The sequence below is a fragment of the Rhodococcus sp. C3V genome (assembly GCF_029269915.1).
Lineage (GTDB): Bacteria > Actinomycetota > Actinomycetes > Mycobacteriales > Mycobacteriaceae > Rhodococcus_F > Rhodococcus_F qingshengii.
Genome location: NZ_JARJBE010000008.1, coordinates 57,672 through 113,210, shown reverse-complemented (window position 1 = coordinate 113,210; position 55,539 = coordinate 57,672). Strand labels below are relative to the sequence as shown.

Genomic DNA, 55,539 nt, shown 5'->3' with positions numbered 1-55,539 from the left:
TTGTCGTTGCCGATGTCCTGCAGGTAGCGGGCGACGGCGTCGAGCCTGACCTGCTTGGCGACGTCGATGTCGCCGGTGCGGACCGGGCGGGACTTGACGAAGATCGGTCCTCGGTCCGGCTGTTGCGCGAGCGTGAGATCTGGGTTCACGTGAGATTCCTGTTCGCTGGAGTGAGCCGATTCTGTCAGGCTTTTCAGCGAGTGGCGATTATCTGCTTTCCGCAGCCGGAGCCGTCGACCATTCGTGCCACGGCGACGGCGGTGTCGGCAAGGGGATGAACGGAGTCGATCACCGGGGTGATGTCACCTGCGTCGATGATCTGCGTCAGGACCTCCAGATCGTCGGCGTTCTCCGAAGCGATGAAGGTGCCCATTTTCTGAGATATGAACGGAGACAAGCACTGTGCGCGTATTTGGCGATCGGTTCCGCCGAGCCACCGTCCGCCGTTCTCGCCGCCGACGATCACCAGCGTTCCGGTGCGTGTGAGCGCCCGTCGAAGATCTCGCAGTCGGCGGTTGCCGCCGGTGTCGATGATGACGTCGTACCGATGCGATCCGTCGGTGGCGTCGTCGACGCGGTAGTCGAGAACCTCGTCGGCACCGATGGAGCGGACGGTATCGGTTTTCGAGGTGCTGCACACGCCGGTGACGTGAGCGCCCATGGCTTTTGCCACCTGCACCGCGTAGATCCCGACGCCACCGGATGCGCCGAGTACGAGGACGGATTGGCCCGCCTGCACGCGGCCGTGGTCGCGCACGGCTTGCAACGCTGTGAGGGCGGAGACCGGCACCGCTGCTGCTTGTGCGAACGACAACCGGGCAGGTTTTGCGGCAATCTTCGTCTCGAGTGCGCGTGCGTACTCCGCGAACGAACCGACCGCGATCCCGTATACCTCCTGGCCGACTGCCACGCGGGTCACCGAACTGCCGACGGCCTCGACTCGGCCGGATACGTCCAGTCCGCGTACCCGGTTCCTAGGTCTGCGCAGCCCGAAACCCGCGAGGCGCAACGGATATGGCAGTCCGGCCATGAGATGCCATGCCCCGCGGTCGACGGACGCGGCCTCGACGCGTATCAGCACTTCGTTGTCGGCGACAGTGGGGCGCGGAATGTGGTCGACGTAGAGAACGTCGGCCTCGCCGTAGCGATCCTGTACGACGGCGGTCATCAGTTCCTTCGGCATGCGAGTCTCCGTTCGTCGAATACTTACAGCGTAAGTATTGCACTTACGGTGTAAGTTCTGTCAACGTGGAGAAGCGCGCAAGATTGACCCGAGACGACGTCGTACACGCTGCTGTCGCGCTTGCCGATTCCGTCGGAATCGATTCGATGACCATGCGGAAGCTGGGCACCGAACTGGGCGTCGAAGCGATGTCTCTGTACAACCATGTTTCGGACAAAGGGGATCTGCTCGACGGAATGGTCGATGCGGTCTTCGCGGAGATCGATCTGCCGACGCCGGGACGCCCGTGGCGCACGGAACTTCACGTGCGAGCGGTATCGACAAGGGAAGTGTTGGGGAGGCACCCGTGGGCAACTCCGTTGATGGAGTCCCGAACGACGCCTGGTCCCGCGACCCTGCGCCACCACGATGCCGTCATCGGAACGCTACGCGCCGCCGACTTTCCCGTCGCCCTTGCTGCGCATGCCTTTTCGATCATGGATGCGTACATCTACGGCTTCGTGCTGCAAGAAGTGAGCTTGCCGTTCGAAACAGCGCAGGAAACGACGGAACTGGCGAAGGCGATCATGGGCTCGTTCGAGAGCGGTCAGTATCCGCACCTGGCCGAGTTCACCACCAAGCACGTCCTTGCTCCGGGATACAGCTACGCCGCCGAATTCGCTTTCGGTCTCGATCTGATTCTCGACGGACTCGAACGTCTGCACATCGGGAGCGAACGATGATCTGACGTGAGTACCGGGTTAAAGTCGAGAAAACCGGGTTACCGGTCCAGACTTCAGATGTCCCGAAGAGGAGCTTTCTGTGCGCGCCATGGTGGTTACGGAACTGTCCGGTCCCGAAGGAATTGTCGCGCAGGAGGTTCCCGAGCCCGCAGCCGAAGGTCTTGTTCTCATCGATGTGAAGGCAAGTGGCGTCTGCTTTCCGGACCTGCTCATCACCTACGGCAAGTATCAGATCCGCCCGGAACCGCCGTTCATTCCCGGCGCGGAGATCTCGGGCGTCGTGGTCTCCGCGCCGGAAGGGTCGGGTTTCGCTCCGGGCGATCGTGTTCTCGCGGCCGCGTATCTGGGTGGGTATGCAGAGCGGATTGCCGTCAACCCGGCGCAGGTACTCCGAATTCCGGACGGACTCGCCTTCGACGAGGCGGCCTCGCTGATCATCAACTATCAGACGATGGAGTTCGCGCTCGCTCGTCGCGCGAAGATCGTCGCGGGGGAGACAGTCGTCGTGCTGGGCGCTGCAGGCGGAGTCGGAACGGCAACCATCCAGCTGGCCAAGGCGCACGGTGCCCGGGTGATCGCCGTGGTACGACGCGAGGGCGTCGATGACTTCTTGCGTGAGCTCGGTGCCGACGAGGTGGTCGCGCTGGCTCCGGGATGGGGAGAGCGGATTCGGGAACTGACCGACGGCGTCGGCGCTCAGATCGTGGTGGATCCGGTGGGCGGCGATGCGTTCGACGACGCGGTCCGGGTTCTGGCACCCGAAGGACGACTCGTGGTGATCGGATTCGCCGGCGGCGGTATTCCCGAGGTAAAGGTGAACCGGGTGCTGTTTCGCAATATCAGCATTGTCGGCGCGGCATGGGGTGAGTTCACGCGTACCAATCCCGAGGCGGTAGCCGAGGTACACGCATCGCTGGTAGAGCACGTCCGAAACGGCTTGCGTCCGCTGGTCAAGGCACGGTATCCGCTTGCCGACGCAGCAGTTGCCCTGGCTGATCTCGAAAGCGGCAAAGTTCTCGGAAAGGCCATCTTGCTGCAGGAATGATTCTTTGCAACGTGATGGTGGTCACCAAATAATAAGTTGCAACATGTTTTCATTTGGGCAATAGTTGCAACCGCACTACCATTTGCCAGGTGATCGCTTCCGATTCTGATGACCTGTATGGAGCACTCGACGAGTTGTTCACTCGCCTGATGAGCGCCGGTGATTCGGAGTCGATCGATGCGTTGATCGAACTGGATCTCTCGTTCTCTCAGGTGCGTGTGCTGTTCGTACTTGCACAACGTGATGCGGCGATCCCGATCAACGAGGTTGCCGACGAGCTTCGGCTCTCGGTGGCAGCTACGGGGCGGAACATCGATCAGCTCGTGAACATGGGTCTGGTCGATCGCCGTGAAGACGAGCGGGACCGACGCGTCAAGCGGGTTTCCTTGTCGGAGGCCGGTCGTAAGGTGACGACCAACCACATCGAGTGCAAGCGCGGCCAGCTTCGCGAATTCGCGTCGCGTGTTCCTGAGCCAGAGCGGATTCGTTTGTTCGAGGCTCTCAAGCCCATTCTCGCGGGTGACTATCTGCGAGCACTTAACCAGGAGACTTCGCGATGACATCGCCGAACGCGCCGGCACCGGCGTCCGACAAACTTGACGGGGCGGTCCTCAAGATCGCTTCCGTGGTGGTGCTCGGCGCCATCATGTCGATTCTCGACGTAACCGTGGTGAGCGTCGCGCTCACCACCTTTGCCGAGGACTTCGAAACTTCGTACGCCACCGTCGCGTGGACGATGACGGCCTACACCCTCGCTTTGGCGACGGTCATTCCGGTTACCGGTTGGGCTGCCGACCGTTTCGGCACCAAGCGCCTCTACATGACGGCCCTGGTGCTGTTCGTGCTCGGTTCGGTCGCCTGTGCGATGGCGTGGGACATCACCTCGCTCATCGGCTTCCGTGTGCTCCAGGGCCTCGGCGGCGGCATGTTGATGCCGCTCGGTATGACGATCATGACCCGGGCCGCCGGTCCGGACCGCGTCGGTCGCGTCATGGCAGTTCTCGGTATCCCGATGCTGCTCGGCCCCATCGGTGGCCCGATCCTCGGTGGTTGGCTGATCGAGGCCGCGAGCTGGCACTGGATCTTCCTGATCAACCTGCCGATCGGCATCATCGCGTTGGCAGCGGCATTCATCATTCTGCCGTCCGACAAGGCGAAGCCTTCGGAGTCCTTCGACTTCCTCGGCATGATCCTGCTGTCACCCGGCCTCGCGCTGTTCTTGTTCGGTGTGTCGTCCATCCCTGAGGTGGGAACGGTTGCGTCGGCTCGGGTTCTGGTGTCGGCCGGTATCGGTCTGGCGCTGATCATCGCCTTCGTGTTCCACGCGCTCAACAAGGATCACCCGCTGATCGACCTGCACCTGTTCAAGAACCGTCAGTTGACCACCGCCGTCATCACGACGTCGCTGTTCATCGTCGCGTTCATGGGCGCCGGGTTGCTGTTCCCGAGCTACTTCATCCAGGTCGGCGGTCACACCACGCTCGCTGCCGGATTGTTGATGGCTCCGCAGGGTCTCGGCGCTATGGTCACCATGCCCATCGCTGGTCGACTGGTCGACAAGATCGGCCCGGGCAAGATCGTCCTGACCGGTTTGCCGTTGATTCTGATCGGCTTGGGTGTGTTCACACAGGTTGCCTCGGATTCCCCGACGTGGCTGCTGATGGGTGCCTTGTTCGTCATGGGCCTCGGTATGGGTTGCACCATGATGCCGCTGATGACCGCAGCTATCGTGACGCTCTCCAACGAGCAGATTGCTCGCGGCTCCACCCTGATGAACATCGTTCAGCAGACCGCAGGTTCGATCGGTACCGCCGTGATGTCGGTGGTCTTGACCAACCAGCTTCTCGATCGTGGCCTCGACACGACGATGGTCGGTGCGGCCTCGCACATTCCGACCGAACCGGGAAGTCCGCAGGAGTCTGCTGCGAATTCGATTCTCAGTGCGGCGTCGGATGCCTTCGGTAACACCTTCCTCGTTGCCACTGTGCTGATCGTCCTGACCCTCATCCCGGCGTTCTTCCTGCCGCGGAGCAAGACCACCAGGCCGGTGGCCGAGGGCGAGACGGCAACGCCGATCGTTATGCACTGACCGCTTTTCGGTAGATCGTTCGTCCAGGTGAGGGCGGCACACATCTTGTGTGCCGCCCTCACCTTTTTGCCGTGGAATACAGCTGGATGGTTGAATGTTTGATCAGTTACATGCAAACGCATGGATCTAGTTCGCGGAGGAGCAACCATGCAGTTCGGAATCTTCACGGTCGGTGACGTCACCACTGATCCCACGACGGGGGCGACCCCGACAGAGCACGAGCGCATCAAGGCCATGACGACCATCGCCAAGCACGCCGAGGAAGTCGGTCTCGACGTCTTCGCGACCGGCGAGCATCACAACAAGCCGTTCGTGCCGTCATCTCCGACCACGATGCTCGGATACATCGCGGCCCAGACCGAGAAGATCACGCTCTCCACGTCCACGACGCTGATCACCACCAACGACCCGGTGAAGATCGCCGAGGATTACGCGATGCTCCAGCACCTCGCCGAGGGGCGCGTCGATCTGATGATGGGTCGCGGAAACACCGCGCCTGTGTACCCGTGGTTCGGCAAGGACATTCGCGCCGGTATCCCGTTGGCGCTCGAGAACTATCAACTTCTTCGCCGGCTCTGGGACGAGGAGGTCGTGAACTGGCAAGGGGAGTACCGCACACCGCTGCAGGGATTCACGTCCACACCGCGCCCGCTGGACGGCGTCGCGCCGTTCGTGTGGCACGGCTCGATCCGCAGCCCCGAGATCGCGGAGATCGCGGCGTATCACGGCGACGGATTCTTCGCGAACAACATCTTCTGGCCGAAAGAGCACTACATCGAGCTGATCAATCTTTACCGCCGGCGTTACGAGCATTACGGCCACGGGTCCGCGGATCAGGCGATCGTCGGTCTCGGTGGTCAGGTCTTCATGCGCAAGAACAGTCAGGACGCGGTCAAGGAATTCCGTCCGTATTTCGACAATGCTCCGGTGTACGGCCACGGGCCCTCACTCGAAGAGTTCACCGAGCAGACGCCGCTGACCGTCGGTTCCCCTGAACAGGTCATCGAGAAGACGTTGGCGTTTGCCGATTTCTTCGGTGACTACCAGCGCCAGCTGTTCCTGATGGATCACGCCGGACTGCCGCTGAAGACGGTGCTCGAGCAGCTCGATCTGCTCGGTGAGGAAGTTGTTCCGGTTCTGCGCCGTGAGTTCGCGGCCAGGCGGCCAGCACATGTGCCGGACAACCCGCCCACTCACGCGTCGATGAAGGCGGCTCGTGAGGCAAGCAGTGTCACTGCCTGACGAGCAACCGCCTGAGGTTCCGGTCAGCACCACCGAACTCGCCACCGACGCCTGGGAAGCCTTGTTTCGCGCCCAGGTGTCGGTGATGCGGCGGCTCTCTGCCGATGACGTCTGGGATCAGGTGTCGATGCGCGAGTACGACGTGCTGTTCACGCTGAGTCTTGCGCCGAGTAGTTCCCTTCGCCTGCATGACCTGAATCGGGAGATATTGCTGAGCCAGCCTTCGCTCAGTCGCCTGGTGGAACGGTTGGAGGGCGAAGGTCTGGTAACGAGAAGTGTTGATCCACAGGATCGCCGCGGGACGATCGTGCAACTCACCGAAACGGGTGCAGCGCTGCAGAAATCAGTGGGTCGCCGTCATGCCGCGAGCATCCGCCGCCACGTCGGACCGGCCCTGGACGCGGATGAACTTCGACTGTTGGCCGAATTGTGCACGCGTCTGCGTCTCGCGCAGTCATGACTGGAGGCAGGATGGACGATATGAGCAACCTCGAAGCGCAGCCCGTCGAGCAGGAATGCGAAGGCCATCCGGCGGAGAGCGAGATTCAGATCCTCACCCCGCGCGACGTACCGCTCGGTGGCCCGCGGGCCATGCGAGTGCGACGCACCCTCCCGCAACGCGAGCGTTCGCTGATCGGGGGATGGTGTTTTGCAGATCATTACGGTCCGGATGACGTCGGCTCAGGACGGGGCATGCATGTGCCGCCGCATCCGCATACCGGTTTGCAGACGGTGAGTTGGCTGTTCACCGGAGAGATCGAGCACCGTGACAGCATCGGTTCCCATGCGATGGTGCGGCCGGGTGAACTGAATCTGATGACGGCCGGGAGTGGGATCGCGCACTCCGAGGTGTCGACGCCGAATACGAAGGTTCTGCACGGGATGCAGTTGTGGGTGGCCCTGCCGGATGCGGCGCGCGATACCGCACCCGCGTTCGTTCACTATCGACCGGAGCCGGTGACAACCGATGGTGTCACGCTCAGTGTGTTCCTCGGTTCGCTCGCCGGTGAAACGTCTCCGGTGTCTACCTTCACCGAATTACTCGGTGCCGAGGTGATTCTCGATCCTGGGGCCGAGATCGCCCTCGATGTCGATCGTTCACATGAGCACGGCGTGATCGTCGATCAAGGATCGGTTGTTCTGCGTGGTACCACTGTCGGCTGGGCCGAGTTGGGTTATCAAGCACCGGGTTTCGGAAAACTGACTTTGCGCAATCCGGGATCCGAACCGGCTCGACTGCTACTTCTCGGCGGGAAACCGTTGGGCGAGCAGGTCATCATGTGGTGGAACTTCATGGGCCGTACACACGAAGAGATCGTCGAGTATCGACGCAAGTGGCAGGCCGAGCTTGCCTCCGGATTCGACGGCAGCGTCCCGGACCGGCGTTTCGGCGTCGTGCCGGGATACGACGGTCCGGCGCTCCCGGCACCCGAGTTGCCGAACAGCACGTTGCGGCCCCGAGGCTAGTCGTTGCTCTTGCTGCTACCGGCCGCGAGCGTCGTTTCGATCAGGCTTGTTCGATGTCCTGGTGAGCCTTCGCGAGCATGATGTAGCCGGCGCCGTTGGCGGTGATACCGGCCTTTTCGCCTTCGGAGAGTTCACGTTTGACCTTGGCGGGCACGCCGGCGACCAGTGATCCAGGTGGGATTTGCATCCCCTGAGACACGACGGCGCCGGCTGCAATCAGTGACCCCGAGCCGATGTGTGCGCCGTTGAGCACCACGGCACCCATGCCGACGAGAACGTCGTCTTCGACGGTGCACCCGTGCAGCACCGCGTTGTGGCCGACCGAGATTCGTTCGCCCAGAACTGCGGGGAACGTCGGGTCGGCGTGCACGGTGCAGTTGTCCTGAATGTTGGTGTCCGCGCCGATGGAGATCGATTCGGCGTCGCCGCGGATAACCGCGCCGTACCAGATGCTGGCTCCCGCAGCGATGGTCACCGCGCCGACAACGGTGGCATTCGGCGCGATGAACGCGCTCTCGTCGATTTGCGGGGTGCGTCCGAGAACGGTGGCGATGATCGGGTTGGTCATGGTTCTCCTGTGCGTTGGAATGACGTGCTCTGACGGTACCTGGACTATTTCGGTGTGGGTTTTCGATTCATGACGACTGTGCCGACGCCCGCGGCCACCACCAGTGCGATGGCCACGAGTGTGAACGCGTCGAGCGTTTGCCCGATCACGAGGACTCCGGCCAGTGCGGCCGCTGCGGGTTCGAGGGCGATGAGGACGGCAAAGACTTTCTTGGCTAGAGAGCGCAGCGCCCACATTTCCAAGCTGTACGGGATGACGGACGAGAGGACGGCGACGGCTGCGCCTGCGGCGAGCATCGTCGGATCCAGCAGTTCACTTCCGCCCGAGACGACGCCGAAGGGCAGCGTCAATACGGCCGCGACGATGCTTGCGCCTGCCAACCCGTCGGCGCTCGGGAGCGTCGCGGCCAGGTGGGAACCGGCCACGATGTATCCGGCCCACGCAGTAGCGGCGATCAACGCGAACATCACCCCGATTGGGTCCAAACCGGATTCGCCGTGATCGCCCAACCCGAGCAGCAACACTCCGCCGAAGGCGAGCAGCACCCATGCTCCGTCGGCCCACCGACGAGACAGAACTGCGGCCAGGGTGAGCGGTCCGAGGAACTCGATGGTGACGGCCGTTCCGATGGGCACCGTGTCGAGGGCGAGGTAGAAGGCGCCGTTCATCACGGCGAGGGCGATGCCCAGTGCGAAGATGCCTTTGCGCTGCCGGTTCGACCATCTGCTCCATCGCGGGCGGACGATGACGCCGAGGATGATCGCGGCGATCGTCAGCCGCAGCGTCGTGGCTCCGGCCGGCCCGATCTGCGAGAACAAAGTCGTCGCGAATGCCGCGCCGAACTGGAGCGACAGTATCGACGTGAGGACTGCTCCGACCGGCAGTAGCTGACTGCCGGCCTTCATTCTCCGGTGAACTCGGGACTTCGACGCTCGAGCATCGCGGCGACGGCTTCGTGGTGATCTCGGGTGTGATGGGCGATCGACTGCATGGCGGCCGAGAGTTCGAGCAAGCTCTCGAGGCTCTGGTGCTGGCCCTCGCGGAGGAGCTTTTTGGTCATGCGGAGTACCTGCGGGGGATTGGCGGCTACTCGAGCTGCCAAAGCGTGCGCAGCGGAAAGCAATTCCTCGGGCTCGGTCACCTGCGAGACCAGACCCCAGTCGAGTGCTCTCGCAGCATCGATCGGTTCACCGGTGAACGCCATCTCGGCCGCGCGGGCGTTGCCGATCGCGCGGGGGAGCAGCCACGCTCCGCCGTCGCCGGGAATGAGTCCTACCTTGACGAAACTCTCGGCGAAGACCGCGGCGGTCGAGGCGATGCGGAGGTCGCACATGAGGGAGAGGTCGCAGCCCGCTCCGATGGCCGGGCCGTTGACCGCCGCGATGGTCGGCACCTCACACGTGTACAGCGCGAGCGGGATGCGTTGGATGCCGTGCCGGTAGCCCTGGCGGATCTCGCCGGGTGCGCCACCGAACATGCCCTCCTTGTCTCGCATGTGCTTGACGTTGCCGCCGGAGGAGAAGGCCGATCCGGCCCCCGTCAGAATGACCGTGCGCACACTCTGATCTCGGTTAACCGCGGTGACTGCGTCTTCGAGGGCCTCGATCATGTCGATCTCGGAGATCGCGTTGCGGGTGTCCGGGCGATTGAGGGTCCACGTGACCACATCGCCGGTTCGCGAGATCAGTACGGCGTCGCTCATGGGTGCTCCTGGTTGTCGATGGCAGTTGAACTCAGTCTCTCACCACAGGATTTCGCAATAACAATCATTCGTGCTTGATTTTTATGGATGTGGGTGTGATGCTGGTCGCATGGCCGAACTTCAGACGTTCATCGATGACTTGCGGGCCGAAGGCGAGAGCCTAGACGCCCTGGTTGCGGATCTGCCCGAGGAGAAGTGGGCGACAATGACGCCTGCGGAAGGGTGGACCATCGCACATCAGATCGGGCACCTGCACTGGACGGACAGTGCAGCGATCCTGGCGATCACCGACCCGGACGGGTTCGCGGAGCAGTTGAAGGCGGCGTTCGTGAACCCGGCAGGGTTTGTCGACGACGGTGCTGCCGAACAGGCGGCCCGCCAGCCGGCGGAGTTGCTCGCCGATTGGCGAGCGGGTCGCACCGCTCTCGTCGAGGCGCTCACCGCCGCCCCGGCCGGAACCAAGTTCCCCTGGTACGGCCCGCCCATGGGCGGTGTCTCCATGGCTACCGCGCGACTGATGGAGACGTGGGCGCACGGGCAGGACGTTGCCGACGCACTCGGCGTCGAACGCGCTCCGACGGCGCGCATCAAGAACATCGCTCACCTGGGTGTGCGGACGCGAAACTTCGCGTACTCGGTCAACGAGAAGACGCCGCCCGCCGACGATTTCCGGGTTGAGTTGACCGCGCCGGACGGGTCGCTCTGGACCTGGGGGCCGGAAGATGCGCCGCAGAAGGTCACCGGGCCGGCGTTGGACTTCTGCTTGCTGGTCACCCAGCGTGCCAATCGCGCCGATCTCGATCTGGTCGCCGTGGGTGCCGACGCGGACGAGTGGCTCGGGTTCGCGCAGGCCTTTGCCGGACCCAGCGGTGAGGGACGAGCCGCCGTCGGATCCAGCGGTGAGGGACGAGCATCGAAGGTGGGCAAATGAGTTCGGTACGGATCGGTAACTGCTCCGGGTTCTACGGCGACCGCGTCTCGGCGATGCGCGAGATGCTCGAGGGCGGCGAACTCGACTACCTGACCGGCGACTACCTGGCCGAACTGACGATGTTGATCCTCGGGCGGGATCGGATGAAGGACCCGTCGCTCGGCTACGCGAAGACGTTCCTGCGGCAGGTGGAGGACACGCTCGGCCTTGCGCTCGACAAGGGGGTGAAGATCGTCGCGAATGCAGGCGGTCTCAATCCCGCCGGACTGGCCGACGCGTTGCGCGAGGTCAACACCAAGCTGGGGTTGAACGCAAAGATCGCCCACGTCGAGGGCGACGATTTGATCTCTCGGGCAGGCGAACTCGGACTCGGCTCCCCACTGACGGCCAATGCGTACCTCGGCGCCTGGGGCATCGTCGAAGCATTGTCGGCCGACGCCGATGTCGTGGTCACCGGACGGGTCACCGATGCGTCGGTGATCGTCGGTCCGGCCGCTCACCATTTCGGTTGGAAGCGAGATGATTTCGATCAGCTTGCCGGTGCTGTCGCGGCGGGCCACGTCATCGAGTGCGGAACCCAGGCCACCGGCGGCAACTACGCGTTCTTCACAGAGATTCCCAATCTGGGCCGGCCTGGCTTCCCGATCGCCGAGATCAACGCGGACGGATCTTCGGTCATCACCAAGCACGCCGGAACGGACGGCGAGGTGAGCGTCGGCACGGTGACGGCGCAGCTGTTGTACGAGATCACCGGTGGACGCTATGCAGGCCCGGACGTGACGACCCGCATCGACAACGCAGTGCTCACCCAGGAAGGCCCGGATCGGGTGTTGATCAGCGGCGTCACGGGCGAGGCTCCGCCGCCGCAGTACAAGGTCTCGCTGAACACGCTGGCCGGGTTCCGTAACGAGGCCACCTTCATCCTCACGGGTCTCGACATCGAGGCCAAGGCCGATCTGGCGAAGACTCAGCTCGAATCCTGGCTGACGAAGAAGCCCGCCGAACTGGTCTGGACTCTCGCTCGCACGGATCATCCGGATTCCGACACCGAGGAAACCGCGAGTGCGTTGCTGCGCTGCGTGGTTCGCGATTCCGACCCCAAGGTGATCGGTCGCCCCTTCTCCGCGGTTGCGGTGGAAATGGCACTTGCCAGCTACCCCGGCTTCTCGCTGACGGCTCCGCCGAGCAACGGCCAACCGTACGGAGTGTTCACCCCCGGCTACGTCGACGCGGGATCGGTGCCGCACGTGGCCGTACTGCCGGACGGCACGCGCGTGGACATCGCTCCGTCCACGCTGACGCAGGACCTCGAACCTGTCGACGAACCGGAGCGTCCGGAGCCGTTGCCGCCACAGACGTCGCTGTCGGTACCACTCGGCACGATTGCCGGTGCACGTAGCGGCGACAAGGGTGGAAATGCCAACGTCGGCGTCTGGGTTCGCACGGACGATCAGTGGAAGTGGTTGGCGCACACACTGACCGTCGAGATGCTCAAGGAACTGCTACCGGAAGCAGCAGACCTGAACGTCACTCGCTACCAGCTTCCGCACCTTCGTGCCGTCAACTTCGTGATCGAGGGAATCCTCGGTCAGGGTGTCGCCTCACAGGCACGGTTCGATCCGCAGGCCAAGGGAATTGGTGAATGGCTGCGTTCGCGCCACATCGACATCCCGATTTCGCTACTCCCCGTAACTGACGAGAAAGAGGATTCACGGTGACCGTGTGGACCACACCGGAAAGGCTTGCGCTTCGCGAGACCGTACGCGGATTCGTGAACCAGGAGATTCTGCCGCATCTGACGCAGTGGGAGCGCGACGGCGAGATTCCGCGCGAATTGCACCGCAAGGCAGGCGCTCTCGGGCTCCTCGGGGCCAGCGCACCCGAATCGGCCGGCGGTGAGGGCGGCGACGCCGTCGACTCCATCGTGATCTGTGAGGAGATGCATCAGGCAGGTGCGTCGGGCGGGCTGTTCGCATCGCTCTTCACCTGCGGCATCGCGGTGCCGCACCTGATCGCGGCCGGCGACGAGGCGCAGATCGAAAAGTGGGTCAAGCCGACCCTGCGCGGCGACAAGATCGGCTCGCTCGCCATCACCGAGCCCGGCGGAGGCAGCGACGTCGGGCACCTGACAACTACAGCCAAGCGCGACGGCGATCATTACGTCGTGAACGGCGCCAAGACGTTCATCACCTCCGGCGTTCGAGCGGACTTCGTCGTTACAGCGGTGCGCACCGGTGGTCCCGGCGCGGGTGGTGTCTCACTGCTCGTGATCGAGAAGGGCACACCGGGATTCACCGTCTCGCGCAAACTCGAGAAGATGGGCTGGCGCGCATCCGATACCGCGGAACTCTCCTTTGTCGACGCCCGGGTTCCGGTGGAGAATCTGGTCGGTGCAGAGAACAGCGGCTTCGCGCAGATCGCCCAGGCATTTGTCTCCGAGCGGGTAGCGCTCGCCGCGCAGGCGTATGCCAGTGCAGAACGTTGCCTGGAGCTGACGCTCGAATGGTGCCGCGCCCGTGAGACTTTCGGTCGCCCCCTGATCAGTCGGCAGGCCGTCCAGAACACCGTCACCGAGATGGCCCGCAAGATCGACGTCGCCAAGGTGTACACGCACTCGGTGATCGAGCGGTACATGGCCGGTGACGGCGATCTGATCGCCGAGGTGTGCTTTGCGAAGAACACGGCAGTCGAGACGGGCGAATGGGTTGCGAACCAAGCTGTTCAGCTGTTCGGCGGCCTCGGATACATGCAGGAAAGCGAAGTGGAGAGGCAGTACCGGGACATGCGAATTCTGGGAATCGGTGGCGGAACCACCGAAATCCTCACCGGCCTCGCGGCCAAGCGATTGGGGTATCAGTCATGAGTGTCATCCGGTCAACACTGGACACCAATTCCGAGGTGTACAAGACCGCAACTTCGACCATGAACACCAAGCTCGCCGAGATCGAGGTCGAGCACGCCAAGGCGTTGGCGGGTGGCGGCGAGAAGTACACCGAGCGGCACCACAAGCGGGGAAAGCTCCTGGCACGCGAGCGGATCGAACTCCTGCTCGATCAGGATTCACCGTTCCTCGAACTGTGTCCCCTCGCTGCGTGGGGGAGTGACTTCCCGGTCGGCGCCAGCACTGTGGTCGGTATCGGCGTCGTCGAAGGTGTCGAATGCCTGATCGTCGCCAACGATCCCACCGTGCGCGGCGGCACCAGCAACCCGTGGACGCTGCGTAAGGGTTTCCGCGCCAACGACATCGCCATGCAGAACCGACTCCCGGTGATCTCCCTCGTAGAGTCCGGCGGCGCAGACTTGCCGACGCAGAAAGAGGTGTTCATCCCGGGCGGGCGTATGTTCCGTGACCTCACTCAGCTGTCCGCAGCCGGAATCCCCACCATTGCACTGGTCTTCGGTAACTCGACGGCCGGCGGTGCGTACATCCCGGGCATGTCCGACCACGTCGTGATGATCAAGGAACGCTCCAAGGTGTTCCTCGCAGGCCCGCCGCTGGTCAAGATGGCCACCGGTGAGGAATCCGACGACGAGGCACTCGGCGGCGCCGAAATGCACGCTCGCAAGTCCGGGTTGGCCGACTACTTCGCCGCCGACGAGCAGGACGCGATCCGCATCGGGCGCTCGATCGTCAAGCGGCTCAACTGGACCAAGAAGGGGCCGGCGCCGCGCGCGGAGATCATCGAACCGCTCGAGGATCCGGAAGAGTTGCTCGGCATCGTTCCGGCCGACCTGAAGATCCCGTTCGATCCGCGTGAGGTCATCGCCCGTATCGTCGACGGTTCCGACTTCGACGAGTTCAAGCCGCTCTACGGTTCCTCCCTCGTGACCGGGTGGGCAGAGCTCAACGGCTACCCGATCGGCATCCTGGCGAACGCACGTGGAGTGCTCTTCAGTGAGGAATCACAGAAGGCCACGCAGTTCATCCAGCTCGCCAATCGTTCCAACACGCCGTTGCTGTTCCTGCACAACACCACCGGCTACATGGTGGGTAAGGAATACGAGGAGGGCGGCATGATCAAGCACGGATCGATGATGATCAATGCGGTTGCCAACTCCAAGGTTCCGCACATCTCGATCCTGCTCGGAGCGTCGTACGGCGCCGGTCACTACGGCATGTGCGGACGCGCGTTCGATCCGCGGTTCCTCTTTGCCTGGCCCAGTTCCAAGTCCGCCGTCATGGGCGGTGCGCAGCTCGCCGGCGTCATCTCCATCGTGGGACGCGCTGCTGCCGAGGCCCGCGGCCAGGTATTCGACGAGCAGGCCGACGCCGGCATGCGCGCGATGATCGAGAACCAGATCGAGGCCGAGTCACTTCCGATGTTCCTGTCGGGTCGTCTGTACGACGACGGCGTCATCGATCCCCGAGACACCCGCACCGTGGTGGGAATGTGCCTGTCGGCCATCGCCACCGCCCCGATCGAAGGCACCGAGAACTTCGGCGTCTTCCGTATGTGAGGCACGCCGTGACAATCACTTCAGTACTGGTCGCCAATCGTGGCGAAATCGCCCGCCGTGTCTTTGCAACCTGCCGCAAGAACGGAATCGGCACGGTCGCGGTATTTTCCGACGCAGATGCCGACAGCCCGCACGTCGCCGAAGCCGATGCTTCGGTTCGCCTGCCGGGTAACACGCCTGCCGAGACCTACTTGCGGGGTGAGCTCGTCATCGCCGCCGCCAAGGCTTCGGGCGCCGACGCGATTCACCCCGGATACGGATTCCTCTCCGAGAACGCGGAGTTCGCGCGCAGCGTCATCGACGCGGGACTGACGTGGATCGGCCCGCCCGTCGAATCCATCGAGCTCATGGGGTCGAAGGTCGAGTCCAAGAAGATCATGGACGCCGCCGGAGTGCCGGTGCTCTCCGAACTCGATCCCGCCGCGGTGACCGAGGCTCATCTGCCGGTGCTGATCAAGGCGTCGGCGGGCGGCGGCGGACGCGGAATGCGTGTCGTTCGTGAATTGTCGGCGCTGGACGGCGAACTGGAAGCGGCGCGGCGTGAGGCGCAGTCCGCTTTCGGCGACCCGACAGTCTTCTGTGAGCGTTACCTCGAAACCGGTCGGCACATCGAGGTTCAGGTCATGGCCGACCGCCACGGTGCGGTGTGGGCGGTGGGGGAGCGCGAGTGCTCGATCCAGCGTCGGCATCAGAAGGTGGTCGAAGAGGCCCCGTCGCCGCTCGTGCAACGCATCCCCGCCATGCGCGACAAGCTGTTCGACGCCTCGCGGCTCGCAGCCAACGCCATCGGTTACGAAGGCGCAGGAACCGTTGAATTCCTGGCTGACGAAAAAGGCGACTTCTTCTTCCTCGAAATGAACACGCGTTTGCAGGTGGAGCATCCGGTCACCGAGTGCACCACTGGACTCGATCTGGTGGAACTGCAATTAGAGGTCGCTTCAGGTGAAGCACTTCCGGACGATCAGCCGGAGATCCGTGGGCATTCGATCGAAGTGCGCCTGTACGCCGAGGACCCCGCCAAGAACTGGCAGCCGCAGAGCGGAACCGTCCACCACATCGAGTTGCCCGGTGACCCGCAAGAATTCAGTGTTCTGCGTGAGCAGGGCGTTCGCCTCGACTCCGGCGTCGTCGACGGCAGTGTTGTCGGCGTCCACTACGACCCGATGTTGGCCAAGGTCATCTCGTACGCGCCGACGCGGACCGCAGCTGCCCGGCTGCTCGCATCGACGCTGGCGCGCACCAGGATTCACGGGCTGCGCACCAACCGCGACCTGCTCGTCAACGTCCTGGCCCACCCCGCCTTCATTGCCGGAGACACCGACACTGCCTTCTTCGAGACTCACGACCTCGAGAAGCTGTCTACGCCCTTGGCCGATACCGACGCCGAAAGACTCTCGGCGTTGGCGGCGGCACTTGCCGATGCCGCGCACAACCGGGCGTCGGCCCGCGTCATCGGCCGCTTGCCCAGCGGGTGGCGCAACCTCCCGTCGCAGCCGCAGAGCAAGAGCTATTCCACTGCGTCGGGCGACTACGACGTCCGCTACTCCCTGAGCCGAAGCGGCGTGCTGAGTGCAGAAGGCTTCGACGACGTGCGCCTGGTATCGGCAACTGCGACCCGGGTAGTGCTCGAGCAGAGCGGAGTACAGCGCTCGTTCGACGTTGCGGCCTACGGGAGTGAGATTTTTGTCGACTCCTCGCTCGGACCCGTCGCGTTGACGGCAGCACCGCGCTTCGTGGATCCGTCGGCAGAAGTCGCCGCCGGTTCGTTGCTCGCTCCGATGCCGGGATCGGTCATCCGCCTCGGTGCCGCACTCGGTGACACCGTCACCGCCGGCCAGCCGATTCTGTGGCTGGAGGCCATGAAGATGGAACACACCGTCACCGCGCCGACTGCCGGTGTCCTGGTGGAACTTCCGGTCGCCGTCGGCCAGCAGGTCGAGGTCGGATCGGTACTCGCACGTGTGGAAGAACCCGCTACAGAAGAGGAAGCATGATGAGTTTCATCGAAACCGAAGAGCAGAAGGAACTGCGGGCATCCGTTTCCAAACTGGGTGAGCGCTTCAACTACGTCGACTACGTGCTGCCCAAGGCGCGAAAGGGGGAGCCGCTCACCGAATTGTGGAACGAGGCGGGCAAACTCGGATTCCTGGGCGTCAACCTGCCGGAGGAATACGGCGGCGGCGGTGCAGGCATCTACGAACTCGCGCTGGTGCAGGAGGAATTGGCGGCGCAGGGTGCCGGTCTGCTCCTGGTTGTCGTATCCCCGGCCATCTGCGGCACCATCATCGGCAAGTACGGCACGGCGGAGCAGAAGCAGCAGTGGCTACCCAGCCTCGCCGACGGCTCCAAGATCATGGCGTTCGGAATCACCGAGGCCGACGCTGGTTCCAATTCTCATCAGATCACCACGACGGCACGCAGGGATGGCGACGACTGGATCCTGAGCGGCAACAAGATCTACATCTCGGGTGTCGATCAGGCTGACGCGGTCCTCGTCGTTGCGCGGACCGAGGACTCCAAGACGGGCAAGCTCAAGCCCGCTCTGTTCATCGTCCCCACGGATTCTCCGGGATTCGTGAAGACGCAGATGGAGATGGACATCATCGAACCGGACCACCAGTTCATCCTCTTCCTCGACGACGTCCGTCTGCCGGCCGACGCTCTGGTCGGCGAAGCCGATGCCGCCTTGATGCAGTTGTTCGCGGGCCTCAACCCCGAGCGCATCCTGGGTGCGTCGATGGCCATCGGCATGGGCCGTTACGCCCTGAACGCCGCAGTGAAGTTCGCCAACGAGCGCACGGTGTGGAAGACGCCGATCGGTGCGCACCAAGGTATTTCGCATCCACTCGCGCAGGTGAAGATCGAACTCGAGCTCGCCAAGCTGATGATGCAGAAGGCCGCGGTGCTCTACGACAGCGGTGACGATTTCGGTGCTGCCGAAGCCGCGAACATGGCAAAGTACGCCGCCGCCGAAGCCAGCATCAAGGCGCTCGATCAGGCGATCCAGACGCATGGCGGCGCAGGACTGACGAAGGAATACGGACTGGCCGCCATGCTCGGTGCGGCACGCATCGCCCGCGTCGCGCCGGTGAGCCGCGAGATGATCCTCAACTTCGTCTCACAGCATTCCCTCGGTCTGCCACGGTCCTACTAGGAAGAGGCGACTCATGACGGATCAGGACAAGCCATACGTACGGTACGAAGTATCGGGCGGTGCTGCCACGATCACTCTCGACTCACCCCACAACCGCAACGCGATTTCGACGCGGTTGGTCACGGAGTTGCAGGCTGGGTTGACGTCGGCTGCCGCCGATCCGGCAGTTCGAGCGGTGGTACTCACCCACACCGGTGGAACATTCTGTGCGGGAGCCGATCTCAGTGAGGCCTCCGGTTCGTCCGCATCTCCGGAGGACGCCGTCAAAGAACGAGGACGGGGGATGCTGACACTCTTACGCAGCATTCTCGAACTCCCCAAGCCGGTGATCGGACGGATCGACGGTCACGCCCGGGCCGGAGGCATGGGTCTTGTCGGGGCGTGCGACATCGTCGTCGCCGGACCGGCGAGCACCTTCGCGGTGACGGAATCACGGTTGGGTTTGGCGGCGTCCATCATTTCGCTCACGGTCCTGCCGAGGCTCGACCAGCGATCTGCGAGCCGCTATCTGCTCACCGGCGAGAAGTTCGGCCAGCACGAGGCCGAATCCATCGGACTCGTCACCTCCGCGTCGCAGGACACGGAGGAGTCGATCACCGAACTGCTCGGCACCTTGCGCCAATGTTCACCGCAGGGACTTGCCGAATCGAAGTGGATCACGACGCGTTCGGTCCTGGCCGGATTCGACCGGGACGGCGAGGAGATGATCGCGCAGTCGGCTCGGCTGTTTTCCTCTGACGAGGCTCGTGAGGGCATGATGTCTTTCTTGCAGAAGCGTCCAGCAGCCTGGGCGCAGTAGAACTGCGCACTGGAACACAGCGGTAGAAAGGATGGAGGCGCGATGACTCGAGAGCCCAAGCAGGACCGAAGTCGAGTCACGCGCTCCCACCTGCTCGAAGTGAGTGTGGAGTGTCTCGCCGAACTCGGGTGGAGCGCAACGACGATGAGCGTCGTCGCGCAGCGTGCCGGGGTGTCCAGAGGCGCGATGCAGCATCACTTCCCGACCCGCGAGGACCTCATCACCGCGGCGCTCGAGGTGATGTTCGACGCCCGGATGGATCAGGCACGAAAGGAATCGACCGACCTTCCGGTGGGTGCCGGACGAACCGAGGCGATCATTTCGCGGTTGGTGGAGTACTACACCGGGACTCTGTTCAAAGCAGCACTGCAGGTGTGGACGGCCGCTGCCTCCGACCCCGACCTGCGTGCCCGCGTACTGCCCCTCGAGGAACGATTCGGGCGCATCGCGCACCGCATGGCAGTCGAGAGTCTGGGTGTCGACGACTCCGACCCGGTGACGCACCGCTTGGTACAGGCGACCCTGGACCTGGCCCGCGGGCTGGGGCTGGCTGATGTCTTGACAGACGACTCGCGCCGACGCACCGAGGTGGTCAAACAGTGGGCGGCGCAATTGGATTCCACACTTGTTCGGGTACCGGTGGCAACTCCCTGAATCGGTAGCGGCGGGGCCGGCGCCGGTGCTCTCGACGCGCACGTGGCGTGTGTCGGGGGCCACCGAGAAGTACAGTCGGCTCCATGGCCGCACGCACCCTCACTTCGATCGGGACTTCGGTATTGGTCTCGGCTGCCGTGCTCTCGGCCGTGGTCGGCTGCAGCTCCGGCGACGGGTCCGTCGATCAGCCGGGCGACGGTGCGGGTTCGCAGGCACTCGCACCTACGGATCCGGGCCCGATGTTCGCCGAATGCGGCTCGGTGACCGACGAGGAAGTTGTCAACGCCTTCAATCTCGGCGCTTTTGCGACGACGACGCGCAACGGCGTCGGTTGCCAGTGGGAAGTCGCCGGTTCGAACGGTCCGAGCGTCAGTTTCTCCTGGTACCGCGGTAGCCCGATCGGCCGCGAACGGGCCGGGTCCGACCTGCTCGGACGTCCTGCCGACGACATCACGATCGGCGGTCATCAAGGCTTCATCGCGTCCACGGCAGGTTCGTTGTGCGAGTTGGGTATCGCGTTCGGCGGAGACTTCGTGCACTGGTCGATCACCTACGGCTTGCTGCCACCGACCGCGGATCCATGCACGGTGGCGCGGGATCTGATGGAAAAAACAGTTTCGAGGGCACAGTGAAGTTCGAGGGTGCCGTGAAGCGCATAAGGATCGGACTCGCCTTGGCGGGGTCGCTGGTTCTGCTGACAGGCTGCGGCTCGGTGGTCACCGGGACTCCCCGTGCGGAGGGCAGCTACGGCGGTAGTGACAGCCAGGAATTCGCGAACGTCCTCCAAGAATGCGAAGCCGTCACCGACGAGCAGATCGCCGGTGCCGTGGGTGCCGACGCCGTCGGGCGTGGGTTCTTCGGCGCTATCTGCCGTTGGGACGGCATCGGAGCTGCGGGTCCGATCAAGATCACCTTCAACTGGTTCGAGACGGGCACCCTAGATCACGAGCGCGCTGCATTCGAGCACCTGGGATACGTGGTGGCGAAAATCGACATCAACGGCAGTGGCGGGTACCAGGTTCGCCAGCCGGCCGATCCGCAGAGCTGCGGGGTGAGCGCGAGCGCACCGGCCGGGGGAGTGTTCGGTTGGTGGGTCACCGAGCCGCAGGGCGGCGCGGATCCGTGCGAAGCTGCGGCAAAGCTCGGCGCGTTGACGTTGAACCGCAGCATCTGATCGCGACCGGTCCGGCTGCGTGGTCTGAGTGTGCAGCCAGAGTGTCTGGTCAGAGCGTGAGGTCACTATCACCGTGGCCTCGCTTTGACCTCGTGGCGCGCCGACAGGTATCGTTATGGGTCGTGTCCGGCATGCCCGGGCCGATCTGTGTGCCTAGCTAGGTATTGCCGTGCGCGCGTTCGAGCAGAAACTGCTGATGAACGAGCATCCGGCTGCCTGTGTGGGGGTATGCGACACGCCCGACCTCGGGGGCAGTGCGCGGCATGAAAGTGCTGAGTACAGACTCTGAGGTGGGTGAGGAGCAGCAGCTCTCTTGCTCCAACTGCTAGATCCCTAATTTCAGAACAGCCACGTTTTCGAACGGCCCGAGTTCGCTCGAGCAGTCTGTTCGTCACAAGAAAGCCGGTAAATGCCAACCATCAACCAGCTGGTCCGCAAGGGTCGCCGCGACAAGACCGCCAAGGTCAAGACGGCAGCCCTCAAGGGCAGCCCGCAGCGTCGTGGCGTGTGCACTCGCGTGTACACCACCACCCCCAAGAAGCCGAACTCCGCGCTCCGTAAGGTCGCACGTGTTCGCCTCACGACTTCGGTCGAGGTCACCGCGTACATCCCCGGTGAAGGTCACAACCTTCAGGAGCACTCCATGGTGCTCGTCCGTGGCGGTCGTGTGAAGGACCTCCCGGGTGTCCGTTACAAGATCATCCGCGGCTCCCTCGACACCCAGGGTGTCAAGGGTCGCAAGCAGGCACGCAGCCGCTACGGCGCCAAGAAGGAGAAGAGCTAATGCCACGTAAGGGCCCCGCTCCGAAGCGCCCGCTCATCAACGACCCGGTTTACGGTTCCCCGTTGGTGACGCAGCTCGTCAACAAGATCCTGCTGGACGGCAAGAAGTCCACCGCAGAGCGAATCGTGTACCAGGCTCTCGAGCAGGCACGCGAGAAGACCGGCACCGATCCGGTCGTCACCCTCAAGCGCGCCCTGGACAACGTCAAGCCTGCACTCGAGGTTCGTAGCCGCCGCGTCGGTGGCGCTACCTACCAGGTGCCGGTCGAGGTTCGCCCCGGTCGTTCCACCACGCTGGCACTGCGCTGGCTGGTCACCTTCTCGCGTGCACGTCGTGAGAAGACCATGGTCGAGCGTCTCGCCAACGAGCTCCTCGATGCCAGCAATGGCCTCGGTGCAGCTGTGAAGCGTCGCGAAGACACTCACAAGATGGCCGAAGCCAACAAGGCATTCGCCCACTACCGCTGGTGATGTAAAGCGTCGGAGCAACTGCCATCGGGTGGGGCTCCGACGCTTGTCGCCGTTGGCGGCCTGATCATCGCGACGGATTCCGGACGCAGGTGGCCAGGTTCGCCTCGGCAGAGACATAATTGAAAGACCATGGCCCTGACGGTGGAACACACCGATAAGGCCGACACCCGAAAACCAAGCAACGAGCGGGGAAGAAACCTGTGGCACAGGAAGTGCTGACTGACCTGAACAAGGTCCGCAACATCGGCATCATGGCGCACATCGATGCCGGCAAGACCACCACCACCGAGCGCATCCTGTTCTACACCGGTGTCAATTACAAGATCGGTGAGACGCACGACGGTGCGTCGACGACGGACTGGATGGAGCAGGAGAAGGAACGCGGCATCACGATCACGTCTGCCGCCGTGACTTGCTTCTGGAACAACAACCAGATCAACATCATCGACACCCCCGGCCACGTCGACTTCACGGTCGAGGTGGAGCGGTCGCTGCGCGTGCTCGACGGCGCAGTTGCTGTCTTCGACGGTAAAGAGGGTGTCGAGCCGCAGTCCGAGCAGGTTTGGCGTCAGGCTGCCAAGTACGACGTTCCGCGCATCTGCTTCGTCAACAAGATGGACAAGATGGGCGCGGACTTCTACTTCACAGTCCAGACCATCATCGACCGCTTGGGCGCGAAGCCGCTCGTTCTCCAGCTGCCCATCGGCGCTGAGGACGACTTCGACGGCGTCGTCGACCTGGTCGAGATGAAGGCCATCACCTGGCGCGGCGTGGTCCCGACGGGAACCGCTCCGACCATCGAGGAGATCCCCGCGGATCTCGTCGAGAAGGCTGCCGAGTACCGCGAGAAGCTGCTCGAGACGGTTGCAGAGTCCGACGAAGCTCTCATGGAGAAGTACTTCGGCGGCGAAGAGCTCACCATCGAGGAGATCAAGGGCGCCATCCGCAAGATGACGGTCGCCTCCGAGCTGTACCCGGTTCTCTGTGGCTCCGCGTTCAAGAACAAGGGCGTTCAGCCCATGCTCGACGCTGTCATCGACTACCTTCCGAACCCGCTGGACATCGGCGAGGTCATCGGCCACAAGCTCGGTGACGAAGAAGTAGAGATCACTCGCAAGCCGAGCAAGGACGAGCCGTTCTCGGCTCTCGCCTTCAAGATCGCTGCTCACCCGTTCTTCGGCAAGCTGACCTTCGTCCGCGTGTACTCGGGTCGTATCGATCCGGGTGCTCAGGTGCTCAACGCAACCAAGGGCAAGAAGGAGCGCATCGGAAAGCTCTTCCAGATGCACGCCAACAAGGAGAACCCGGTAGACGAGGCCGTAGCCGGCCACATCTACGCAATGATCGGCCTCAAGGACACCACCACCGGTGACACCTTGTGCGATCAGGCGAGCCCCATCGTCCTCGAGTCGATGTCGTTCCCCGCGCCGGTCATCCAGGTCTCCATCGAGCCCAAGACCAAGTCCGACCAGGAAAAGCTGGGCGTCGCGATCCAGAAGCTCGCCGAAGAGGACCCGACCTTCTCGGTCGAGCTCGACGAAGAGACCGGTCAGACCGTCATCGGCGGTATGGGCGAGCTCCACCTCGACATCCTCGTCGACCGCATGCGTCGCGAGTTCAAGGTCGAGGCGAACGTCGGTAAGCCGCAGGTTGCGTACCGCGAGACCATCACCAAGAAGGTCGAGAAGCACGACTACACCCACAAGAAGCAGACGGGTGGCTCGGGCCAGTTCGCAAAGGTCATCATCGCTCTGGAGCCTTTCGTGGGCGAAGACGGTGCTACCTACGAGTTCGAGAACAAGGTCTCCGGCGGACGTATCCCGCGCGAGTACATCCCCTCCGTGGATGCCGGTGCGCAGGACGCGATGCAGTACGGTGTTCTCGCCGGCTACCCGCTCGTGAACCTGAAGCTGTCGCTGCTCGATGGTGCTTACCACGACGTCGACTCCTCGGAAATGGCGTTCAAGGTTGCCGGTTCGCAGGCACTGAAGGAAGCCGCCCGCAAGGCTGGCCCCGTCATTCTCGAGCCGCTCATGGCTGTCGAGGTCACAACGCCCGAGGAGTACATGGGCGACGTGATCGGCGACCTCAACTCCCGCCGTGGCCAGATCCAGGCCATGGAGGAACGCAGTGGTGCCCGTGTCGTGAAGGCGCTGGTTCCGCTCTCGGAGATGTTCGGTTACATCGGTGACCTGCGGTCGAAGACCCAGGGCCGAGCGAACTTCTCCATGGTGTTCGATTCCTACGCAGAGGTTCCCGCGAACGTCTCGAAGGAAATCATCGCCAAGGCGACGGGCGAGTAAGCACAGCGAGCTCCCCAGCCCGCGCCGGCAAGTAACCTCGGTTTCTTCCGGCACGAAGCACGACCTAGTAACAACCAACCGCACTGCTGCATACGGCAAGCAACAACAGTCCAGGAGGACACAAAGTGGCGAAGGCGAAGTTCGAGCGGACGAAGCCGCACGTGAACATCGGCACCATTGGTCACGTCGACCACGGCAAGACCACGACGACGGCGGCCATCACCAAGGTTCTCGCGGATGCATTCCCCGACCTGAACGAGGCTTCGGCCTTCGATCAGATCGACAAGGCTCCCGAGGAAAAGGCTCGTGGCATCACGATCAACATCTCGCATGTTGAGTACCAGACGGAAAAGCGCCACTACGCGCACGTCGATGCACCGGGTCACGCCGACTACATCAAGAACATGATCACCGGCGCAGCTCAGATGGACGGCGCTATCCTCGTCGTCGCAGCTACCGACGGCCCGATGCCCCAGACGCGCGAGCATGTCCTGCTCGCTCGCCAGGTTGGCGTTCCTTACATCCTCGTCGCCCTGAACAAGGCCGACATGGTTGACGACGACGAGATCCTCGAGCTCGTCGAGATGGAGGTCCGCGAACTGCTGGCCGCTCAGGAATTCGACGAGGAAGCCCCCGTCATTCCGATCTCGGCACTCAAGGCACTCGAGGGTGACCCGAAGTGGACGCAGTCCATTCTCGACCTGATGGCTGCTGTCGACGAGTCCATCCCGGACCCGATTCGTGAGACCGAGAAGCCCTTCCTCATGCCCGTCGAGGACGTCTTCACGATCACCGGCCGTGGCACCGTTGTCACCGGTCGTATCGAGCGTGGCGTTGTCAACGTCAACGAAGAGGTCGAGATCGTCGGCATCAAGGAAACCTCGACCAAGACCACGGTCACGGGTATCGAGATGTTCCGCAAGCTGCTCGACTCGGGCCAGGCCGGCGACAACGTCGGACTGCTCGTTCGTGGCATCAAGCGCGAAGATGTCGAGCGTGGACAGGTTGTCGTCAAGCCGGGCACCACGACTCCCCACACGGAGTTCGAGGGCCAGGCATACATCCTGTCGAAGGACGAGGGCGGCCGCCACACCCCGTTCTTCAACAACTACCGCCCGCAGTTCTACTTCCGTACCACGGACGTTACGGGCGTCGTGACGCTGCCTGAGGGCACCGAGATGGTCATGCCCGGTGACAACACCGAGATGTCCGTCAAGCTGATCCAGCCTGTCGCCATGGACGAGGGCCTGCGCTTCGCAATTCGCGAAGGCGGCCGTACGGTCGGCGCCGGCAAGGTTGCCAAGATCATCAAGTGAGACTCTTGTCTCGCTAGCTGATTCACAGCACTGAAAAAGGCGCTCATTCCCTTCGGGGAGTGAGCGCCTTTTCTGTGTCTTCCATCGGTTGGCCTGTGATCGAGTGTTCGGTGATCGGGTGCCTGCGTGGTTCTTGCTTACTTGTTGGCTTCCACCCGGTCGAGGTGCAGCAGAACCTGTACTGCGACGGTTGAGCCGTCGAGGCTGCGCCTGGTTGCGCCGGCGATACGTTCGGCCGAAGCGGTGAATCCGGCGACGTCGATCGACGGATCTGCAGTGACGACAATCGACAGCGTCGGCAATCCGCGATCGACCGTCGCTTTGCTCTTGGTGCTCCGCACGCCGGTCAGCTGAGCGAGTTCGGCCGCTACGCCGTCTGCGACGGGTCCGAGATCCACGCTGACGTCGGTACCGGATTCGTTGTGCCGCAATGTGACTGCGCTCGTACGGCGCCGGCGAAGGTTCAGGTACAACAGCCCGAAACCGGCGAAGACACAGAGGACGAAGGTGCCCGACAGTACCCAGTGCCACCACGGCTCCTCCGGAAGGCCGAAGAGGACCTCCCGATCGAGGCGTGACACCCAGGTTCGAATCAGCGACGCGCCCGCGTCCCACGCGATGGCGTATGCGCCCGCCGCGAGGAGTGCGATTCCGACGATGAGGACGATGATCCGATCGACCGCGGAGATCCAACGGTTCACGAGGCGTCCTTTCGTCGTACTACAGTTTCTCGCACGACAACCGAAAGTTGCAGTGGCCGCTGCAGTATCGCGAGGTGGGGCCGAACCGCCGCGTCGACGGCTGCGGCAAGTTCAGCTCGATCGCCACCGGTCGATTCGATGTGAACCTTGACGTGTTTACGGTCGACGCTGGTGTGAGCCGAGCCGACGCCGGGAACGACCGCTGCGTGGCTACTGCACAGACGTGCAATGTCAGTCGGCCGCATCCACACCGTCGATGCGCTCGGGTTCCCGAGTGGGACATGGGTTTTCGCACGGCGTTTGATCGCCGACATTATCAGGACAACACCCGCGACAACGGCAGCGATCGCCACCGGAAGTAGCCACGGTTGCCAGTGCAGACGAGACGTCCACTCCACGGAGTTTCGGATCCAGGGTGCCGATTCGAAAGTTCCACGGTTGATGAACCATTCGCGCGAGACAACGAAGGCGAGTGCGAGTAGACCACACGCGATGACGACGGCCGAAACCGCGGCCGCCGGGTTCGCAGAGGGGACCCGCGGCGGAATCGGATCCGAGAGTGCCTGCTGTGCCGGGCCCTCCGCGATCTCGACGCCGGAAACACAGGAGTCGTCAGAACCCTCGGTTGCCGCGATCATCACGTTCATGTCGTGGAGTGGAAGCCCGGTCAGCGATTCGACGCTGCGACCGACTTCCGTCCGCACCCGGCCGGTCAACTCGGTGACCGAACACGGCCAGGACACGGCGAGGAAGAGATTGATCGCGACGGCGTCGCTACCCATCGAGATGTCGGCTCGCGGAAGATCGCGTCCGGTCAGGCGGGTCAAGCCACCGGACTGGCGGACCACCCCCGGGACGTTCACCGCTGCGGCCGTGGCGATCTTGGCCATCGCACGGTCCTTGATGACCAAGGAGCCGCGTAGGCCAGGATCGTCCGCTGCGCTGGGATCGGACGGCTCAGCCACGGCCACGGCTTCGGAGGATCGCGCCGAGGTCGAGATGTCCGTCGCGGTGTGCTCCGATCGCCATACCGGCGGCGCCGAGCAGGACTGCGAAGACGAAACCGCTGAACCCACCCATGATTCCGGCGAGTGCGAGGAGCAGACCGACCAGCAGTCCGACGGTGGTGCTGTTCATGTCAGTTCCCTTCTCGAATGTTCGGTGCAATGTCTGTGACGGTGGCAGGCTCGGTGACTGCATTTTCGGAATCAACGGGTAGATATCCCGCTGTCGACAGGTCGCCGACGGTCACGTTCACCGGTACGTCGACCAATCTCGCCACCACCGCTCGTACGCGTTCGGCGACGCTGCGAACGTCGGCCGGATAGTGAACGGAAATGTGTACAGCACAAGAGTTTTCGTCGACGACGACGCCGGTTATGCGGCGTCCGGGGAGGTAGGTTCCCACTTCGCCGAACTGTCCTCCGTGCAAATCTGCCACTTCCGGGATGGCAAGAACTGCGTCGGCGACTACCTCGGCCGCGTCGATCTCGCGGCCGGCGTCGGCGGTACTCACTGAACCCTCGGCTTGGCTTCCGGATCGGTACTGCCGCCGCTCTCTGCATCCTCGAAGAGCATGACGTCGAAGACGGTGATGTTGACCTCGGTGACCTCGAGACCCGTCATGCTTTCCACTGCGGCAATGACGTTGCGGCGGATACCTACCGCCAGTTCGTGGAGTGCGACGCCGTACTCGGCGACAATGCCGATGTCGATGGCGGCTTGTTTCTCGCCTACCTCCACCGCCACACCCTGGGCATGGTTGACGCGGGCGCCCGGTATGCGGTCGCGAAGTGCCCCCACCGCACGCGCTGTGCCCCCGCCGACGTCGTACACGCCGTTGATCTCGCGGGTCGCGATACCGGCGATCTTGGCGACCACGGCGTCGGCGATGATCGTCTTACCCTGGGTGCTGACTAGTTCCGCGCCACCGTCGGCGCCGAATCGGACGCTGTTCTTTTCACTGGAATCGCTGGTCATGGGGGCTCCCTGCTCATGTGTCAGTGCGTGCGTCTGAAGTACCTCCAACTGTAGTGACTGGTAGGTGACCATGCGGGATGCACCACACCTACTCCGGCATTTGGTATGGCAGAGTCGGAGGCAAATAGTGACGGCGTTCATAGTGAGCGCTGCAAGTGACGTGGGTCGGACAGGGTGGTACGTGGTGGCACGGATAGTGATCGTGGGTGCGGGTTTGTCGGGACTGCGGACCGTCGAGGAACTGCGACGAGCTGGTTTCGAAGGTGAATTGACGCTCGCGGGTGGGGAAACGCATCTGCCCTACGACAGGCCTCCGTTGTCGAAGGAAGTGATCCGCGGCGACAAGGACGAGACGACCTTGCGTCCGGCCGAGTTCTACGTCGAGAACAAGGTCGATCTCAAGCTCGGTTCGCCGGCAACTTCGGTGGACACGGTCGCCAAGTCGGTGGCGTTCGCCGACGGATCCACCCTGGACTACGACGAGTTGGTCATCGCGACCGGACTGACTCCGCGTCGCATCGCCGGCCTTCCGGAGTTGTCCGGAGTGCACGTTCTGCGCTCCATCGAGGAAGCGTTGGCCCTCCGCGCCGACCTTGCTCCCGGTAAGCGTGCGCTGATCGTCGGGGCCGGCTTCATCGGCTGCGAACTGGCCGCGAGCATGAAGTCTCACGGCGTCGACGTCGTGTTGCTCGAACCCCAGCCGACGCCGCTGGCGTCGGTGCTCGGCCCCACCGTCGGCGCCCTCGTCGAACGTCTGCATCGGAACGAGGGCATCGACGTCCGAGTCGGTACGGGCTTGACCTCGTTGTCCGGCGACGGAGCGGTTGCCGCTGCGACCTTGAGCGACGGTTCGGAAATCCCGGTCGACGTGGTCGCGATCGGAGTCGGTTCTGTGCCGGTCACGGGATGGCTCGACGGTTCGGGGATCGAACTCGACAACGGAGTGCTCTGCGACGGCGTCGGCCGCACCAGCGCCGAACACGTCTGGGCGGTCGGTGACGTCGCGTCCTGGCAGATCGGAGATCGACGCAAGCGTGTCGAACACTGGACCAATGCTGGGGACCAGGCCAAGATCCTGGCGGGAGCGATCACCGGAACGGGTGATCCGGATGCGCCGTCGCAGGTTCCGTACTTCTGGAGCGATCAGTACGACGTCAAGATCCAGGCATTGGGGACCGTCGCACCCACGGACACCGTTCACATCGTGAAGGACGACGGCCGAAAGTTCGTCGCCTACTACGAGCGCGACGGTGTGCTGGCAGCTGTCGTCGGTGGCGGTAGCGCGGGAGCTGTGATGAAGATGCGCGCGAAGATCGCAGCCGGCACGCCCATCTCGGACGTGTTGGAGTCCACACCGGCCTGAACGGATGAGGCAGGACCGGTTCCGAGGCGATAGATTTGTGCGGTGATCGTTGCACTCATCGACTCGGGACTGGGCCTGCTCCCTACCTCTGCGTGGCTCAGACGCCTGCGCCCGGATCTCGATCTTGTGCTGTCCCTCGATCCGGACGGCGCCCCTTGGGGACCCAAGCCCGAGCCGTGGGTCGTCGACCGGGTACTCGGTGCGGTGCGGCGGAGCCTCGATCGTGGGGCTCAGGTCATCGTTCTTCCATGCAATACCGCGAGCGTCACCGCTCTCCCACACGTCCGCGAACTGGTCGGACCGGGGGTGCCGGTCATCGGAACGGTGCCCGCGATCAAGCCCGCGGCAGCCGCGTGCGATTCAGTGGCGATCTGGGCTACCGCCGCGACGACTGCCAGCCGGTACCAAGCCGATCTGATCGAACAGTTCGGCAACGGCGCCAAGGTCGTCGGGGTGCCGTGCCACGGCCTGGCCGATTCGATAGACCTCGGTGATCGTGCAGCCGCACTTGCAGCCATCGAATCCGCAGTGGCCCGGACGCCGGACGACGTCAACGGCGTTGTCCTCGGCTGCACGCACTACCCACTGCTCGCGGACGAAATCGCAGCGCGGCTACCCGCCGGCGTCACACTCTTCGACAGTGCCGAAGCCGTTGCACGACAGACCCTGCGGCGGATTGACGGGCTCGGTGACGCGGGTGAAGGATCGGGAACGGTCGAGGTTTTCGTGAGTGGTCGTCCGGGCGCGCTACCGCCCAGCGCCGAAGCCTTCGACGCCGGGCGGTTGTTGGGCGCGATCAAAGCCTGATCCAACCTGTATTCAGCCATTCATCAACGGGCAGCTACTCCGCTCTGTCAATGGGCGGCTACGCCGCTCCGTCAATGTGCGGCTACGCCGCCGTGACCCCCGTGATGCATCCGCGCACTCATCACCGGCATCGCACTCACCGCGACCACAACGGTCAGGACCCCGACCACCCAGGCCGTCCACGACGCACCGCGTAGAGCGTCGAAGCTCATGACCCAGGGTGAAATGAACATCAAGACGCCGAAAACGCCCATCGCGTAATCCGCCATGGCCATGTCCGGACGTGCCATGTGCGCCAGACCCGACAGTGCAACCAGGACACCCAGGACGACGAGTGACCACATTGCCCGATCGGTGGTGTCGAGCCACATCGGCGAGAGAGCCGCAAAGACGCCGAGAACCACCGCGACGGCATCTTGCATTCGATTCCACGACTTCATGACGAGACCTCCAAAGACGAGAGTGTGTCCACCTGTAGTACACGCCCGCGGCAGATCGAGATCAACTCTCCGCCAATTGCATTCGCGTTGCAGTTAGAGGCGATGTGGAGGCTCGAATATCAAGATTTGTGACTATTCGTCCGGATTGCCACGAGCCCGCGCGGAGCGCTGGCCGCGATATGTCCCGAGAGTGCCATGAGGGTGAGAGTGGTGAATGCGATAGCGGCGGTGATCATAGGTGGTCCTTTCACTGACTGTCCTCGAGTGTCGTCTGCCGACCTGTGGCCGAGCAGGGCACACGGTGTGAGGACGCTGAGAGAATCGAAGAGTCCGCACAGACGACCCGTGAGAAGGTTCTGGGGTGACGCAATCGAGTGCCCAGGACGTGATCGAACAGTTGGCCGACCTCGCGGATCCCGCGGATGCCGTCCAGCTACAGAAGTTCTTCAAGACAGCGCCGGGGGAGTACGGCGAGGGTGACGTCTTCATCGGCGTGCGAGTACCGAAGACGCGTTCGGTGGTGAAGAAGCACGTCGGTCTCGAGTTGCCTCAGGTACGCCTCCTTCTCGACAGCGACGTCCACGAGCATCGCTTGGCCGGTCTGTTGATCCTGGTTGCTCGATTCGAAAAGATCAGTCGCCCAAAATTTTTCGACGACGAGAGTCGCGCCCGCATCGCCGACTTCTATCTCAGCGCTGTCGAGGACGGGCGGGTGAACAATTGGGATCTCGTGGATTCGTCCGCCGGACAGATCCTCGGCGGCTGGCTGTACGACCGAGATCGCCGGCTGATCTTCGAGCTTTCCGATTCGGGTGACCTGTGGCGACGACGGGTGGCGCTGCTGACGACGTACGGATTCATCACTCGCGGCGACGGGTCGACCACGCTCGAGCTTGCCGCGCAGGTGCTGGGTGATCGACGAGACCTGACCCAGAAAGCGATGGGCTGGATGCTCCGCGAGGTGGGCAAGCGGGTGGACCGGGATTCGTTGACCGGTTTCCTCGCGAAGAATGCAGCAGACATGGGACGCACGGCGCTGAGCTACGCGTGCGAACATCTGACCGCAGACGAGCGAGCGCACTTCCGGGCGGCCCGCTAGCGAAGTACCGCTCGGTAGGTTGTGGGACGATTCTCGGTATGCCCGCCACCCGTGTCGAGGCGTCTCGAATTGTGACGATCGGTTCACTGATCGCTGCCGGCGTCGCAGCTCTGTGTTATCTCGTGTACTCCGTTCGAGCCGTCGAACCCGTTGATTTTCTCGTCTACCGCTACGCTGCCCAGGCGTTCGCAGCGGGATCGAAGATCTACGAGGGCAATTTGTCCGGCCCGTTGATCGTCGACGAGGGTATGCCGTTCACCTACACCCCGTTCGCGGTGATCTTCCTCTGGCCGACTGTCCTCTTCGACTGGTGGACTGCCTATCTGCTGTGGTCGGGATTGTGCATCGCGGCGTTGGTGTGGACGGTTGCGAGGTTCACTCCCGCTCGCGTCCCCAGGCGGCCGCTCGTCATGGCGGCATTGGTCCTGGCCGTGTCGGTGACCCCCATCGTCAGTGCGCACATCTCATTCGGCCAGGTGAACTTGGTGCTGATGGTGCTCGTACTGCTCGACGTGACTCGCCGAGAGGATTCGAGATTCGGCCGGTGGTTTCCGCGAGGACTGCTGATTGGCGTCGCGGCCGCGATCAAGCTGACTCCGGCTCTCTTCATCGTCTACTTCGTCGTCACGAAGCAGTGGCGACTCGCGATCTGGAGTTCGATCGGATTTGCCGCGGCGACCGCCGTCGCAGCAGTGGTGGACCCGGCCGTCAGCTGGACCTTCTGGTCGGACGTCGTCTGGAACCTCAGCGACCGGGTGGATTTGAGCGGGCAGGCGATCGCGAGTGCCGGCAACAGTTCGCTGCAGGGCGGACTTGCTGCGCTGGGCCCATGGACAGCGTCTCTGGCGATGCCGTCGACCGTGCTGTGCGCGGGGGTAGCGCTATGGATCGCCCGAGATGTCTATCGCGTCGGGCGAGCGGTCGATGCGGCGTTGGTGATCGGATTGAGCGCGCCGATTCTTTCGCCGATCAGCTGGATTCACCACTGGGTGTATCTCGTGCCTGCTGCCGTCACGGTTCTCTTTCGGCTTCGATCGCCGCTGCAGTTCGGTGCGGCCGCTCTGGGGTTGGCCATCGTCTACTGCGGGCCGAGTATGGGACAGCAGTTCATCGAGACGTCGCCGCTCCTGCTGCCGTTCGGGTTGCTCCTTCGTGAGGGCTTCCTGATCGTGACCCTGGTGCTGATTCTTGCGCTGTGGCGGTTGCCCACAACGGCGCCTGCGTGGGTTTCGCGGCGGGACTCGGAAGATGACTCGGGAGCCTCCGAACATGACAAAGCCCCCGATTCCGCAGGGAATCAGGGGCCGTCATGCATCGAAGCAGGGTTCAGAACTCGATCTTCAGGTGATCGGTGATCGGCTTCGCCTGGCAACCGAGGATGTAGCCGTTCGCCACGTCCTCGGCGTCGAGGATCTCGGAGTTGTCCATCTGAACTTCGCCTTCGGTGACGGTGCAGGCACACGACCCGCACTCGCCTTCCTGGCAGGAGTACGGCACGTCGAGGCCCTTGGCGAGCATGATGTCGACGAGCGTCTGCTTGCGCGGCCAGACGAGGGTGTGGGTTTCACCGTCCAGTTCGACCTCGACGGTTGCGGCGTCGGCTGCTTCCTCGTCGGAGACCTCGGCTACCTCGACGTCACGGAACGGGTCACCCGCGAGTGAATTGAAGACCTCGGCGTGAACCTGCGTGCGGGGCATGCCGGCCTCTGCCAGTGCCTTGTGGACGGCGTCCATGAAGGGGCCCGGACCGCACATGAAGGCCTCGTACGCGACAAATGGCTTGGCCAGTGTCGCCAACTGTGAGACGGCGGGGAGTCCCTGCACGGTTTCGATCCAGTGGACAACGGTGAGGCGGCCGGGGTGTTGCGCTGCCAATTCGCGAAGTTCGGCGCCGAAGATGACGGACTTCTCGTCGCGATTCGCGTAGATGAGCACGACGTTGCCGCTGCCCTGCGTGAGGGCGGACTTGAGGATCGAGATCACCGGAGTGATACCGCTGCCTGCACCGAAGAGCAGGAAGTCGTGATCGAGCGACTTGGGCGTGAAGACACCTGACGGCGGCAGCACTTCGATCGTGTCGCCGACCTGGAGCTTGTCGCACAACCAGTTGGAGCCGTAGCCGTCGACGGTTCGCTTGACGGTCACCTTGGGGGCGTCGTCGGTGAAGGGTGAACTGGCCAGCGAGTAGCAGCGTGCGACCGAGCCGGTCTGATCACTCGGGATGCGCAGGGTCAGGAATTGACCTGGCTTGTAGTCGAACTTGTCCTTCAGTTCTGCGGGAATCTCGAACACCAGCGACCGGGCGTCGGAAGTCTCTTCGATGACTCCGGACACGGTGAGTACCGCCGATCGCGAGCTGTGCGGTACCTCGACTGTCGTCATCGCGAAGCTAGTCCTCTCGTGAAGCTGGGTAAAGCGCAGGTCAGTGAAGTGCAACATCTAGAACGTGTTCTAGTTCAATGTTAGCAGTGATGAAAAGCTACTGGGGATCGTAGTCGCCGAGCAACACGTTCCCGATCAGCGGGAACCACGGCGGTCTGATCCAGCCGTCCTGGCAGTCCGGGGTGGCGTCGACCTGCCCGAACGGGCGGTTCGTGAGCGGCGTCCGGGCGGTTGAGCTGCCGAAGTCTGTGCACGGGCTGTTTGTCGGTACACAGTGGGAACCAGGTGAGACGCCGGTCACAAAGAATCGGCTCGAATCCCTTCCGCAGTCACATTCGTGCACATCCCTGAGGAGATACCGATGGCTATCGAGCTCAACCAGATCTGGGACTTTCCCATCAAGGAGTTCCACCCCTTCCCTCGCGCCCTGATGGGTGTGGGCGCTCACGACATCATCGGGGTGGAGGCCAAGAACCTCGGCTTCAAGCGCACCCTTCTGATGACGACCGGTCTGCGCGGTTCGGGCATCATCGAGGAACTCGTCGGCAAGATCGAGTACCAGGGTGTCGAGGTCGTGCTCTACGACAAGGTCGAGTCGAATCCCAAGGACTACAACGTCATGGAGGCCGCGGCTCTCTACCAGAAGGAGAAGTGCGACTCGATCATCTCGATCGGCGGTGGTTCGAGCCACGACGCCGCCAAGGGCGCTCGCGTCGTGATCGCACACGACGGTCGCAACATCAACGAGTTCGAGGGCTTCGCCAAGTCCACCAACAAGGAGAACCCGCCCCATATCGCCGTATCCACCACGGCCGGAACGGGTTCCGAGACGTCGTGGGCGTACGTGATCACCGACACGTCGGACATGAACAACCCGCACAAGTGGGTGGGCTTCGACGAGGCGACCATCGTCACCCTGGCGATCGACGATCCGCTGCTCTACTACACCTGCCCTCAGCATTTCACCGCGTACTGCGGCTTCGACGTACTCGCGCACGGCAGTGAGCCTTTCGTGTCTCGTCTCGATTTCGCGCCTTCGCTCGGTAACGCGATCTACTCGGTCGAGTTGGTCGCGAAGAACCTGCGCGAGGCCGTCTTCGAGCCGCGCAACCTCAAGGCCCGCGAGGGAATGATGAACGCGCAGTACATTGCCGGGCAGGCCTTCAACTCCGGTGGCCTCGGCATCGTTCACTCGATCTCGCACGCGGTCAGTGCCTTCTTCGACAGCCACCACGGTTTGAACAACGCCATCGCGTTGCCGCGTGTGTGGGAGTACAACCTGCCTTCGCGCTATGAGCGCTACGCCCAGTTGGCCGGCGCACTCGGTGTCGACACTCGCAACCTCACCACAGTTCAGGCCGCGGATGCTGCCGTCGAGGCTGCCATCCGTCTGGCCAAGGACGTCGGTATCCCCGACAACTTCGGTCAGGTTCGCACCGACTCGTACGCGAAGAACCAGATGAACACCAAGAAGTACGAGGGCCGTGGTGATGTCATCAAGGGTGACGAGAAGACTGTGCGCGCCATCTCCGAGCACATTCAGGACGACTGGTGCACCCCGGGCAATCCCCGTGAGGTCACCGTGGAGTCGATGATCCCGGTTGTCGATCACGCGATCAACAAGTCGTACTTCTAGCAGGGCCTTCGGCCCCGTGCGCCTTTTTGGTAGCCCGCACTACCAAAAAGGCGCACATGGGCTGTGCCCCTATCGAAAGGTATTCCATGTCCGGTCGCAGTTTCTCCAGCGGAATCGAAGTGAAAGATGCTCTGCGAGAGCAGGACTACATTGCCGATGACGAGTTCGCGGTAGTCGTTCATCTGGCGACGGCGCTGGGGCGTCCGCTCCTGCTCGAAGGTCCGGCCGGTGTCGGCAAGACGGAACTGGCGAAGTCTCTGGCTGCGATCGGCGGCCGCAAACTGGTGCGATTGCAGTGCTACGAAGGGCTGGACGACAATCGCGCCCTGTACGAATGGGACTACGCGAAGCAACTCCTGCACGTGCAGATGCTCCGCGACCGGATCAGCGATCAGGTTTCCGAATTCGACAGCGTCGCCGAAGCGTCCAAGTTTCTGGCCGATCAGGATTTCGGTTTGTACTCCGAGAACTTCCTGTCCGTACGGCCGCTGCTCGAAGCAATCCTCTCACCCGATCCGGTAGTACTTCTGGTCGACGAGGTGGACCGCACCGAGGAGTCGATGGAAGCACTGCTCCTGGAGATTCTCGCCGAACAGCAGGTCACCATTCCCGAGGTCGGTACGTTCGTTGCCCGCTCGCAGCCCTGGGTCATTCTGACGTCCAACGACACCCGCGAGCTCTCGCCCGCACTCAAGCGTCGATGTCTGCATTACCATCTCGGCTATCCGACGTCGGAGCGTGAACGCGAGATCGTCACGGCCCGAGCGCCGGAGGTGGATTCGGCTACGGCCACCGAGGTCGTCGAATTGGCTCGCATCCTGCGTGACCTCCCGCTGCGCAAGAGTCCGTCCATCTCGGAGGTCATCGACGCGGCCAGGGCGGCAACAGTGCTCGCGGCCGGCGGATTCGACACCGCTTCCGACGCCAAGGTGCGCGACATCCTGCTCACGGCGTTGCTCAAGTACTCGTCCGATGTGACGCTGGCCAAGGAACGATTCGACGGAAAGCGTCTCGAATCACCGTCGCGTGACGGCGGCGAGCCGATCGAGCGGTCCACGGTGGCAAGCAAACCCGCCAACACGACGACGGCCGTGTTCCGGGGCACGGGTGGGCGTGACCCACATCAACAGGGAATCCGCGGCGGCAGCGGAATCCGTTCGACGCGATGACGACGCTCGGTGGCCTTGCTGTGTGGCAACCGTCGTTTGTTCTCGACGTGGTGTCCGCGAGTTTCGGCCGATTGCTGAGGGCGGCCGGAGTTTCCGCGTCACCGGCCGAGGTCATCGAAGTTCGGCGTGTTCTCGCGATGGTCGGCGCTTCGGATCGTGAGACGTTGCGAGCATGTCTTCGGGCAGTGTGCGCCAAGTACTCTCACGAGCAGGCCGGTTTCGATCGGGCGTTCGACGCGCTGTTCCGGCCTGCCGCAGGCAAAGCGCACGGCGAGCGGATGGGTTCGCGCGCCGAGGTGGCGGACGGTCTACCTACCGCGCTGGGGATCAACGAGGATCAAGAAGTTGGTCGGTACGCCGAGTACAACGAGCGTGCGGCCGAGGTCGGCGACTACTTCGACACTCCGGAAGCGGAGAAGGGCTTCAACCCGCACAAGGACGACGACGATGTGTCGATGACGTCGAGCGATGCCGAACTGTCGGTCGATACCGGTTCGGAGACCGGTCGACGCGGAGTCAGTTACACGGTCGACGTGGACCGTGCAGCGTCGGCGGTGGTCGGTGACCTGAGCACCAGTGTTGCTGCAGCAGTGGTCGGCTCGCTGTCCTGGGACGATCCGACGTCGATCCTCGCCTGGTTGGATGCCTACGACCCGAGCAAAGCGTATGCAGATGTCTCCGACGACGGGCCGTTGACGCAAGCACAATTGAACCGGCTCGTCGAGGCGGTCGAAGCGTTCGTGCAAGCACTCTCGGCAGCTGCACTCGCCGAAACCGCTCCCGATGCGCCCGACAGTGAATCTGCCGCGGGCGCAACGCACAACGACATCGAACTCGCGTGCCACGAAGTGCTTCGGCGGATGAGAGGACCGTCCAGACCTCGGCCCCGTGAGCGCTCTCGTGGGCATCTCGACATGCGACGCACGGTGCGTTCGAGTCTGCGCACCGACGGAATTCCCTTCCATCTGGTCGTGAAAGCTCCTCGCCCCGATCGTGTTCGACTACTTCTCATCGCCGACGTGTCGCTGTCCGTGCGCCCCATCACCGCGTTCACTCTGCGCTTGGCTCAGGCAATGCATCGCCGAGCAGATCGTTGTGAAGTCCTCGCCTTCGTCGATCGTCCGGTCGACGTGACCGACACCCTTCTCGCCAGTAGTGGTGACGGCGCACTGGCCGCGGTACTCGCGCACCCGGGTCTGGATCTGGAAGCCAGCAGCGATTACGGGCGGGTGCTCACAGAATTGTTGGACGAGCACGGAAACACCTTGAACTCACGGACGTCTGTCATCATCGTGGGCGACGGTCGGTGCAACGGGTTGCCCCCGCAGGCGGACAAGCTCGAGGAACTCCGCCGAAAGGTCCACCGTCTGGCATGGATCACGCCTGAACCACAGCGTTACTGGAACCAGGCGTCGTGCGCGATGCCGGAGTATTCGGAGATCTGCGACGAGGTTGTTGTTGCCCGAGATGCCGCGCAACTGATGGCAAAGGCCGCCGAGTTGGGGCACGCACTTCGCTGATGTCAGTGCACTTCACCGATGTCACTGCGCGATCTGTCGTGAACTAGTTTGATCTCATGTCCGAAATCAGGGGATCGATCTGGCGACCGATCGCGGCGCTGACAGTGCTCGGCGCCGTGTGTGGGGTTGTGGCGCTCGGCGTGTTTCAGTGGTGGTGGAAGTCGTTGGCGTCACCGCACATTCTCACCGGAGGATCCTATCGGGAGCCGTTTTCCGAACCGACATACACCGGACCCGGATTCATGGACCTCTTTCCGGCAGAACCTGCCCCGTGGCTGTACTCGGGACTGGTCCTCGGACCGACGGCGGTCGGCTTGCTCGCCGGGATCGTGTTCGTGGTGTTCGTCCGGTGTAATCGTGCGCAGAACCGCACGATTGCACCGGACGAATCATCAGAGCGCTAGCAACGCTCGCGAGCGCAGGCGAGGGTCTGCCAACGGACGTAGCGCCAAGCGCAGCAGGACCAAGACGTTGTCGTCGCCGGCAATCCTGTTGACTTTCAACGTATTGCACTCGACACACTGGTGAACGAGCATCCATTCACCGTCTTGCCGGACCGACAGGCAGAGCGCCGCCATGGCACCTCGGCACTGTTGTGCTCGGTCGCCCGGAACGCGACCGTCCACGTGGCGGCTGGCCAGACAGTTCGGGCAGTGGTTCCGATGAGCGGTACCCGGCGCCGCAGTGGAGATGTCCAAACGGCATGTGAGACAACGGAAGCTCGATCCCTGTTCTCCGCCGATTCCGTGCAGTACGTGCTTGGCCCGTTGCGGTGCCCGCCGCGCGCGGGTGCTGGGATTCCTACGTGGCATCTGATTCCCCCTCACAAGTCGCCGAAGGCTTCGAGCGGGAAGGGCGGTTGCGCGAGCGGCCGCACTGCCATTCTCAACAACAACAACTGGTTGTCGTCTCGGCTGACGGGGTTGGAGGTGAGCTCGAGGCACTGTGCGCAGCGGTGGATGATCATCCAATCGCCACTGCGCAGTACTGCGATCGAAATGGGAGCCATCCGCATTCCGCAGTCCGACGGTCCACCTTCCACCTGGTCGAACAGGTGTCGGGAATGCAGGCAACTGGGGCAGTGGTTTCGGCGATCGCCATCGGGGCCGTACGTCATGACTGTGAGTCCGCACTGAATGCACGAGAAGGTGTCGGTTTTCGAGATGGAATTGTGTGATTGAGGCACTGGAGAACTCCTAGCTGAGTGAACAAAGCAGTAGGAGCAGGCCGAGGGGGCCTCGCGGCTGTCAGTCCGACGTTTCGAGGATCAGCATGTGACCCTCGAGGTTGCCGGTAGTGCAGGGGCGAGAGGCGCGCTCGGCGCGGGCTGGGTCATAAACACCTTCTGAATCGGTTCTACGGGCCACTCTGGCCGCAACCGAAAGTACAGCGGGACCTTCTCGCCGCGCCATTCATTTTCCCGAGACGCCTTACCTGCCCGAACGGGTAGGTAAGCGCCTCTCCTTCGGTGGGTGTGCCCCGTCTGCTGTCCGCGTAGGCTCGGGGCCAGCGATTGTAAGGTGGATCACACCAGTTTGTGCACGTGGGAGTTGATGCGCTGAGAGCGACGGATGCGAAATCCCGACCGGAGATCTCAGAGCAGCGAGAGGAGAGTGGGGTCGTGTCCGTGGCATACCCGGATGCTGTGAACCACGGTGTTCATCGCCGCGGCACTGCTGCTCGACTGGTCAAATTTCACGCCCCCGAGATCGTCTTCGGTATCGGTTCCCTGGTCGAGGCAGCACACGCGACTCTGAGGTTCGGCGGGTTCCGACCATTCCTGGTCACCGATCCCGGTCTGATCGACGCGGGATGGGTCAGCGAACTCGAAGACCATCTCACGGAGCAGGGATTGACGGCGACGGTGTGGTCAGGGCTGACGCCCAATCCCAAGGACTTCGAGATCGCGGCCGGTTTCGAGGTGTACCAGGAAGGCGAGTGTGACGTCATCATCGCGCTCGGCGGCGGTTCGGTCATCGACGCGGCTAAAGGTGTAGCCGTCCTCGCTGCCAACGGTGGCAACATACTCGACTACGAGGGGGTAGATCAGGCGACCAAACCGATCCCGCCGTTGGTGATGGTTCCCACCACGTCCGGCACGGGCGCGGACGTGTCGCAGTTCTGCATCGTCACGGACACGACCCGCGGCACCAAGATCACCATCATCGGCCGGGCGCTGGTTCCAGATGTGACGGTCATCGATCCGCGGTTGCTCACGACGATGCCCGAGTGGCTCAATGCGGCAACAGGATTGGACGCACTGACGCACGGAATCGAAGCCTTCGTCTCACTGGCGCACAATCCGTTGACCGATCATCACGCGCTCCGCGCTGTCGGCCTCGTGACCGAGAATCTGGTGCACACGATCCAGGACCCGATGGAGATGGAAGCTCGATCGGTGATGGCGCAGGCGAGCCTCGAGGCCGGGTTGGCGTTCACCAACGCGATACTCGGAGCCGCGCACGCCATGAGCCATCAGGTGGGCGGCATGCTCGACCTTCCGCACGGCGTCATCAACGGAATTCTCTTGCCCCACGTCATCCGGTTCAATTCCACCACGGACGCCGCCCCCTTTGTCGCCATCGCTGCGGCACTGAGTCTTCCCGAGCAGCGCGGCACCCCGGAGGAAGCAGCGCTGGCGGTGGCCGACCGTGTCGAACGTCTCGCCCGGGAGGTCGGTGTGCCGAAGGGGCTGGGGGAGTTGGGTGTTCGCGAGGAAGACCTGAGTAGGCTCGCCAGCTTCGCGTTGCTCGACGCCTGCATGTCCACCAATCCCAGGGAAGCGACGCAGGAACAGATGGTGGCGTTGTTCCGAGGTGCCTTGTGAAGATGGACGCTGTGAAGATGGACGCTGTGAAGAGGGCCGCTGTGAATTGGTGCAGGCGATGACCGCGGACCTGTCCCGGCTCACCGGATTACGATCGGGTAAGAGTTCGTTCTACCCGCAGTATCGCGGTGCGGCCGAGCGCCTCGAACGCGTCGTGCATGCCTTGGAGTTGATCTCGCGGGCTTTGGTGCGCACCGTCGAGGGGCCGGAAACCCTCGTCTGCGCGGTCGCGGAAGCTGCCCGTGCGCATCTGAGTGCCAACTGGATAGTCTTCGCCTTGGCTGACGGAACTTTGCCCGACGCCGGACCACGGCGACTGGTTCTCGGCCCGGACGCCACCCCTTTTCTGGTCGACAATGTGGAGGGGCCGCCACTTCCGGAGGATGTCGTCGAATGCCTCGACGACATCCGGTACGGAAGAATCGAATCCAACTCGGTGATCGACGCGCACTACGCGTTTGTGCCGATCGTGCTCGGTGGCGGCGTGGTAGGTGCCTTTGCAGCCTGGACGCCGGCCAACCGAACCCTCGACACGACGGACGGAGCCGTGCTCAGCATTCTGGCCAGCCAGACTGCTGTGGCTCTGCAGAATTCGGCGCTCTATCAGCGCGGACAACTGCTGCTCGAGCGTGCCGAAGATGCGTATGCGGAGGCCAATCGTACTGCAGCCGACCTTGCGGTGCGCAACAGCGAATTGGAGTCCACTCAGCGTCAACTCGGAGTGGCGCACCGGCACCAAGTGGTCGACGACGAACGTCACCGGATCGCCCGCGAACTGCACGACAGTGTGACACAGGCGGTGTTGTCGGCGGGCATGCAGATCGAGGTCTGCCGGAGCGACATCCCGGAGACTGAACGCAGTGAAAGACTGGACTTGGCAAAGGATTTGACCAGGAGGGCGGTCGAGCAGCTTCGTTCGGCGATCTACGCGCTCAATCATTCGTCGGACGCGGACCGCACGTCGTTGCCCGAGATGCTCGAGCAGCTCGGCGTGGTTCACATGCCGGACGAGTTGGCGGTGAGCGTTCGCGTCGGCGGTACCCCGACCGAACTTCCGGGCGATGCCGAACACGCTCTTCTCCGGATCGCTGGGGAAGCTCTTTTCAATGCAGCGGTCCATGCTCACGCGAATCGGGCGGTGCTACGTCTGACCTATCGGGCGGACTCCGTGTTGCTGTCGGTCTCCGACGACGGTGACGGCGACCCTGCGCGAATGCGTCTGATCCTCAAACTCGCAGCCACCAACGACGTCGACGGCCGCCATCGCGGTCTCGCGAACATGCAGGCGCGAACACTCGAGTTGGGTGGTGCGCTCGAAGTACGGCGCGCGCGGATCGGTGGGATTCAGATTCTCGTGCGACTACCACTGCCGTTCGACTCGGGCATGGAAAACCTTTGCTCCACCACTGAAATCGAGAGCGAGGAATCATGACCACTGCGCGTCCCGTCATCACCCGCGGAGCATCGCCGGTTCAGGGATTGGTTCGAATCGTCCTGGTCGACGACCATGCAATTCTGCGGCAAGGGCTCCGCTCGGTTCTCGAGCGCGAAAGCGATCTCGAGATCGTGGGGGAGGCGTCGTCCCTCGCCGAGGCCCTCGCCGTGGTCGACAAGGTCGGCCCGGACATCGTCCTGATGGATCTCAAACTCTCCGCCAGTTCCGACTACGAGGGACTGACCCTGTGTGGCCAGCTGTCCTCGGCGCATCCCGGCCTCGGACTGTTGGTTCTCACCACGTTTCTCGACGATCAACTGGTGGTGCGAGCGGTGCACGCGGGTGCTCGCGGCTATGTCGTCAAAGACGTCGACACCACCGAATTGGTGCGTGCGATCAGGGCGGTCTCGCGGGGTGAGAGTGCGTTCGATTCGCGCAGCGCGTCAGCTGTCGTGCGATCGCTCAACGGGCAGTCGTCGTCGAAAGAACGATTGACCGATCGCGAACTCGAAGTGCTCAGACTCCTCGCAAACGGCTTGTCCAACATCAAGATCGGTGAGAGATTGTTCATCTCACCGACCACCGTCAAGTTTCACGTCAGCAACATCATGCGCAAACTCGAGGTGAGCCGTCGAGCAGAGGCCGTCTACGCCGCGAGTAAGCAAGGTCTGATCTAGCTCCGCTAGGAGACCGTCCAGGCGCGCAGCGCTTGATGCTGTACGAGGAGCACGCTCGAACGAGTTGTGCGCAGAGTCGACGCGGTCATCTCGGCAGTCAGACCCACTGCGATTCGTAGTACCAGAACCTCACGTTGGTCGTCGGTCAGGCGACGCGGGCGTTTGAATTGTCCGTCGATGTTGCGTGACTGGGGAATTGACGCAATTCGTCGAGAGGCCAACTCGTACGCGAAGGTCTCGATGCGTGTGTCGGCCGAGATCGTGTCGGACATTCGTGTGACGACGTCCAGGGTGCATTGGTGGGCGAGATCGTCGGCGAACGTCGCGACGGGCGTCCCGAGGAGTCTGGCGCGATAGTAGAGAACGACGCGAGGGTGCAACCGGGCCAGTAGTTTCGACAGTGCATGGTGATCACCGGCGAATGCCTCGGCGGCGGTGCGATTCAGGGAAATCGATCGTTCACAGGTTTCGGGTGAAGCGGTACGCGCGAAGGGTGGAGTCGGTGAAGTGTTCGCGCCCCTGATCGACAGCTTCATCAGCAACTCCTCGATTACACCGCACCTGACCATGCTGGAACGAGAATTGAGGTACCCCGCCGAAATTGCGGGTAAACCTGAAGTTACCTGCCAGGTGTCCGGTCTTTTCGCCGGGAGCGCCAGTCCGCGAGCATTCGCGGCATTTCCGCGGCCATGAAGTCGAAGAAGTCGCGCAGATCTGCCATACGATCGCCGGCTGTGGTTCCTTCACCGAGGACTCGTATGCCCTCGTCCGCAACTGCCGAGACCTGGTAGAGCGAGGACTGTTTCGTGACAAACGCGTCGGCCCACATGTCGACGCTGACGCAGTAGTGCTGACGCCGCGATCCGGGGACGGCCACACGCTCGATCAATCCGACTTGCTGGAGGTATCTGACGGCTCCGGAAATGGCGGCGGGGCTCACTCCCAACCGAGATCCGAGATCTCCTGGCGTGGACGAGGGTGTCTCGCTGGTCATCAACGCGGCCCAGACGCGTGCGGGCATCGGCGGAAAACCCATGTCGCTCAGTACGAGTGAGAGTCGCTCGACATAGTGTCGGCTCTCGTCCGGTGCAACGGTGTGGCTGGTGTCGGTCATCGGAACCCTTCGATCTTTCCGTCTTTTCTATCTTCACACATTTGTGAAATCGGCGTACGGTCAAATTCATGGGTGCGGCAATTTCAGTGAATAGCCTCGTCAAGACCTTCGGTACCACCCGCGCGCTGGACGGCCTCGACCTCGACGTCTCGACGGGTGAAGTGCACGGATTCCTGGGGCCGAACGGTTCCGGAAAGTCCACCACTATTCGGGTGCTCCTCGGCCTGCTCCGCTCGGACTCCGGAGACGCAACCGTTCTCGGCGGCGATCCGTGGCGAGACGCTGTTACTTTGCATCGACGTCTCGCCTATGTGCCTGGCGACGTGAATCTGTGGCCCAACCTCACCGGCGGTGAGGCTATCGATCTGTTGGCGGGCCTGCGCGGTGGCTTGGACCGAAAACGCCGCAGCGAGTTGCTCGATCGCTTCGAATTGGACCCGACCAAGAAGGCGCGTACGTACTCGAAAGGTAACCGGCAGAAGGTTGCACTCGTGGCCGCGTTCTCGTCCGACGTCGACCTTTACGTCCTCGACGAACCCACATCGGGGCTCGACCCGTTGATGGAGGCGGTATTCCAGGACTGCGTCGAGGAGGTGGCTCACGCCGGAAAGACGGTACTGCTGTCGAGCCATATCCTCGCCGAGGTCGAAGCGCTGTGCGATCGTGTGAGCATCATCCGCGACGGGCGGACGGTGGAAGAGGGAACACTGTCCGAACTCAGGCATCTCACGCGCACGTCCGTCGCGGCGGAGACGCAGCGTCCGATCGGTGGACTCGACGGACTGGGCGGTGTCCACGACGCCGTGATCGACGGTAACCACGTCACCTGCGAAGTCGACAGCGCGCAACTCGGACCACTCATGACGTACTTGGTCGGATTCGGAATCGTGGCGCTCACTTCCACTCCGCCGACTCTCGAAGAACTTTTCTTGCGGCACTACGGTGACGAACGGGCCAGGGAGACTTCGGTACACCTGCGAGCCGAGACCGGAGTACGGCCGTGACCGTTGTTGTCGAGGCCGCTTCACCGGTACCGGCCTCGGCAAGTCAATTCGCCGGCACACGCCGACTGGTTCGGCTGGCTTTGCGGCGGGACCGAATTCAGCTCTCCGTGTGGGTTATCTCCATCGTCTTGTTCATGCTGCTGGTTGTCGCCAGTGTGACCGGGCTGTACTCGACATCCGAGGAATTACGAAACATCGCAGTCAGTTCCGCGGTATCGCCGGTCGCGCTGGCGACCAACGGGATCGTGTCCGGTGATTCGCAGGGCGCGATAGTCGCCAGCCAGTCGGTGCTCGTGTTCGCGTTGGTGGCCGCATTGATGAGCACCCTCGCGGTGGTTCGCCATACGCGACAGAACGAGGAGACCGGCCGAGCCGAGATGATCGGTGCAGCGGTGGTAGGTAGACGAGCGCTCCTCACCTCCGCACTGATCGTAACGGTCGGTGCGAACGTCGTTCTTGCACTGGGAATTGCACTGGGATCGATCGCCGTCGGTTTGCCTGTCGTCGGTTCGTTCGCGTTGGGCGCCTCGATAGGTGGGACCGGAATCGCGTTTGCCGGAGTGGCAGCCGTGACGGCGCAGATCACCGACGGTGCTCGTACGGCCAACGGCCTGGCGGGTGCCGCGATCGGCGTTGCCTTCATGCTGCGCGCGATCGGCGACGTGAACAGTACGGTCGTCGACGACGGAACTCGCGTTTTGAGCGGTTGGTTGTCGTGGCTCTCGCCGATCGGGTGGGCACAGCAGATCCGACCCTTCGACGACGACGCCTGGTGGATCCTGTTGTTGCTGCTCGGATTTGCGGCTGTGCACGTGGTGGTGGCTTTTGTTCTCATCGGCCATCGCGATCAGGGAGCGGGGCTCGTACAGCCCCGTCCCGGCCCGCCAGTCGCGGCATCGTGGTTGCCGTCCGCCTGGGGCCTGGCGTGGCGCATGCAGCGAATGACGATGTTCTGGTGGATCTTTGCCGTTGTCGTTCTCGGGTTCGCCTACGGCGCTGTGGGCAACGAGATCGACGCGATGGTGGGATCGTCGCAGCAGACCGCGGAGATGTTCGAGAAACTTGGCGGCGGCGGATCGGATCTGGTGGATTCCTACTTGGCCACTGCTCTGGGGCTCACGTCGATAGTCATCGCGGCGTATTCGGTCCAGAGTCTTCTCCGGATGCGGGGCGAGGAAACATCGGGACGGCTCGAACCGTTGCTGGCAACGTCTATGTCGCGGTGGAGGTGGATGCTTTCCCACCTGGGTGTGGTTGTGGGCGGCGTGATCCTCGCGCACGTCTTGATGGGTGCCTTCACCGGTTTTGCCTTCGGGCTCGTCACGGACGACATCGGCGGCAACACACTTCGCATGACTGGCGCCGCGTTGGCCTATCTGCCTGCGGTGCTCGTAGTCGTGGGGTTGGTGTCGTTGGCTTTCGGACTGTTTCCGACGTACGCGTCGGCGCTCTCCTGGGGAATCTTGGCGGCATGCATCGTGCTCGGGCAACTCGGCACGTTGCTGAAGCTTCCGCAGGTAGTGCTGGATCTGTCGCCCTACACTCACGTGCCGGGTGCCCCTGCCGAGCCGGTGACAGTTCTGCCACTGCTGGCAATGATCGTTGTGGCAGTGGTGCTTTCGACAGCATCGCTTGTTGCGTTCCGTCGTCGCGACCTCCAGGTGTAGGAGAGCTGAAACTCAACTCAGAATTCGACGAAGCTGGCGAGCCCGAGCAGCAAGTCGTCCGGTCGAGTCGAATAGTTCGGATTCGTCAACACAGAGAGTGTCCGTCGCCCAGGCAGTCCCGTGGCGTAGGCGATACCACGGTGACAGCGTTCGGGGATCTGCCGTGAGGTGCTCCGGGGTGAAATGCGCGGTGAACTCGATGGTCGGTATGGCCACGGGCATCGTCAGTGTCGCGAACAGTCCGGGCGGAAGCGCGTCGAGAAGGACCGCGGCGCGCTCTTGGGCCGTGAAATCGAGGTCTGTGAGCAGGCGGATCCAGACGTCGAATTCAGGGGAGTCGCCACCGGCGAACGGCCTCGCGGAATTGATCGGCCGGATGTCGAGGTGCTGGGCGAACGGCACAAAATCCACCGGGATCTCCAGCGGCGGCAGGGTTGACGGGTCGGCCGGAGCCGGTTCGGCGACAGGGGCGGACATTGTTGTAGCTCCTATGTCGCGGGCCAACCGAACGAGAGCGGATCCCGAACCGGTCAGCGTGACGTGGCAACTGACGGTCCGCCCGCCCCGCATCTCGCCGACAGTCAACTCGGCCGGCCCAGGAGGAACGGGGCGGTCCAGATGCGCCGTGACTGCCAGCGGTTCGGCTCCGGACGCGTCGGCCGCCACCCGCAGCATCCGTGCAATTGCGAGTCCGCCCTGGATGCCGTCGAAACTCCGCCAACTGGAGTCGAATTCGGTGTGATGACGCGCTGCGTCGGTCGACGGCGCGGCCGCCACTGATGCCTGACTAGTAATTGCCATAGTCAGCACCCTAGATGCTGACTATGGCTATGGCAAGCTAGGGTCTATTCGGGAGTGCTGGACGACCCACCGAAGAGCATGTAGATGAGGATCTGAAGAATGCCGAGAGGATTGATCTCGCCGAGGCTGCTCATGTGTGAGGAACTCCTGATTGCAGGGATGGGTATTGTTGCGTCGCAACGTCACTGAAAGTACGGCAATTCGGACAGTGTGGTGCGAAATTTACCGATAATTCACTGTCCGCGTGTCGAGCGGCAGTGCAGGTAGGCGTCAGTGACCACGTCGAGAACGCGATTGCCGTGTGCATCGACCAATTTCGCTGTGATGGTCACCAATCCTCGCGCGCGATTGTCGAACACGACGTTGTCGACGGTGACCTTTCCGCTCAGGGTGTCACCGGGGCGAAGCGGACGGAGGAAGCTCACGTCGCGCATGGTTTTCCCGGCGATCACGTTCCACTGGTCGTAGAGACTGGCGACCACCAACTTCTGGCAGATCGACAGGGTGTGCAGCCCGCTGGCGATCAACCCGCCGAAGACGCCGGACTCGGCGGCTTCCTTGTCGACGTGAAACCACTGGGGATCCCACTGAGTTGCGAACTCGACGATTTCCTCTTCGGTCACCGAATACGAACCCAATGGGATCACTTGGCCGATCTCGAGATCCTCGGCGAACACTGCGCGTTTGTGAAGGGCGGCCGAATCGTTCATGGTTGTGAAAATCTCCTGCGTGTTCCGGGTGTACTCGGAACATACTCTCGCAGTGTGTTCGAGTCGGTCTCCGGTGTCGTCGGGCAATGCAGGGTCACTAGAATCGCCACATGGTCGACGACGCGAAAATCGAGCCGAGGGCGCTGGTAGGAAAGTGGCACTTCGAGCGGGACATCGTCGACCGCCTTTCCGGTTCCACCAAGCATGTATTCGGCGAGACCACTATCTCCGACGCCGGTGACGGTCGGATGCGCTGGTACGAGAGCGGCACGCTGCGTGACGGCGACCTGGAATTACCCGTGTTCCGAACTCTGTTCGTTGCCGAGCGCGGCCTCGAGTGGGCCGTGACATTCGAAGACGGCAGAGAGTTCCACGACTGGGCGCCGGGGGAGGAAGTCGAGCACCTGTGCGGTGCGGATACCTACCGCGGGCGAATCGACGTCACTGCCGGAGATCGATCGACCTGGACTGTCGTCTGGACCGTGACGGGGCCGAGCAAGGACTACACGATGACCACGCATCTCACCCGGCCCTGATCACATCGCTCGCCAGTTACTCGACGCCGATCGTCACCTCGGTGGACTTCACGAATACCGTTGCGGCTTGGCCTGGTTCAAGATCGAGATCCAGTGCGGCATCGCGGGTGATCGACGAGGTCACAATCTGATTCCCGCCGTCCAACTTCACCTTGACCGTCGCCATGACGGTGCCGAGGTTGACCTCGGTGATGGTGCCGGTGAGTTGATTTCGTGTGGACAGTCGCATCGCTGAACTCCTGTGCTCTCGGGTGGGTGTTCTTCGACCATAATGCGATGGTCGCGTATCTACCCAGCGATTCCGCAGGTGCGGACATGCGGGCGCCGCCGGTGCGCGAATATTGTCGGGCGGTGGAGGTAGATTCCGGTCATGCCTGAACCCGTGAAAGGCCCGGCGTCGTATTTTCCGTCGATCGAGAAGAAGTACGGTCGGCCGATCGGTGAATGGCAAGAGCTGATCAGAAGCTCAGACCTCACGAAGCACATGGAATTGGTCAACTGGTTGAAGTCGGAGCACGGTATGGGTCATGGGCACGCGAATGCGCTTGTCGCCCATACGCTGAAAGAAGGGTAGTTCTTTTCAGGCGGCCGATGCGTCCAGCACCAACCAGCCGCCGTGATGCTCGAATACCTCGAACGGCACACGGCTCTGCCGGCCGACCGCACGCAGTGACTCGAGATCGAAAGTGCGGATGTGGCCGTGGCACGCGGTGGCTTCGTCTTCGAAGGGGACGGCAAGGACGACCCGTTGACGCGCGATCCGGAGTGCTTGCGCGATCACGGCCTCGCCGACTGCGTCGTCGACGTGTTCGAGGAGATGAATCGCGGTGACGGTGTCGGCGCTGTTGTCCGGTGCCGGTACTTCACCCGCGTCGCAGATCACCGTGTCGATCGTGATGCCGAGTTCGGGGGCAACCGCGTCGAGCAGGATCATCGTTCCGGGCAGGATGTCCGTGGCGGTCACGTCCATTCCGGCGCGCGCGAGCCGCAGGGGCAGGAAACCGAAGCAGGAACCCAGATCGAGCACGGAACCGCGGACCAGCTCTTCGGCTTTGTCGTGAATCGGCGCGAAATCTGCAGTGCCGTCCAGTAGTTCGGCAAGGGAGTTCCGGTAGTAGGTGGTCCAGGATTCGAGAGCGCCGTCCACGGTGGAGCGAACCAGGCCGACCATCGTCAACTCGAATTCGTCCTGACCGAACTCCGCGTCCTGGATCGACGAGGTGACTCCGGCGACGAGTCGCTCACTCAGGTCGGCGGGAGTGAGGGAGTGCTTGACGTGGAGGCGACCGCCTCGGCGATTGAGCGAGATCGGACCGGACTCGACGCGTTCGACGGTGACATGTCCGAACGACCACAAGCCCGGCGTCGACGGCGCCAGGGAATCCAGGACGGGTTCGTTCGTGATGGTGGACATGATCGCCTTTCTCAGGTGGTGATGCTTTCTCAGGTGCTGATACCGGTCCGCAGGGACTGCGTACCTGTTTTCAAGAGTTCCGGTAGCTCGAGTGAATCGTCGGTGAGCCACTGCTCGTACGCCGACATCGCGACCCCGAGCAGAAGATAGCCGACCGTGCGTGGGCCGTGATCGGTCGGCTCGAGATTCATTCGGCGTGCGACGTAGTCGGCGACCACCTGCCGCCAACCTTCGTACATCACCACAGAGTATGCCTGAAGCGTCGGAACTTCGAGGATCAATTCCATCCGTTTGCGATGTACCGCAGTCTCTTCCGGTGGGAAGGTGTTGAACGTCAACAATGCGGATTCGAGTGCGTCGACCAACGGAATATCAGCGGGCAGTGAATCCAGGTGCTCGCGCATCTCGTCGAGATGTCCGTCGAAGTCTCCCCAGGGGACGGCGTTCTTGGACGGGAAGTAGCGAAAGAAGGTCCGACGCGCGATGCCGGCGGCGTCGGCTATCTGGTCGACGCTCACCTCGTTGAAGCCGACTGTCGAAAACAGTTCGATCCCGATCGTGCTGATTCCCTCCTTCGTTGTGGAGGGGCGACGACCTATCCGAGCGGACGGTTTCTTGCGGCTACGCATACTTTTTTCGCTCCATGTGTGTCATTCTGCACTCGATGCCATTACAGTGGTGAACCGAGTCACAGTGAAGTCCCACTAGTGACCACCAACTCCCAGGTTGGAAGTCTGATCTACAGACTTCCAGACGGAGTGCGACCGCAGGAGGAATCCATGTCAGAACGTGACAACAAGGCGCTCGAGAACGACCTCGTCGAGGAGTCCCTCGTGGAGGAAGTTTCCATCGACGGCATGTGCGGCGTGTACTGACCGTGTCTGCTTTGGATCTCGATGCGGGGTGGAAACTCCACCCGCAGGTAGCGCTTCGCCCCGAACCTTTCGGGGCGTTGCTCTACCACTTCGGAACACGCAAGCTGTCGTTCCTGAAGAACACGACCATCGTTGCGGTGGTCAAGGCGTTGCCAGACCATCCTGATGTCCGGTCCGCACTACGTGCGCAAGGCATCGAAGATGACGCGGCTCCCCAATATGCCCGCGCGCTGAGCACTCTCGCCGACTCGCACATGATCGTGCCTGTCTGAGCCAGACGCTCGCCCCCACGTGCGGAACAGCCCTTCCGCACGTTCGCCCGCTTCATTTCTTCGCGAGGACACAGCCATGACCTCAGTTCTTGAACAGCCCTCCCCGCCCGCCAAGGTGGGTCGCCTCGTCGATCAGTTCGAACTCGGACTCGACGCCCCCATCTGCCTGACGTGGGAACTCACCTACGCCTGCAACCTGTCCTGCGTGCACTGCCTTTCGTCGTCGGGTCGTCGTGACCCCAACGAGCTGAGCACCGAACAGTGCAAGTCCATCATCGACGAGCTGCAGCGTATGCAGGTTTTCTACGTCAACATCGGTGGCGGCGAGCCGACGGTACGCTCCGACTTCTGGGAGCTCGTCGACTACGCGACCGACCACCAGGTTGGTGTGAAGTTCTCCACCAACGGCGTGAAGATCGACAAGAAGGTCGCGGCGCGCCTCGCAGCCAGTGACTACGTCGACGTGCAGATTTCCATCGACGGTGCCACCGCTGAGGTCAATGACGCTGTGCGCGGGCCTGGTTCGTTCGCGATGGCCGAGCGCGCTCTCGCGAACCTGAAGGAAGCCGGCTTCAAGGACGCCAAGATTTCGGTGGTCGTCACGCGGCACAACGTCAGTCAGCTCGACGAGTTCAAGGCTCTCGCGGACAAGTACGACGCGACCCTGCGCATCACTCGACTGCGTCCTTCGGGCCGCGGCGCCGACGTGTGGGACGACCTGCACCCGCGTCCGGAGCAGCAGCGTGAGCTCTACAACTGGCTGGTCGCCAATGGCGAAGGCGTCCTGACGGGCGACTCGTTCTTCCACCTCTCCGCCTTCGGCGATGCACTGCCCGGTCTCAATCTCTGTGGCGCGGGCCGCGTCGTGTGCCTGATCGACCCGGTCGGTGACGTGTACGCATGCCCCTTCGCGATTCACGAGCAGTTCCTCGCCGGAAACATCGTGAAAGACGGTGGATTCCAGGAAGTCTGGCAGCACTCGGACCTGTTCGAGGAGCTGCGCTCGCCCCAAACCGGTGGCGCCTGCAGCAAGTGCAACCACTACGACTCCTGCCGCGGCGGCTGCATGGCGGCCAAGTTCTTCACCGGACTGCCGATGGACGGACCTGACCCCGAGTGCGTCATCGGTAACGGTGAAATGGCACTGGCGTCGGCGGGCGAGGTCCCGAAGTCCAGTGTCGACCACTCCCGTTCCGGTCAACGTAAGACCCCACGTGCATCGGTGCCACTGACACTGATGATGCGTCCGCCCGCCAAGATTTGTGACGAAAACCCGCTTGCGGGAATGCAGTAACTACTGCGCGATACCGACAGTGCGGCGAAAGCTGCACCCCAGAGAGGTCAGTTCAATGGCTAAGAATGCTTTCTTCGAGACGGTGGCAGAAGCACAGCGCCGCGCGAAGAAGAGGTTGCCCAAGTCCGTGTACGCGGCGTTGGTAGCGGGATCCGAGAAAGGGCTGACGGTCGACGACAACGTCGCGGCATTCAGCGAATTGGGTTTCGCTCCCCACGCTGCCGGGCTGTCGGACAAGCGCGAGATGTCCACCACCATTATGGGCCAGGACATTTCGTTGCCCGTCATGATTTCACCGACCGGTGTGCAGGCAGTGCACCCCGACGGTGAAGTAGCGGTAGCCCGTGCGGCTGCAGCACGGGGAACAGCCATCGGACTGAGTTCTTTTGCCAGCAAGTCCATCGAAGAAGTTGCCGCGGCCAACCCGCAGGTCTTCTTCCAGATGTATTGGGTCGGCAGCCGCGACGTGCTCCTGCAGCGTATGGAGCGCGCTCGCGCTGCCGGTGCCAAGGGCCTGATCATCACCACCGACTGGTCCTTCTCGTACGGTCGCGACTGGGGCAGCCCGTCCATCCCCGAAAAGATGGACCTCAAGGCGATGTTCCAGTTCGCACCCGAGGGAATCATGCGCCCGAAGTGGTTGCTCGAGTTCGCCAAGACCGGCAAGATCCCGGACCTGACCACCCCCAACCTCGCGGCTCCCGGCCAGCCTGCACCGACGTTCTTCGGCGCATACGGCGAGTGGATGCAGACTCCGCTTCCGACGTGGGAAGACATCGCCTGGCTTCGTGAGCAGTGGGGTGGACCGTTCATGCTCAAGGGCATCATGCGCATCGACGACGCCAAGCGAGCTGTCGACGCCGGTGTCTCCGCTATCTCGGTCTCCAACCACGGTGGTAACAACCTCGACGGCACCCCGGCGCCGATCCGTGTGCTCCCGGGCATTGCCGAGGCCGTGGGCGATCAGGTGGAAGTTGTTCTCGACGGCGGCATTCGACGCGGCGGCGACGTCGTCAAGGCGCTCGCACTCGGAGCCAAGGCCGTCATGCTCGGGCGCGCCTACCTGTGGGGCCTCTCGGCCAACGGCCAGGCCGGTGTCGAGAACGTGCTCGACCTCATGCGGATGGGCATCGACTCGGGGCTGATGGGCCTCGGCCACTCGTCCATCACCGAACTGAGCCCGGCGGACCTGGTGATTCCGGAAGGGTTCACACGCACATTGGGTGCCAGCTGAGATTACGGCTCCGATAGAGCTGTGAGTTGACACTCGACGAACACACGACCCTGGCCGGACGCCTCGTCCGGTCCAGGGTTGTTTTCGGTCCGCACGAGACCAACCTTGCTGTGGGACGCTCGCTTTCCGATCGGCACCGTGCGTACTACCAGCGCCGCGCCGAGGGCGGAACCGGGATCGTCGTCACCGAAGTGGCCTCGGTATCGGAGAACGACTGGCCGTACGAGCGGGCGCCGTTGGCGTCGCAATGTGGCCCGGGGTGGCAGTCGATCGCGGCTGCATGTGCTCCGTACGGAACGCTGGTTCTGGCCGGGCTCGGTCATACCGGGATGCAGGGATCGAGCGCATACTCCCAGTCGGTGCTGTGGGGACCGTCCAGAGTGGCCGACCCGGCGACGCGTGAGTTGCCGATGGCAATGGGGCAGGCGGAAATCGACCAGTTGATAGCCGGCTTCCGTGAGGCGTCGGCGCTGGCCGTCGCTTCGGGAATGGACGGAGTGGAACTCGATGCCGGTCCTCGA

At 63.0% G+C, this 55,539-nt stretch carries 62 protein-coding genes (2 of these 62 running past the window's edge); 41 read left to right on the top strand and 21 right to left on the bottom strand.

The annotated features are described in order from the left end of the window. On the bottom strand, window positions 1-149 hold the beginning of the coding sequence (locus P3G66_RS20760; RefSeq protein WP_083291738.1) for an acyl-ACP thioesterase domain-containing protein. 610 nt of this gene lie to the left of the window's left edge; 149 of the gene's 759 nt are visible here — the first part of the coding sequence; the start codon lies at window positions 147-149; its stop codon lies off the left edge, out of view. A 44-nt stretch (window positions 150-193) separates the two neighbouring features. Next, complete coding sequence (locus P3G66_RS20755) at window positions 194-1,183, bottom strand: NAD(P)-dependent alcohol dehydrogenase (protein ID WP_276117067.1); 990 nt, start codon at window positions 1,181-1,183, stop codon at window positions 194-196. 65 nt (window positions 1,184-1,248) lie between these two features. On the opposite strand from P3G66_RS20755, the gene P3G66_RS20750 reads away from it, so the two are divergent. The 7 genes from P3G66_RS20750 (at window position 1,249) to P3G66_RS20720 (ending at window position 7,748) form a co-directional block, all read left to right on the top strand. Then, window positions 1,249-1,905: a TetR/AcrR family transcriptional regulator gene (locus P3G66_RS20750; protein ID WP_276117066.1), complete on the top strand. Its 657-nt coding sequence runs from the start codon at window positions 1,249-1,251 to the stop codon at window positions 1,903-1,905. A gap of 79 nt (window positions 1,906-1,984) precedes the next feature. After that, on the top strand, window positions 1,985-2,950 hold the full coding sequence (locus P3G66_RS20745) for an NADPH:quinone oxidoreductase family protein (protein ID WP_003941986.1): 966 nt from the start codon (window positions 1,985-1,987) through the stop codon (window positions 2,948-2,950). 89 nt (window positions 2,951-3,039) lie between these two features. Beyond that, entirely contained in the window at window positions 3,040-3,510 is a 471-nt protein-coding gene (locus P3G66_RS20740; RefSeq protein WP_003941890.1) for a MarR family winged helix-turn-helix transcriptional regulator, read from the top strand. Next, window positions 3,507-5,039: a DHA2 family efflux MFS transporter permease subunit gene (locus P3G66_RS20735; protein WP_003942006.1), complete on the top strand. Its 1,533-nt coding sequence runs from the start codon at window positions 3,507-3,509 to the stop codon at window positions 5,037-5,039. Before P3G66_RS20740 ends, P3G66_RS20735 begins: the two co-directional genes overlap by 4 nt. A gap of 147 nt (window positions 5,040-5,186) precedes the next feature. Then, window positions 5,187-6,281 (top strand): LLM class flavin-dependent oxidoreductase, encoded by a 1,095-nt coding sequence (locus tag P3G66_RS20730; protein WP_007728412.1) that lies wholly within the window; start codon window positions 5,187-5,189, stop codon window positions 6,279-6,281. Next, complete coding sequence (locus tag P3G66_RS20725) at window positions 6,268-6,741, top strand: MarR family transcriptional regulator (protein WP_007728410.1); 474 nt, start codon at window positions 6,268-6,270, stop codon at window positions 6,739-6,741. The genes P3G66_RS20730 and P3G66_RS20725 overlap by 14 nt, the downstream gene beginning before the upstream one ends. 20 nt (window positions 6,742-6,761) lie before the next feature. Then, entirely contained in the window at window positions 6,762-7,748 is a 987-nt protein-coding gene (locus P3G66_RS20720) for a pirin family protein (RefSeq protein WP_192712119.1), read from the top strand. 40 nt (window positions 7,749-7,788) lie between these two features. Here P3G66_RS20720 and P3G66_RS20715 read toward each other — a convergent pair whose 3' ends face one another. From P3G66_RS20715 to P3G66_RS20705, 3 genes are read right to left on the bottom strand one after another with little or no spacing between them, the layout of a single operon-like run. Next, window positions 7,789-8,316 carry a gamma carbonic anhydrase family protein gene (locus P3G66_RS20715; protein WP_050656397.1) on the bottom strand — a complete coding sequence of 176 codons (528 nt, stop codon included), beginning with the start codon at window positions 8,314-8,316 and terminating at the stop codon, window positions 7,789-7,791. Window positions 8,317-8,360: 44 nt separating this feature from the next. After that, window positions 8,361-9,221, bottom strand: coding sequence for an EamA family transporter (locus tag P3G66_RS20710; RefSeq protein WP_276117064.1), 861 nt, complete (start codon window positions 9,219-9,221; stop codon window positions 8,361-8,363). Then, on the bottom strand, window positions 9,218-10,018 hold the full coding sequence (locus tag P3G66_RS20705) for a crotonase/enoyl-CoA hydratase family protein (protein WP_003942035.1): 801 nt from the start codon (window positions 10,016-10,018) through the stop codon (window positions 9,218-9,220). Before P3G66_RS20705 ends, P3G66_RS20710 begins: the two co-directional genes overlap by 4 nt. A 109-nt stretch (window positions 10,019-10,127) precedes the next feature. On the opposite strand from P3G66_RS20705, the gene P3G66_RS20700 reads away from it, so the two are divergent. The 14 genes from P3G66_RS20700 (at window position 10,128) to tuf (ending at window position 26,061) form a co-directional block, all read left to right on the top strand. Continuing rightward, window positions 10,128-10,949: a TIGR03084 family metal-binding protein gene (locus P3G66_RS20700; protein WP_003941918.1), complete on the top strand. Its 822-nt coding sequence runs from the start codon at window positions 10,128-10,130 to the stop codon at window positions 10,947-10,949. Continuing rightward, the gene (locus P3G66_RS20695) at window positions 10,946-12,667 is read left to right on the top strand and encodes an acyclic terpene utilization AtuA family protein (protein WP_218679929.1); all 1,722 of its coding nucleotides are present in this window, start codon (window positions 10,946-10,948) and stop codon (window positions 12,665-12,667) included. The genes P3G66_RS20700 and P3G66_RS20695 overlap by 4 nt, the downstream gene beginning before the upstream one ends. Beyond that, a complete protein-coding gene (locus tag P3G66_RS20690; RefSeq protein WP_007728404.1) occupies window positions 12,664-13,812 on the top strand; it encodes an acyl-CoA dehydrogenase family protein in 1,149 nt (382 codons plus the stop codon). Before P3G66_RS20695 ends, P3G66_RS20690 begins: the two co-directional genes overlap by 4 nt. Continuing rightward, complete coding sequence (locus P3G66_RS20685) at window positions 13,809-15,407, top strand: carboxyl transferase domain-containing protein (RefSeq protein WP_003941989.1); 1,599 nt, start codon at window positions 13,809-13,811, stop codon at window positions 15,405-15,407. Before P3G66_RS20690 ends, P3G66_RS20685 begins: the two co-directional genes overlap by 4 nt. An 8-nt stretch (window positions 15,408-15,415) precedes the next feature. Then, window positions 15,416-17,401, top strand: a complete 1,986-nt coding sequence (locus tag P3G66_RS20680; protein ID WP_276117063.1) for a biotin carboxylase N-terminal domain-containing protein — start codon at window positions 15,416-15,418, stop codon at window positions 17,399-17,401. Further along, window positions 17,401-18,561, top strand: a complete 1,161-nt coding sequence (locus tag P3G66_RS20675) for an acyl-CoA dehydrogenase family protein (protein WP_003942033.1) — start codon at window positions 17,401-17,403, stop codon at window positions 18,559-18,561. Before P3G66_RS20680 ends, P3G66_RS20675 begins: the two co-directional genes overlap by 1 nt. Window positions 18,562-18,574: 13 nt before the next feature. Next, window positions 18,575-19,360 carry an enoyl-CoA hydratase family protein gene (locus P3G66_RS20670; RefSeq protein WP_276117062.1) on the top strand — a complete coding sequence of 262 codons (786 nt, stop codon included), beginning with the start codon at window positions 18,575-18,577 and terminating at the stop codon, window positions 19,358-19,360. A 42-nt stretch (window positions 19,361-19,402) separates the two neighbouring features. Next, window positions 19,403-20,014, top strand: a complete 612-nt coding sequence (locus P3G66_RS20665; protein ID WP_276117061.1) for a TetR/AcrR family transcriptional regulator — start codon at window positions 19,403-19,405, stop codon at window positions 20,012-20,014. 83 nt (window positions 20,015-20,097) lie between these two features. Beyond that, on the top strand, window positions 20,098-20,646 hold the full coding sequence (locus P3G66_RS20660; protein ID WP_003941874.1) for a DUF3558 domain-containing protein: 549 nt from the start codon (window positions 20,098-20,100) through the stop codon (window positions 20,644-20,646). Beyond that, window positions 20,643-21,188, top strand: a complete 546-nt coding sequence (locus P3G66_RS20655; protein ID WP_003942022.1) for a DUF3558 domain-containing protein — start codon at window positions 20,643-20,645, stop codon at window positions 21,186-21,188. Before P3G66_RS20660 ends, P3G66_RS20655 begins: the two co-directional genes overlap by 4 nt. Window positions 21,189-21,597: 409 nt before the next feature. Then, window positions 21,598-21,972, top strand: coding sequence for a 30S ribosomal protein S12 (gene rpsL / locus P3G66_RS20650; protein ID WP_003941908.1), 375 nt, complete (start codon window positions 21,598-21,600; stop codon window positions 21,970-21,972). Then, a complete protein-coding gene (gene rpsG, locus P3G66_RS20645; RefSeq protein WP_003941856.1) occupies window positions 21,972-22,442 on the top strand; it encodes a 30S ribosomal protein S7 in 471 nt (156 codons plus the stop codon). Before rpsL ends, rpsG begins: the two co-directional genes overlap by 1 nt. 200 nt (window positions 22,443-22,642) lie before the next feature. Beyond that, entirely contained in the window at window positions 22,643-24,745 is a 2,103-nt protein-coding gene (gene fusA / locus P3G66_RS20640; RefSeq protein ID WP_007728394.1) for an elongation factor G, read from the top strand. 125 nt (window positions 24,746-24,870) lie between these two features. After that, on the top strand, window positions 24,871-26,061 hold the full coding sequence (gene tuf, locus P3G66_RS20635) for an elongation factor Tu (RefSeq protein WP_003941926.1): 1,191 nt from the start codon (window positions 24,871-24,873) through the stop codon (window positions 26,059-26,061). A 137-nt stretch (window positions 26,062-26,198) separates the two neighbouring features. On the opposite strand, the gene P3G66_RS20630 is transcribed toward tuf, so the two are convergent. The 5 genes from P3G66_RS20630 to P3G66_RS20610 are packed head-to-tail and all read right to left on the bottom strand — an operon-like array spanning window position 26,199 to window position 28,742. Then, on the bottom strand, window positions 26,199-26,762 hold the full coding sequence (locus P3G66_RS20630) for a hypothetical protein (RefSeq protein WP_003942084.1): 564 nt from the start codon (window positions 26,760-26,762) through the stop codon (window positions 26,199-26,201). Further along, window positions 26,759-27,733: a DUF6286 domain-containing protein gene (locus tag P3G66_RS20625; RefSeq protein WP_007728390.1), complete on the bottom strand. Its 975-nt coding sequence runs from the start codon at window positions 27,731-27,733 to the stop codon at window positions 26,759-26,761. Before P3G66_RS20625 ends, P3G66_RS20630 begins: the two co-directional genes overlap by 4 nt. Then, a complete protein-coding gene (locus P3G66_RS20620) occupies window positions 27,720-27,899 on the bottom strand; it encodes a hypothetical protein (RefSeq protein WP_003942043.1) in 180 nt (59 codons plus the stop codon). Before P3G66_RS20620 ends, P3G66_RS20625 begins: the two co-directional genes overlap by 14 nt. Window position 27,900: 1 nt before the next feature. Beyond that, window positions 27,901-28,278: a hypothetical protein gene (locus P3G66_RS20615; protein ID WP_003941945.1), complete on the bottom strand. Its 378-nt coding sequence runs from the start codon at window positions 28,276-28,278 to the stop codon at window positions 27,901-27,903. Then, a complete protein-coding gene (locus P3G66_RS20610) occupies window positions 28,275-28,742 on the bottom strand; it encodes an Asp23/Gls24 family envelope stress response protein (protein ID WP_003941912.1) in 468 nt (155 codons plus the stop codon). The genes P3G66_RS20615 and P3G66_RS20610 overlap by 4 nt, the downstream gene beginning before the upstream one ends. A 184-nt stretch (window positions 28,743-28,926) precedes the next feature. Between P3G66_RS20610 and P3G66_RS20605 the strand changes: the two genes are divergently transcribed. Both P3G66_RS20605 and P3G66_RS20600 read left to right on the top strand, forming a co-directional pair. Continuing rightward, window positions 28,927-30,105 (top strand): FAD/NAD(P)-binding oxidoreductase, encoded by a 1,179-nt coding sequence (locus P3G66_RS20605; protein WP_276117104.1) that lies wholly within the window; start codon window positions 28,927-28,929, stop codon window positions 30,103-30,105. 42 nt (window positions 30,106-30,147) lie between these two features. Then, window positions 30,148-30,912, top strand: coding sequence for an aspartate/glutamate racemase family protein (locus tag P3G66_RS20600; RefSeq protein ID WP_003941981.1), 765 nt, complete (start codon window positions 30,148-30,150; stop codon window positions 30,910-30,912). A 71-nt stretch (window positions 30,913-30,983) separates the two neighbouring features. On the opposite strand, the gene P3G66_RS20595 is transcribed toward P3G66_RS20600, so the two are convergent. Continuing rightward, window positions 30,984-31,352 carry an SPW repeat protein gene (locus P3G66_RS20595; RefSeq protein ID WP_003941901.1) on the bottom strand — a complete coding sequence of 123 codons (369 nt, stop codon included), beginning with the start codon at window positions 31,350-31,352 and terminating at the stop codon, window positions 30,984-30,986. A 361-nt stretch (window positions 31,353-31,713) separates the two neighbouring features. On the opposite strand from P3G66_RS20595, the gene P3G66_RS20590 reads away from it, so the two are divergent. After that, on the top strand, window positions 31,714-32,451 hold the full coding sequence (locus P3G66_RS20590; RefSeq protein ID WP_276117060.1) for a DNA alkylation repair protein: 738 nt from the start codon (window positions 31,714-31,716) through the stop codon (window positions 32,449-32,451). A 38-nt stretch (window positions 32,452-32,489) separates the two neighbouring features. Beyond that, window positions 32,490-33,806, top strand: a complete 1,317-nt coding sequence (locus P3G66_RS20585; protein WP_276117059.1) for a glycosyltransferase 87 family protein — start codon at window positions 32,490-32,492, stop codon at window positions 33,804-33,806. Here the strand turns inward: P3G66_RS20585 and P3G66_RS20580 are convergent. Next, complete coding sequence (locus tag P3G66_RS20580; RefSeq protein WP_003941851.1) at window positions 33,778-34,833, bottom strand: ferredoxin--NADP reductase; 1,056 nt, start codon at window positions 34,831-34,833, stop codon at window positions 33,778-33,780. The two genes, P3G66_RS20585 and P3G66_RS20580, sit on opposite strands and share 29 nt — an antisense overlap. A gap of 361 nt (window positions 34,834-35,194) precedes the next feature. Here P3G66_RS20580 and mdo point away from each other — a divergent pair, with 361 nt between their 5' ends. The 4 genes from mdo (at window position 35,195) to P3G66_RS20560 (ending at window position 39,562) form a co-directional block, all read left to right on the top strand. Next, complete coding sequence (gene mdo, locus P3G66_RS20575; RefSeq protein WP_003942095.1) at window positions 35,195-36,469, top strand: NDMA-dependent methanol dehydrogenase; 1,275 nt, start codon at window positions 35,195-35,197, stop codon at window positions 36,467-36,469. Between the two features lie 86 nt (window positions 36,470-36,555). Then, a complete protein-coding gene (locus tag P3G66_RS20570) occupies window positions 36,556-37,638 on the top strand; it encodes a MoxR family ATPase (RefSeq protein ID WP_054187807.1) in 1,083 nt (360 codons plus the stop codon). After that, a complete protein-coding gene (locus tag P3G66_RS20565) occupies window positions 37,635-39,158 on the top strand; it encodes a VWA domain-containing protein (protein WP_276117058.1) in 1,524 nt (507 codons plus the stop codon). Before P3G66_RS20570 ends, P3G66_RS20565 begins: the two co-directional genes overlap by 4 nt. Window positions 39,159-39,214: 56 nt before the next feature. Beyond that, entirely contained in the window at window positions 39,215-39,562 is a 348-nt protein-coding gene (locus tag P3G66_RS20560; protein ID WP_047268921.1) for a hypothetical protein, read from the top strand. Here P3G66_RS20560 and P3G66_RS20555 read toward each other — a convergent pair. Together P3G66_RS20555 and P3G66_RS20550 are read right to left on the bottom strand one after the other, a co-directional pair. Then, on the bottom strand, window positions 39,551-39,970 hold the full coding sequence (locus P3G66_RS20555; protein ID WP_054187804.1) for an RNHCP domain-containing protein: 420 nt from the start codon (window positions 39,968-39,970) through the stop codon (window positions 39,551-39,553). The genes P3G66_RS20560 and P3G66_RS20555 overlap by 12 nt on opposite strands. 11 nt (window positions 39,971-39,981) lie before the next feature. Beyond that, complete coding sequence (locus P3G66_RS20550; RefSeq protein ID WP_276117057.1) at window positions 39,982-40,344, bottom strand: RNHCP domain-containing protein; 363 nt, start codon at window positions 40,342-40,344, stop codon at window positions 39,982-39,984. Between the two features lie 435 nt (window positions 40,345-40,779). On the opposite strand from P3G66_RS20550, the gene P3G66_RS20545 reads away from it, so the two are divergent. The 3 genes from P3G66_RS20545 to P3G66_RS20535 are packed head-to-tail and all read left to right on the top strand — an operon-like array spanning window position 40,780 to window position 44,097. After that, window positions 40,780-41,985 (top strand): iron-containing alcohol dehydrogenase, encoded by a 1,206-nt coding sequence (locus P3G66_RS20545; protein ID WP_003942060.1) that lies wholly within the window; start codon window positions 40,780-40,782, stop codon window positions 41,983-41,985. Between the two features lie 58 nt (window positions 41,986-42,043). Beyond that, window positions 42,044-43,417 carry a GAF domain-containing sensor histidine kinase gene (locus tag P3G66_RS20540; RefSeq protein ID WP_276117056.1) on the top strand — a complete coding sequence of 458 codons (1,374 nt, stop codon included), beginning with the start codon at window positions 42,044-42,046 and terminating at the stop codon, window positions 43,415-43,417. Then, on the top strand, window positions 43,414-44,097 hold the full coding sequence (locus P3G66_RS20535; RefSeq protein ID WP_003942005.1) for a response regulator transcription factor: 684 nt from the start codon (window positions 43,414-43,416) through the stop codon (window positions 44,095-44,097). The genes P3G66_RS20540 and P3G66_RS20535 overlap by 4 nt, the downstream gene beginning before the upstream one ends. Before the next feature lie 5 nt (window positions 44,098-44,102). On the opposite strand, the gene P3G66_RS20530 is transcribed toward P3G66_RS20535, so the two are convergent. Further along, complete coding sequence (locus tag P3G66_RS20530; protein WP_276117055.1) at window positions 44,103-44,633, bottom strand: RNA polymerase subunit sigma; 531 nt, start codon at window positions 44,631-44,633, stop codon at window positions 44,103-44,105. Window positions 44,634-44,716: 83 nt separating this feature from the next. Next, a complete protein-coding gene (locus tag P3G66_RS20525; protein ID WP_007728322.1) occupies window positions 44,717-45,211 on the bottom strand; it encodes a helix-turn-helix domain-containing protein in 495 nt (164 codons plus the stop codon). Window positions 45,212-45,279: 68 nt separating this feature from the next. Here P3G66_RS20525 and P3G66_RS20520 point away from each other — a divergent pair, with 68 nt between their 5' ends. Next, a complete protein-coding gene (locus P3G66_RS20520; protein WP_276117054.1) occupies window positions 45,280-46,215 on the top strand; it encodes an ABC transporter ATP-binding protein in 936 nt (311 codons plus the stop codon). Then, entirely contained in the window at window positions 46,212-47,882 is a 1,671-nt protein-coding gene (locus P3G66_RS20515) for an anibiotic ABC transporter (RefSeq protein ID WP_276117053.1), read from the top strand. The genes P3G66_RS20520 and P3G66_RS20515 overlap by 4 nt, the downstream gene beginning before the upstream one ends. A gap of 12 nt (window positions 47,883-47,894) precedes the next feature. On the opposite strand, the gene P3G66_RS20510 is transcribed toward P3G66_RS20515, so the two are convergent. Both P3G66_RS20510 and P3G66_RS20505 read right to left on the bottom strand, forming a co-directional pair. Next, complete coding sequence (locus tag P3G66_RS20510) at window positions 47,895-48,683, bottom strand: thioesterase family protein (RefSeq protein WP_042920993.1); 789 nt, start codon at window positions 48,681-48,683, stop codon at window positions 47,895-47,897. A gap of 233 nt (window positions 48,684-48,916) precedes the next feature. Then, window positions 48,917-49,393 carry a MaoC/PaaZ C-terminal domain-containing protein gene (locus P3G66_RS20505; protein WP_007728315.1) on the bottom strand — a complete coding sequence of 159 codons (477 nt, stop codon included), beginning with the start codon at window positions 49,391-49,393 and terminating at the stop codon, window positions 48,917-48,919. A gap of 110 nt (window positions 49,394-49,503) precedes the next feature. Between P3G66_RS20505 and P3G66_RS20500 the strand changes: the two genes are divergently transcribed. After that, window positions 49,504-49,929, top strand: a complete 426-nt coding sequence (locus tag P3G66_RS20500) for a DUF6314 family protein (RefSeq protein WP_042920992.1) — start codon at window positions 49,504-49,506, stop codon at window positions 49,927-49,929. Between the two features lie 16 nt (window positions 49,930-49,945). On the opposite strand, the gene P3G66_RS20495 is transcribed toward P3G66_RS20500, so the two are convergent. Next, window positions 49,946-50,158 carry a TOBE domain-containing protein gene (locus P3G66_RS20495; protein ID WP_003942061.1) on the bottom strand — a complete coding sequence of 71 codons (213 nt, stop codon included), beginning with the start codon at window positions 50,156-50,158 and terminating at the stop codon, window positions 49,946-49,948. 141 nt (window positions 50,159-50,299) lie between these two features. Here P3G66_RS20495 and P3G66_RS20490 point away from each other — a divergent pair, with 141 nt between their 5' ends. Continuing rightward, on the top strand, window positions 50,300-50,503 hold the full coding sequence (locus P3G66_RS20490) for a DUF4287 domain-containing protein (RefSeq protein WP_276117052.1): 204 nt from the start codon (window positions 50,300-50,302) through the stop codon (window positions 50,501-50,503). 6 nt (window positions 50,504-50,509) lie between these two features. Here P3G66_RS20490 and mftM read toward each other — a convergent pair whose 3' ends face one another. Next, window positions 50,510-51,343 (bottom strand): mycofactocin oligosaccharide methyltransferase MftM, encoded by an 834-nt coding sequence (gene mftM / locus P3G66_RS20485; RefSeq protein WP_276117051.1) that lies wholly within the window; start codon window positions 51,341-51,343, stop codon window positions 50,510-50,512. A 29-nt stretch (window positions 51,344-51,372) separates the two neighbouring features. Then, the gene (gene mftR, locus P3G66_RS20480; protein ID WP_007728311.1) at window positions 51,373-51,972 is read right to left on the bottom strand and encodes a mycofactocin system transcriptional regulator; all 600 of its coding nucleotides are present in this window, start codon (window positions 51,970-51,972) and stop codon (window positions 51,373-51,375) included. A gap of 150 nt (window positions 51,973-52,122) precedes the next feature. Here mftR and mftA point away from each other — a divergent pair, with 150 nt between their 5' ends. From mftA to P3G66_RS20455, 5 genes are all read left to right on the top strand, one after another. Continuing rightward, entirely contained in the window at window positions 52,123-52,218 is a 96-nt protein-coding gene (mftA, locus tag P3G66_RS20475; RefSeq protein ID WP_276117050.1) for a mycofactocin precursor MftA, read from the top strand. After that, the gene (gene mftB, locus P3G66_RS20470; protein WP_007728309.1) at window positions 52,203-52,490 is read left to right on the top strand and encodes a mycofactocin biosynthesis chaperone MftB; all 288 of its coding nucleotides are present in this window, start codon (window positions 52,203-52,205) and stop codon (window positions 52,488-52,490) included. Before mftA ends, mftB begins: the two co-directional genes overlap by 16 nt. A gap of 76 nt (window positions 52,491-52,566) precedes the next feature. Further along, the gene (mftC, locus tag P3G66_RS20465; protein WP_003942089.1) at window positions 52,567-53,784 is read left to right on the top strand and encodes a mycofactocin radical SAM maturase; all 1,218 of its coding nucleotides are present in this window, start codon (window positions 52,567-52,569) and stop codon (window positions 53,782-53,784) included. 55 nt (window positions 53,785-53,839) lie between these two features. Further along, on the top strand, window positions 53,840-55,018 hold the full coding sequence (gene mftD, locus P3G66_RS20460; protein WP_003942047.1) for a pre-mycofactocin synthase MftD: 1,179 nt from the start codon (window positions 53,840-53,842) through the stop codon (window positions 55,016-55,018). A 26-nt stretch (window positions 55,019-55,044) separates the two neighbouring features. After that, window positions 55,045-55,539, top strand: partial view of a mycofactocin system FadH/OYE family oxidoreductase 1 gene (locus tag P3G66_RS20455; protein ID WP_276117047.1) — the start only. It continues 1,437 nt past the right edge of the window; only the first 495 of its 1,932 coding nucleotides appear in the window; its start codon is at window positions 55,045-55,047; its stop codon lies off the right edge, out of view.

Bases quoted from the DNA above. Each gene is read 5' to 3' on its own strand.
- mftR (WP_007728311.1), bottom strand. From the start codon at position 51,972: ATGCGTAGCCGCAAGAAACCGTCCGCTCGGATAGGTCGTCGCCCCTCC.
- P3G66_RS20490 (WP_276117052.1), top strand. From the start codon at position 50,300: ATGCCTGAACCCGTGAAAGGCCCGGCGTCGTATTTTCCGTCGATCGAG.
- P3G66_RS20570 (WP_054187807.1), top strand. From the start codon at position 36,556: ATGTCCGGTCGCAGTTTCTCCAGCGGAATCGAAGTGAAAGATGCTCTG.
- rpsG (WP_003941856.1), top strand. From the start codon at position 21,972: ATGCCACGTAAGGGCCCCGCTCCGAAGCGCCCGCTCATCAACGACCCG.
- mftC (WP_003942089.1), top strand. From the start codon at position 52,567: ATGACCTCAGTTCTTGAACAGCCCTCCCCGCCCGCCAAGGTGGGTCGC.
- P3G66_RS20620 (WP_003942043.1), bottom strand. From the start codon at position 27,899: ATGAACAGCACCACCGTCGGACTGCTGGTCGGTCTGCTCCTCGCACTC.
- P3G66_RS20510 (WP_042920993.1), bottom strand. From the start codon at position 48,683: ATGGCAATTACTAGTCAGGCATCAGTGGCGGCCGCGCCGTCGACCGAC.
- rpsL (WP_003941908.1), top strand. From the start codon at position 21,598: ATGCCAACCATCAACCAGCTGGTCCGCAAGGGTCGCCGCGACAAGACC.
- P3G66_RS20505 (WP_007728315.1), bottom strand. From the start codon at position 49,393: ATGAACGATTCGGCCGCCCTTCACAAACGCGCAGTGTTCGCCGAGGAT.
- P3G66_RS20520 (WP_276117054.1), top strand. From the start codon at position 45,280: ATGGGTGCGGCAATTTCAGTGAATAGCCTCGTCAAGACCTTCGGTACC.
- P3G66_RS20705 (WP_003942035.1), bottom strand. From the start codon at position 10,018: ATGAGCGACGCCGTACTGATCTCGCGAACCGGCGATGTGGTCACGTGG.
- mftM (WP_276117051.1), bottom strand. From the start codon at position 51,343: ATGTCCACCATCACGAACGAACCCGTCCTGGATTCCCTGGCGCCGTCG.
- P3G66_RS20685 (WP_003941989.1), top strand. From the start codon at position 13,809: ATGAGTGTCATCCGGTCAACACTGGACACCAATTCCGAGGTGTACAAG.
- P3G66_RS20530 (WP_276117055.1), bottom strand. From the start codon at position 44,633: ATGAAGCTGTCGATCAGGGGCGCGAACACTTCACCGACTCCACCCTTC.
- mftA (WP_276117050.1), top strand. From the start codon at position 52,123: ATGTCAGAACGTGACAACAAGGCGCTCGAGAACGACCTCGTCGAGGAG.
- P3G66_RS20540 (WP_276117056.1), top strand. From the start codon at position 42,044: ATGACCGCGGACCTGTCCCGGCTCACCGGATTACGATCGGGTAAGAGT.
- P3G66_RS20710 (WP_276117064.1), bottom strand. From the start codon at position 9,221: ATGAAGGCCGGCAGTCAGCTACTGCCGGTCGGAGCAGTCCTCACGTCG.
- P3G66_RS20735 (WP_003942006.1), top strand. From the start codon at position 3,507: ATGACATCGCCGAACGCGCCGGCACCGGCGTCCGACAAACTTGACGGG.
- P3G66_RS20660 (WP_003941874.1), top strand. From the start codon at position 20,098: ATGGCCGCACGCACCCTCACTTCGATCGGGACTTCGGTATTGGTCTCG.
- P3G66_RS20580 (WP_003941851.1), bottom strand. From the start codon at position 34,833: ATGACGACAGTCGAGGTACCGCACAGCTCGCGATCGGCGGTACTCACC.
- P3G66_RS20565 (WP_276117058.1), top strand. From the start codon at position 37,635: ATGACGACGCTCGGTGGCCTTGCTGTGTGGCAACCGTCGTTTGTTCTC.
- P3G66_RS20495 (WP_003942061.1), bottom strand. From the start codon at position 50,158: ATGCGACTGTCCACACGAAATCAACTCACCGGCACCATCACCGAGGTC.
- P3G66_RS20730 (WP_007728412.1), top strand. From the start codon at position 5,187: ATGCAGTTCGGAATCTTCACGGTCGGTGACGTCACCACTGATCCCACG.
- P3G66_RS20535 (WP_003942005.1), top strand. From the start codon at position 43,414: ATGACCACTGCGCGTCCCGTCATCACCCGCGGAGCATCGCCGGTTCAG.
- P3G66_RS20595 (WP_003941901.1), bottom strand. From the start codon at position 31,352: ATGAAGTCGTGGAATCGAATGCAAGATGCCGTCGCGGTGGTTCTCGGC.
- mdo (WP_003942095.1), top strand. From the start codon at position 35,195: ATGGCTATCGAGCTCAACCAGATCTGGGACTTTCCCATCAAGGAGTTC.
- P3G66_RS20670 (WP_276117062.1), top strand. From the start codon at position 18,575: ATGACGGATCAGGACAAGCCATACGTACGGTACGAAGTATCGGGCGGT.
- P3G66_RS20675 (WP_003942033.1), top strand. From the start codon at position 17,401: ATGAGTTTCATCGAAACCGAAGAGCAGAAGGAACTGCGGGCATCCGTT.
- P3G66_RS20610 (WP_003941912.1), bottom strand. From the start codon at position 28,742: ATGACCAGCGATTCCAGTGAAAAGAACAGCGTCCGATTCGGCGCCGAC.
- P3G66_RS20500 (WP_042920992.1), top strand. From the start codon at position 49,504: ATGGTCGACGACGCGAAAATCGAGCCGAGGGCGCTGGTAGGAAAGTGG.
- P3G66_RS20700 (WP_003941918.1), top strand. From the start codon at position 10,128: ATGGCCGAACTTCAGACGTTCATCGATGACTTGCGGGCCGAAGGCGAG.
- P3G66_RS20555 (WP_054187804.1), bottom strand. From the start codon at position 39,970: ATGCCACGTAGGAATCCCAGCACCCGCGCGCGGCGGGCACCGCAACGG.
- P3G66_RS20665 (WP_276117061.1), top strand. From the start codon at position 19,403: ATGACTCGAGAGCCCAAGCAGGACCGAAGTCGAGTCACGCGCTCCCAC.
- mftD (WP_003942047.1), top strand. From the start codon at position 53,840: ATGGCTAAGAATGCTTTCTTCGAGACGGTGGCAGAAGCACAGCGCCGC.
- P3G66_RS20585 (WP_276117059.1), top strand. From the start codon at position 32,490: ATGCCCGCCACCCGTGTCGAGGCGTCTCGAATTGTGACGATCGGTTCA.
- P3G66_RS20755 (WP_276117067.1), bottom strand. From the start codon at position 1,183: ATGCCGAAGGAACTGATGACCGCCGTCGTACAGGATCGCTACGGCGAG.
- P3G66_RS20695 (WP_218679929.1), top strand. From the start codon at position 10,946: ATGAGTTCGGTACGGATCGGTAACTGCTCCGGGTTCTACGGCGACCGC.
- P3G66_RS20720 (WP_192712119.1), top strand. From the start codon at position 6,762: ATGAGCAACCTCGAAGCGCAGCCCGTCGAGCAGGAATGCGAAGGCCAT.
- P3G66_RS20525 (WP_007728322.1), bottom strand. From the start codon at position 45,211: ATGACCGACACCAGCCACACCGTTGCACCGGACGAGAGCCGACACTAT.
- P3G66_RS20560 (WP_047268921.1), top strand. From the start codon at position 39,215: ATGTCCGAAATCAGGGGATCGATCTGGCGACCGATCGCGGCGCTGACA.
- P3G66_RS20715 (WP_050656397.1), bottom strand. From the start codon at position 8,316: ATGACCAACCCGATCATCGCCACCGTTCTCGGACGCACCCCGCAAATC.